The sequence below is a fragment of the Erwinia sorbitola genome, from assembly GCF_009738185.1.
GTDB classification, from domain to species: Bacteria; Pseudomonadota; Gammaproteobacteria; order Enterobacterales; family Enterobacteriaceae; genus Erwinia; species Erwinia sorbitola.
Window position 1 is genome coordinate 4,644,127 of the sequence record NZ_CP046509.1, and the last position, 55,769, is coordinate 4,699,895.

Sequence of the window (55,769 nt, forward strand, 5' to 3'; positions counted from 1 at the left end):
GTTTTACTGGCGGGCATCGTACTGTTGCTTCTATATATAGTACATGCACGACGTCACCCCTCTCCGCTACTTCCACTACCCATGTTTAAGACACGTACCTTTTCAGTCGGCATTATAGGAAACATTGCCTCAAGACTCGGCACCGGCTGTATCCCCTTTCTGATGCCGCTGATGTTACAGGTCGGCTTTGGCTACACGGCACTACTGGCAGGCTGCATGGTTGCCCCCACAGCCCTGGGTTCTATTCTGGCGAAGTCAACGGTTACCCAAGTGCTGCGCTGGTTTGGTTATCGTAAAACCCTGGTCGGGATCAGCATGATTATCGGCGTACTGATCGCAACCTTTGCCGTGCAGGTTCCGGGCTGGAACATGCTGGCACTGCTGATCCCACTGTTTATTCTGGGTATGGCGATGTCGACGCAGTTTACCGCAATGAATACCATCACTCTCGCTGACCTGACGGATGGCAACGCCAGTAGCGGCAACAGTATGCTGGCGGTGACTCAACAGCTGGCGATTGGCTTTGGTGTGGCAGTGAGCGCTGCGGTACTGCGCTTTTATGAGAACTTTGAGGGCACGACGCTCCAGCACTTCCACGCCACCTTCCTGACGATGGGGGGAATTACCATACTGTCGGCGCTGGTGTTCCTGTTGCTGAAACCGGGGGATGGTCGCAATCTGATTAGCGACCGCGATAAGAAAAAAGCATAAACGCTGCCTGGTGCAACGCTTACGCCTCCCGAAGATTACCGACAGAAGCGCGCACCATCAGTTCCGGCGTCAGCACCAGCAATTGCGGGCTGGCGGTCGGATCGGCCAGACGGTGTAACAGTGCATCGATCGCCAACTCTCCCAGTTCATCCTTAGGCTGATGAACGGTACTGAGGGGCGGGGTCATATAGCGCGCCAGCTCGATATCATCGTAACCCATCACAGCTATATCCTGTGGGATATGCATTCCCGCCAGATAGAGCGCGTGATAGACACCAACCGCCATCGCATCATTACAGGTAAAGACGGCCTGAGGCGGGGAGTCGAGAGCCAGCAGTGTATTCATAGCGTTAAATCCGCCCTGAAATTCAAAATCACTGCTGACAATATAGCCCGGCGGTATGACTAAACCCGCGCTGGCCATCGCCTGTTGATACCCCTCAAGACGCAGACGAGCCGGAGTTTTATCCTGAGGCCCGGCGATACAGGCAATGCGCGTATAGCCACGTGAGATAAGGTGCCGCGTTGCCATCTCTCCACCCAGGAGGGAGTTGTCCTGAATAATATCGCTGCCACCTTCAAACGGTGCCCAGTCCATCATCACGGATGGAATAGTGGGATAGCGATGCAGCAGTTCAGCTGAGGGCAGATGGCTTTCGGTACACATGATCAGTAACCCATCAACACGCTTTTGTAGCAGTGTTTCAAGGCTGCGATTCATACGATCTTCATCACCCTCGGTGTTGCACAACACCAGGCTATAACCACGCTCATAGCAGCTGCGCTCCACACCACGAACCACCTCGGAATAGAAAGGGTTACTACTGGCCGTCAGCAGCATACCAATAGTATGTGTCTGATTAAGCTTAAGGCTGCGGGCCAGCGCAGAAGGTGCGTAATTCAACTGGCTTATCGCCGTGGTCACTTTTTCACGAACCGCTTCACTAACGAAACGGTTGTTATTGATCACGTGAGATACGGTGGAAGTTGAAACGCCCGCCAGGCGGGCGACATCTTTCATTGTTGCCACATCTACTCCTGCTGCTGCAAGAAGCTGTCTATCTCTTCACGCCATGGAACGGAGGGTTGCGCACCACGGCGCGTCACGGCAATGGCTGCCGCTGCATGGGCAAAACGTACTGCTTCTGCCATCGGCCGCTGCTCAAGCAGCGCAGTGATCAGCGCACCATTGAAGGTGTCGCCCGCAGCAATAGTATCAACCGCTTCCACACGGAAACCGGGAATACGCTGGCCCCTGCCCTGCTCACTTAGCCATACGCCACGGCTACCAAGGGTAATCAGTACGGTGCCGATCCCTTTCTTATGCAACACTTCCGCTGCACGCGCAGCGTCTTCATCACTGTTTACCGCCACGCCGGTCAGGATCTGCGCTTCGGTTTCATTCGGGGTAATCATATCTACCAGCGATAACAGCTCATCAGAGAGTTCTGTCGCCGGAGCAGGGTTTAAAATCACCTGAGTGTGATGCTGATGTGCAATCTGCGCAGCCGCCAGTACGCTTTCCAGCGGCGACTCCAGCTGCATCAACAGCGCTGCGGCGTCCGCAATCACCTGCTGGTGTTTCTCTACGCGCGCGGGCGTCAGGGCTGCATTGGCGCCAGCGTGAATACCTATCGTATTCTCACCTTCACCATTAACAAAAATCAGTGCAACACCGGTCGAATCATCGGCCACCACTTCCACCGGGCTGACGTCAATACGATCTTTAGCCAGCTGCTGGCGAATGCGTTCGCCAATATCGTCTTCACCTACACAGGCGATAAATGCAATCTCTGCACCACTGCGTCCGGCGGCAACGGCCTGGTTTGCCCCTTTCCCTCCGAATGCGACCTGATACTGCTTCCCGATCACCGTTTCACCCGGACGCGGAAAATGCGTCAGATTGAGAATGTGATCTGCATTAATGCTGCCGAGGACAGCCAGTTTGCCAGTTTTCATCATAAGGGGATCGTCCAGATAAGTGCGCCACCCGAGGGTGGCGCGTGCCATGCTTTTCTTTGATTTATTTGGTGACCAGTTTCAGGTCAACCGGATTGATAGCCTGAACTTTCTGGCCCTTCAGCACTTTATCAGCCGTCTGAACGCCGATAACGCCGATCTGCTCTGGTAACTGAGCGACGGTTGCAGCCAGTTTGCCGCCTTCAACCGCTTTGATCCCATCCGGAGTTCCATCAAAGCCTACTACCAGGACATCAGATTTACCCGCAGTTTGTAATGCACGCAGGGCACCCAGCGCCATTTCGTCGTTCTGGGCAAATACAGCCTGCACATCCGGGTGAGCGGTCAGCAGGTTTTGCATCACGTTCAGGCCCTTGGTGCGGTCAAAGTCAGCCGGCTGGCTGGCAAGGATATTGAATTTGTGTGCATCGGCAGCCTGCTTGAAGCCTTCACCACGTTCACGTGCCGCGGAAGTCCCGGCAATGCCCTGAAGCTCAATGATTTTTGCGTTATCGCCGATTTTCTTAGCGATAAAGTCACCGGCCATTTTGCCACCGAAACGGTTATCAGAAGCCACATGACTCACCACGGTGCCCTGTGCCGCAACACGGTCAAGGGTGATCACAGGAATCTTGGCCTGGTTAGCCATTTTCACCGCGTTGCCTACCGCATCAGAATCCGTTGGGTTAATCAGCACCAGTTTGGTACCGCGTACGGTCAGATCCTGCACGTTAGCCAGTTCTTTCGCCGGGTTGTTCTGGGAGTCGAGCACCACCAGGTTGTAGCCCAGTTTATCCGCCTCTTTCTGCGCTCCATCTTTCAGCGACACGAAGAACGGGTTATTCAGGGTAGATACCACCAGCGCAATGGTATCTTTTGCCATTGCGTTTGCGCTCAGAGTGGCGCTTAACAGTACGGCCAGTGCAGTCAGTTTTTTCATCTTCATCTTTATATCCTGTGAGGGTATACCCAAAATTATTGGAGCCGTAGCTACAAGAATGATGGGTAAAGAGTTTTATTTACTGCTTTTGTTATCTACCAGCACCGCCAGCAAAATCACCACAGCTTTGACGATCATTTGGTAGTAAGAGGAAACACCGAGCAGGTTCAGCCCGTTATTCAGGAAGCCTAAGATTAGCGCACCAATCAACGTGCCCATAATCCGGCCTTTACCGCCAGCGAGGCTGGTTCCGCCCAGTACCACTGCTGCAATCGCATCCAGCTCATAGCCGGTACCGGCCGTCGGCTGCGCCGAAGAGAGACGAGCAACTTCGATGGTACCAGCCAGTGCCGCCAGCATGCCGCACAGTGCATAAACGATAATTTTCACACGGTTAACGCTGATGCCTGACAGACGGGTTGCCGCTTCGTTACCGCCCAGCGCATAGATATAACGACCAAGGCGCGTGTGATGCAGCATGTACCAGGCGGCGAGGAACACCACGCCCATCAGCCAGACCGGCGTTGGAACCCCCAGCGGGCGACCGATACCGAACCAGCCAAACAGGTCGGCATTGTCACTGAATCCGGTGTTTACCGGGCTGCCGTTGGTGTACACCATTGTCACCCCGCGCAGCAGCAGCATCATCACCAGCGTGGCAATAAATGCCTGCACTTTACCTTTAGCGACTATGGAACCGGTAATTGCCCCAATAAAGGCACCCAGCGCCAGCGAAGCAGCCACTGCCACCAGCGCGTTAACTTCCAGCCCGACAATCGAGGCGGCCACCGCCCCGGTCAGGGCCAGCAGCGAACCAACGGACAGGTCGATACCAGAGGTGAGGATCACCAATGTCATGCCCACCGCCATAATCGCGTTGACTGACGTCTGTTGCAGAATGTTAAACAGGTTGGCCACGGTGAAAAAATTCGGGCTCAAGCTGGAAACGATGGCAATCAGCACTACCAGCGCAATCAGCGATTTCTGCTCAAGCAGCCATGCCTTACTGATCAGGCGACGTGAAGGGATTGTTTGCGTACTCATAGTTATGCCAGCTCCGCGCTGTATTGTTTACCTACTGCCGCCGCCATCAAAATTTCCTGCGAGGCTTGCTCAATCGGGAAGTCACCATTCAGGCGGCCTTCGTGCATCACCAGCACGCGGTCGCTCATACCCAGTACTTCCGGCATTTCGGAGGAGACGAGAATGATGCTCAACCCTTCCTGTTTAAACTGGTTAATCAGCTGATAAATCTCTTTTTTCGCCCCCACGTCAACGCCACGGGTTGGCTCATCGAGGATCAGCACTTTCGGCCTGGTCATCAGCCCACGTGCTATCGCCACTTTTTGCTGATTCCCACCAGAAAGCAGCCCAATGGGTTGGTTCATGGACGGTGTTTTCACGTTAAACAACTTAATAAAGTCACCAACTGCCAGCTGCTCTTCCGCATGTTTCAGGCGGCCTGCACCGTAACTAAAATAGTTAAGTGCCGTCAGGGACATGTTCTCTTTCACCGACATGCCCAGCACCAGCCCGTCGCGTTTACGGTCTTCCGAGATATAGACGATGCCGTTAGCCAGCCCCTCTTCCGGGGTACGGGAAACGATAGGTTTACCATCCAGCGTAACGTTACCCGCGCTGCGCGACAGAGCGCCATACAGCACTTTCATCAGTTCGGTACGGCCTGCGCCCATCAGCCCGGCCACACCCAAAATTTCACCCTTACGCAGGGTAAAACTCACGTCCTCAACGCCGGAACCGCTGAGATGCTCAACTTTCAGTCGCACCTCGCCCGGTGCTTTATCCAGGCGCGGATACTGCTCTTCCAGCTTGCGGCCCACCATCATTTCAATCAGCGACTCTTCCGTCAGCGTGGCCACTTCACGTTCTGCGATAAACTGGCCGTCGCGGAAAATGGTGACATCGTCGCAGACCTCGAAAATCTCTTTCATGCGATGAGAGATGTAAACAATGCCGCAGCCCTGCGCCTTAAGCTCGTTGATAACCCGGAACAGTGAAGCTGTTTCGGTATCTGTCAGCGCATCCGTCGGTTCGTCCATCACGATCACTTTGGATTCAAAGCTCAGTACTTTGGCAATCTCCACCATCTGCTGGTCGCCGATCGACAGATCCCCCACCAGCTTATGACTACTGAAGCGCAGATTAAGACGTTTCAGCAGCGTATCAGCTTCGGCATACATCTTTTTCCACTGGATACGGCCAAAGCGGTTAACAAATTCACGTCCGAGAAAGATGTTTTCAGCAATGCTCAACTGAGGGATCAGGTTAAGTTCCTGGTGAATAATGCCGATACCCGCTTCCTGAGACTCTTTTGGCCCGCTGAACGTGGTTTCCTGACCCAGCCATGAAAAAGTACCCGCATCACGGGCATAAATCCCGGTCAGTACTTTCATCATGGTCGATTTACCCGCGCCATTCTCACCTACCAGCGCCATCACACGGCCAGGGTAGACGGAGAGTGCCGCACCCGATAGCGCTTTAACGCCCGGGAAGGCCTTATCGATGCCTTTTAATTGCAGTAAAGGTTGCATAACAGCCTCAGAAGGTCACGCCAGCGGTCAGGATGACATTCGCATACGGAGAACACTCCCCGCTGCGAATGACGGCATGACTACGCTGAGTTTGTTGTTTGAACTGTTCGTGACTGACATAACGAATGTCAATGGTATTACCCTGGTGTTGTTGCAGTAAGTCGAGCAGAGCGAGCAGGTCACTAAGAAGCTGCGGATTGTGCTGCTTAATCTCTTCCGCAATGATGGCACTCTCAACCTGCATCTCGCTGGTGACCGCCCTGGCGACCTGTAAAAACGTCGGAATTCCATGGGTGATAGCCAGATCGATGCGCTGCGGCCCCTGTGGAATTGGCAGCCCGGCATCACCAATGACAATGCTGTCGGTATGGCCGAGACGTGCAATCACGGATGAGATATCAGAATTCAGTAAGGTGCCTTTTTTCATTATTCACTCCAGAGCGAAACGTTTCGCTGATTGGCAGTGTAAGAAATGGCCGGGGGAACACAATCACCATGTGCTGAAAATGTGATCGCCATCGAAACGTTTCGCTGACGCTGGGGGAGGATTTGTTTTAAGGCTGAAAATGGCCCTTTTATGTTACCGGTAAAGGGCCAGGAAGGAATTAATTAAAGACCATACCACCGTCGATTAACAGTGACTGCCCGGTCATATAGTCTGAGTCTGGCCCGGCCAGGAAGGCGACGCAGGCAGCGACATCTTCAGGCTCAGACAGGCGGCCCAGCGTGATATTTTTCGCAAACTCTGCGGTACCGTAGCCCAGTGGTTTACCTGCCGCTTCTGAAACCTGGCGATCGATCTCTTCCCACATCGGGGTTTTCACGATACCGGGGCAATAGCCGTTAACAGTGATCCCAAGGTGAGCGAGGTCACGGGCTGCGGTCTGCGTCAGCCCGCGCACGGCAAACTTACTCGAACTGTACACAGCCAGTTCAGGATTACCGACATGTCCGGCCTGGGATGACGCATTAATAATTTTGCCGCCGTGCCCTTCAGCCTTAAAGGCTTTAATTGCCGCCTGCATGCCCCAGATCACCCCTTTAACATTCACACCGTAGACTTTATCGACGATTTCGGGGGTGATCTCTTCAATCAGAGTGGTCGGTGCCACACCAGCGTTATTAACGATGACATCAAAACCGCCCAGTGCAGTACGTGCTTTTTCAACCGCGGCAAAAAATTGCTCACGATTAGAGACATCTACCGTTACAGCCACCGCTTTACGGCCGGTATGAGCGATCTCATCAGCGACCTTGCGAGCGGTCTCTTGATTAAAATCGGCAACGGCTACCGCGAAGCCATCTTTTGCCAGGCGCAGGGCTATTGCTCTGCCTATCCCCTGGCCGGCACCAGTCACCAGGGCTACTTTATTTTTCATATTCTTCACTCCTTGTCGTTGACGGAATTACCACGTTCACAAGATCTGACTGAGATGCAGCTGACCCATCAGCAGATGGTTGTCGGCGTAATCAACCGGTATCGCCACTACCGCCGGCCCCTGCACATCCATCGCTTTACGCAGCGTCGGTTCCAGCATCCCGGCACTTTCCACAGCAAATCCGGCAGCGCCAAAGGACTCCGCGTAAGCTTTAAAATCAATCGGACCGAATTTCACCCCGGAAACCCGGTTATATTTCTTCTCTTCCTGCATCGCTACCATGTTGTAGCACTCATCAACCCAGATGATATGCAGCAGGTTAGCCCCCAGACGCACCGCAGTTTCCAGCTCCATACTTGATTGCAGAAAACCACCGTCGCCGGAAACAGACACCACTTTGCGTGACGGATCCACCAGCCAGGCACCGATGGCCCAGGGCAACGCAACACCCATGGTTTGCTGGCCGTTAGAGATCATGATCTGACGCGCCCGGAAGCTGTAAAGGTAACGGGCGATCCATATATGGAAACTCCCCATATCAACCGTCAGCGTAACGTCACTATTAATAATGTCCTGCATCGCACGTACGATCCGTAACGGATGCAGGGCGAATTGATTCAGCTGGTGACCGCGCAACGCCAGCAGTTCGCGCTGCTGTTGACGATCCTGCAAAATCGCTGCCGACTGGGAACTGAGAATAAGCGGCGCGGTAATACGTGCGGTCAGTTTGTCCAGAGTGGCGGCGATATCACCCACCAGTTCGGCATCGGGCTGATAGCAGTTATCGGTATCGGCAGGCAACACATCAATATGTACCAGCGTTGCCTTACCGCTGTTCCACATTGCAGGCTCGTATTCCACCGGGCTGTAGCCGATGGTAATAATCAGATCGGCCTCACGCAGAAGCCTGTCGCCAGCCTGATTGTTAAACAAACCCACTCGCCCTGCGAAACGAGAAAAATGCTCCTGACGCACCGCGCCTGCCGCCTGGTAGGTACTGGTTACCGGAATATGGCTACGCTCCAGCAGCCGATGCAGTGCATCACTGTTAGCAGGCTGGCTGGCCATCAGGCCCAGCAACAGCACCGGGTTTTTTGCCTGCGCGATTTGTTGCGCTACGGCATCAATTGCAGCGTCCGGCGCCGCCCCCAGCAACAGCTGACCGCTGCTGCTCAACAGATGCCCGCGAGCGGGTTCGTTAATAATGTCCTGTGGCAGGCTGACAAAAGCTCCGCCGGGGCGTCCCTGCTCCGCAGTACGAAAGGCATTCGATATCACTTCAGCAATAGCATCTGAAGAACTTATCTCTACCGCATATTTACTGACCGGACGAAACATCGCTACGGTATCCATGCTCTGATGCACCTGTTTCGCACTATCAGCACGTTTTACCGCTCCGCCCAGCGCCACCACGGGATCGCCCTCGGTAGTCGCAGTCGCCATACCGGTGATCAGGTTTGAACATCCCGGTCCTGAGGTGACCAGCGCAACCCCGGCCTTTCCGGTCAGCCTGCCCACCGCAGCCGCCATAAATGCCGCGTTCGCCTCATGACGCACGGCTATCGTCTGCACGGAAGTATCGAGTAATGAGTCAAACACCTTGTCGATTTTGGCACCGGGAATGCCAAAGACATGTTTTACGCCCTGCTCTTCCAGCTGTGCTACAACCAGGTCGGCACCATGTGCCCACTGTTGAATCTCAGTTTTGTTCTTCATTTTTCTTCCTCGTTTCAGCTTTCAACAGAGCGAATGGCGGAGTCCAGATTTTCCGGGCTGAGATTCGCCCGCAGGAAATCACTGTCACCGGGCAGGTCAATCACCAGTTTGCTGATCTCACCAAAAGTCAGCGTGCCGTGATCAAGCTGATAGTCCAGAAGATGACCGCCACCCTGGCGATCGTCGGTAATAAAGTGTTCGTGATAGCCCGCCACATTGATGCCCTGCATATACTGCGGCGTACGGAAACCAATCAGCACGCCCTCGCGCTGTTCAAAATGGAAAGTGGGCTGCTTACCGAGCACTTCCGGCATCGATTTATACGGACGGTGCTGGCAGGGTACGGTGCGGGTTTCCGCACGGCTGAACAGGCCATCGAGGCGCAGTGCACAGAACTGGTTATCAGAACTAACCTGCTGATCAATCACCTGATGCACACCAGCGCGGTCAACCGGGCCGGTGAAATGGTGCTGATACTGCGGACGGAAGAAGGTCATCACTGCAAACGGTGATTTTTGCTCCTGGCTGGCGGCACGAGCGCTGCCATCTGAACGTAGCTGGTACACTTCGCGGTTAAAAGCGATTAACTCGCCATCTAACTGATTGAACGTGCCCAGGCCAAAATCGCCGTTCTTCAGCAGATCTGCCACGGTGGTACTACCGTCATAGACACCACTTAGCAGTGCACTCATCAGGGAGGTCTGATAGATTACGCTTTCTGGCCTTTCCCTCTGTATCCCTTTGACCGTAGTAGTCAGCTGTTCCGTACATGAACAATCAGTTACAGAATATGTCATTGCCATCTTCCCCGTTAAACTGTTAAGAAGTATTGAATCAATGTTGACTCGATTCAGTTCGGGATTCCAATATAGAACACTCCCCACTTTGAGACGTTTTCGATATGGAACTGCGGTATCTACGTTATTTCGTTGCGGTTGCTGAGACGAAGCACTTCACCCGGGCGGCAGAAATGCTTGGCATTTCACAGCCTCCGCTGAGTCAGCAAATCAAAAAACTGGAAGAAGAGATCGGCACCCCGCTGTTGAAAAGACTGACGCGCGGAGTGGAACTGACGGATGCCGGGGAAGCGTTTTATCAGGATGCCTGTCAGATCCTGGCGCTTACCGGCCATGCGCTGGAGAAAGCGAAAGGGATAGCCCGCGGCATCAGTGGAAAACTGTCGATTGGCATCGCCAGCTCTACTGCCTTTCATCCGCAGATATTCCGGCTGCTGCGCAGTTTCCAGGATCGTTTCCCGGATATTATCTTACTGCCGCAAGAAGAGAGCATGGCTTCGCTGATGCATGATTTGCAGGAGGGGTTACTGGATGCCGCCTTTGTGCGTCTGCCCTGTGAGAGCAGTAAGGCATTTAATCTGAAAGCTATCTCAAGTGAGAAAATGGCGCTGGTGCTACCCGCCGGACACCGGCTTGGTAACACTCCCTGCCTGTCGCTGGCACAGCTGCGTGAAGAACCGCTGATTCTGTTTCCGCGTGAGGTTGCTCCCAGCCTGTATGAACTGATTATCAGCGCCTGTCTGCGCGCTGGTTTTCAGCCGGATGATGTACAGCAGTCGCCGCAAATTTCATCAAGCATCAGTATGGTTGCTGCGGGATTTGGCATCACCGTGGTGCCAGACTCACTGCGCTGTATTAGTCTGCCCGGCGTCAGCTTCCATCAGATTGAGGATGCTGCGCTGGGCAGTGATATCGCGCTGGCCTGGCGGCGCTGGGATCGCTCCCCCGCCGTCCATCACCTGGTCATGATGCTGACCGACGATTAGCCGCCGATTTTACGCACGTGTTTAACGTCCAGCTCCAGCGAGTTGAAGTCTTTATCCAGCTTGCCCTGAAGCTCAACCTGGTCTTTTGGACCAATAGTCTGGCCATCCCAGCGCTTATCGTCGATTTCGACCGTCATGGTGCCGGTGGCATCGCGGAACAGGTACTCTTCATCGCCAATACGCTTTTCAATATGGCCACGCATTGTCACCCAGGCATCGTCCCTCATATCCTGCGCCTGTTTTACCGTGGCAACGGTACCGTTCGGGCCGCTAAAGCCGCCTCTCTGCATCTGAGTTGTGGGAGCATTCGGGTCTACAAAACCACCGCTCTGGGCTGCCAGCACCGGCATTGACATCAGGGTGGTGATTGCCAGTAAAGCTGCTGTTTTTTTCATCATTTTCATTTTCACTTTTCCTTATGCAGTTGAGCAGTCAAACCTGCCCGGTAACCTCTTTACGGAAAGCATTACAACAAACAGATCTTAACAGGATCTTAAGAACTCTTTCATCGTAACTTTATTGTTTTAAATTGACGAAAAGTGGCGAAAATCGTCGATCGTTACTGTACAAGCCGCCGTGTGATTGAGTATATACGTGGTTAACAGCAAAGGATAAATCATGCGAATTCTATTAATCGAAGATGACCGCCTGATTGGCGATGGCATTAAAGCCGGATTAACCAAACTGGGTTTTAGCGTCGACTGGTTCACCCAGGGTAATGAGGGGCTGCGGGCATTGAGTTCTGCACCTTATGATGCGGTTGTGCTGGATCTCAGCCTGCCGGAAATTGACGGGCTGGAGATATTACGCCAGTGGCGACAGCAGGGACGCGATGAGCCGGTACTGATCTTGACGGCGCGCGATGCGCTGGAACAACGCGTCAGCGGGCTACAGCAGGGGGCTGATGATTACCTGTGCAAACCCTTTGCCCTTAGCGAGGTGGCGGCGCGGTTACAGGCACTTATCCGCCGCCGTCACGGTCAGCTTCAGCCAACGCTGCAACACGGCAACCTGGTGATGGAGCCGGGTTCCCATACCGTCACGCTGAACGGCGCACCGCTGATATTAACGGCGCGGGAACTGGCGCTGCTGGAGCTGTTTCTGCTTAATGCCGGACGGGTTCTGACCCGCTCACAGCTGGAAGAGAAACTCTACGGCTGGGATGACGATGTTTCCAGCAATGCCGTGGAGGTGCATATCCACCACCTGCGTAAAAAACTGGGCAGCGACTTTATACGCACTATTCATGGCGTGGGCTATACGCTGGGAGCCGCACCATGATGCTGCAAAGCCTGCGCCTGCGCCTGATGCTGGGTTTTTTATTACTGAGCCTGCTGTGCTGGGGTGCAGCGGCCATCGGTGCCTGGTGGCAAACCCGCCACAATATCAACCAGCTGTTTGATACTCAGCAAATGCTGTTCGCTAAACGGCTGACCACTCTGAACCCGGAACAGGGCGATCAGCAAACCCTGACGCTGCCGAAAACTAAAAAAATGCTGCGTCACAACCGTGGCAATCAGGATGATGATGCCCTGGCCTTTGCCATATTTCGCCGTGACGGCCAGATGTTGATGAACGATGGTGATAATGGCCGGGATTTTATTTTTGACTATCAGCGGGATGGTTTTGTTGATGGTCGTCTGCGCGGTGATGATGATCGCTGGCGCATGGTGTGGCTGCGTACGCCGGACGATCGCTATGTGGTGGTAGTCGGACAGGAGTGGGAATATCGCGATGATATGACCCGCGATCTGGTTAAGACCAACCTGATGCCGTGGCTGGTGGCACTGCCTGTAATGCTGCTGTTGATGCTGTGGCTGGTTACCCGTGAACTGGCACCGTTAAAACAGATCGCCCGGCAGCTACGACAGCGCGCACCGGATGACCTCACCCCCCTTACCGCCCGCCGCGTTCCGCAGGAGGTGCGTCCGCTGCTTACCGAGCTGAATCTGCTGTTTCACCGCATCGGTGAGATGCTGATACGCGAACGTCGCTTTACCTCGGATGCTGCACACGAACTACGCAGCCCGCTGGCGGCGTTAAAAGTACAAACGGAGGTTGCCCAACTGGCCCATGACGATGCCGCAGTTCGCCACCACGCACTGACCAGTCTGGATGCAGGGATCGACCGGGCCACCCGGCTGGTGGATCAGCTGCTCACGCTGTCGCGTCTTGATGCCGGTGAGGATCTGGAAACACAGAGCGTGCAGTGGCAGCAGATCGCGCAAAATGCGGTTGTCGAACACTATGCAGCAGCGCAGGCGGCAAAGGTGGAACTGGCGCTGGATGCCTCCGATACCCCCATAATCCGGCAGGGTCATCCGCTGCTGCTGGCTCTGCTGGTTCGCAATCTGCTGGATAACGCCATTCGCTACAGTCCGCCAGGCACCCGGGTTTGGCTGAAACTGACGTCCGACGCTTTACAGGTGCTGGACAGCGGGCCGGGTGTCAGCCCGGAAGCGCTGGCACGGATAGGAGAGCGTTTCTACCGCCCGCCGGGACAACAGCAGTCCGGCAGCGGATTAGGCTTGTCGATCGTTCATCATATTGCCCGTCTGCACGGTATGACGGTAACGATGAACAATCGTCAGGAAGGCGGGCTTGCGGTGACGGTCAACTTACGTGGATAATCCGGGCGAGGCATGCCTCGCCCCTACGTGATTTCGTAGGGGTCGGGCATGCCCGACCCTGTCAAATCTCGACCTGAGTACCCAGCTCAATCACACGGTTAGGCGGAATTTTAAACTGATCGGGCGCCCGCAGTGCATTACGCTGCAATGCCAGGAACAGCTTACCGCGCAGTCGCAGATACCACGGACGTTTGCCGATAATCAGCGACTCATGGGACATAAAGAACGAAGTTTCCATCATGCGGCAGTTCAACCCTTCCAGACCGCAGCGGTGGAAAATTTCCTCCACGTTTGGCGTTTCACGCCAGCCGTAGCTGGCCACCACGCGCCAGAAGGTGGGCGAAAGCTGCTCGATGGTCACACGCTTCACGTTATGTACATAAGGCGCATCTTCGGTGCGCAGCGTCAGCAGCACCACGCGTTCATGCAGCACCTTGTTGTGCTTCAGGTTATGCAGCATGGCAAACGGGATCACGTTCAGGGCGCGGGACATATAAACCGCCGTACCCGGCACGCGTACCGGTGGGGATTTCTCCAGTGAGGCAATCATCGCCTCCAGCGAGTTACCGTGCTCATGCATCCGGCGCAGCAGACGGAAACGCTCGCTTTTCCAGGTCGTCATCACCACAAACATTATCAGCGCCAGCGACAGCGGCAGCCAGCCTCCGGCAAACACTTTCACCAGGTTCGCTGAGAACAGGGAGACATCAATACAGAGCATACCCACCAGCAGCGTGATAACCAGATAACGGTTCCAGTGCCAGTTTTTAATCGCCACGATGCTGCACAGAATAGCGGTCAGTACCATCGTACCGGTCACCGCGATGCCATAAGCCGCAGCCAGATTACTCGAATGCTCAAAGCCAACAATCACTATTACCACCGCCACAAACAGCATCCAGTTAATCACCGGGATGTAGATCTGACCTGACTCCTCTTCCGAGGTGTAAACAATGCGCATTGGTGGCAAATAGCCGAGACGAACAGCCTGGCGCGTCAGGGAGAAGACACCTGAAATCACCGCCTGCGAAGCGATAACTGTTGCCAGCGTTGCCAGAATCAACATCGGGATCAGAGCCCAGTCAGGGGCTAACAGGAAGAAGGGGTTTTTGATTGCTTCCGGATTTTTCAGCAGCAGCGCGCCCTGACCAAAATAGTTCAGCACCAGCGACGGCAGCACCACAATAAACCAGGCAAGGCGAATCGGGTATTTTCCAAAGTGGCCCATATCTGCATACAACGCCTCAACGCCGGTAATCGCCAGAACCACAGCGCCCAATGCAAAGAAGGAGACCATTTTGTACTCGACGAAGAAATGCACCGCCCAGTAAGGATTCATCGCGTGCAGCACGTCAGGATTGCTGATAATACCGCGCGCGCCCAGTACCGCCAGAACTAAAAACCACAGCAGCATTACCGGAGCAAACAGTTTGCCAACCATTCCGGTACCGTGTTTCTGAATCACAAACAGCAGTGTCAGTACGCCGATCGCCAGCGGAACGATATAACGGTCAAGGTTCGGCGCGGCGATCTCCAGGCCCTCAATGGCCGATAGCACCGATACCGCCGGGGTGATGACCACTTCACCGTAGAAGAAACTGCCACCTATCAGGCCCATAATCACCAGCACAGCGGTGGAGCGCGCGCCGGTATTGCGGCCCGCCAGTGACATCAGCGTCAATATCCCGCCTTCACCGGCATTGTCGGCACGCATCACATAACTGATATATTTCAGCGATACAGTGAGCAACAGCAGCCAAAAAATCAGCGACAAAAATCCAAATACTGCATCGCGTTCAACGCCAAAACCAAACTGCCCCGAAAGGCATTCACGCAAGGTATACAGCGGGCTGGTACCTATATCACCATAAACCACGCCAATCGCTGCCAGCGTAACGGCCCCCAGGGACTGCTTCTTTTCAGAACTCATAGACTTGTCTTTTGTTGCGGTGGACTGACGCGGGATTGCGCACGACTCAGCTGCTCGTCAAAACGCGCACAGTATGCATGATTAAGCATGAATGCCTATCCTTAATTACTGGTTAAATGACAACATCAATGGTCAGTGTCACCCTTTGATAATAAAAAAGCTGACTGCTATCAACTCTTTCAAGCATCATAGCCAGTAGTGTTTGCGCTCGCCAGCTACCCAGCAGGCCTGACCGTAGAAAAAGGATGGATGTTTGATTATGGCCCACTCTCAATTACTGGCGGAACGCATCGCCCGCCTCAGCAATGCATTAGAGAAAGGACTTTACGAGCGCCATCATGCGATTCGCCTGTGCCTGCTCGCCGCCCTGTGCGGTGAAAGTGTCTTTTTACTCGGCCCGCCGGGCATTGCCAAAAGCCTGATCGCCCGACGACTCAAGTTTGCTTTCCAGCACTCCCGCGCCTTTGAATACCTGATGACGCGTTTCTCTACCCCGGAAGAGGTCTTCGGCCCTCTCTCTATTCAGGCCTTAAAAGACGAAGGGCGCTACCAGCGTCTGACAAAAGGCTACCTGCCTGACGCGGAGATCGTGTTTCTCGACGAAATCTGGAAAGCCGGGCCAGCTATTCTGAATACCCTGCTGACTGCGATAAATGAACGCCGTTTTCGTAACGGCGACAGCGAAGACAAAATTCCCATGCGCCTGCTGGTAACCGCTTCGAATGAGCTGCCGGAAGCCGACAGCGGGCTGGAAGCGCTCTACGACCGTATGCTAATCCGCCTGTGGCTGGACAACGTGCATGAAAAACAGAACTTCCGCAGTCTGCTGACCCACCAGCAGGACGAAAATCAAAATCCGGTTTCCGATTCACTCTGCATCACCGATGAAGAGTACCTGGAATGGCAGCAGGGTATCAGTAAAGTCAGCCTGCCCGATGATGTATTTGAGCTGATTTTCCAGCTACGCCAGCAGCTGGAGAATCAACCAGATGCGCCTTATATCTCCGATCGCCGCTGGAAAAAAGCCATTCATCTGTTGCAGGCCAGCGCGTTCTACAGCGGGCGTAACTCCATTGCTCCTGTTGATCTGATCCTGTTGAAAGATTGCCTGTGGCACGATGTTGCATCAATGAAGATGCTGGATCGCGAACTTGATAATCTGATCACCCAGCATGCCTGGCAGCAGCAGCCGATGCTGTTTAAATTGCAGCAAATTAACGCGCGCCGGCTGGCGCTTCAGCAGCAGGAGAGCGTTGAACAGGCGATTCGCCTGGAGAAACACGGTGGTATGTTCAGCCGCAAACCGCACTTTGAACTACCGGAAACACTGGCAGCCGATGCATTGACGTTGATGCTACAAAAACCCCTTACCCTGCACGATATGCAGGTTACCCATATCATTCTGGCCCGGGAAGCCTTGCATCACTGGCTGCAAAAAGGCGGCGAAGTGCGGGGCAAACTCAACGGCATAGGTTTTGCACAGACGCTGGATTTACACGTAGACAACCACGACTGCCTGACGCTACGGGATGTCAGCCTGCAACCCAGCCGTCTGATGCTGCCGGGTAAACTGCAGAAAGGGCTGCCGGAAGAGATTTCGCTGGCGCTGGATGAGCTTGATACCCAGCTACGTGCACAGCGTACGCTGTTCAGCCAGCATCACCGCTGCCTGTTTATCAGCGATGACTGGCTGGCACGCGTGGAAGATAGCCTGCAACAGGTGGCGGAACAGCTCAAGCGAGCACGTCAGTGATCTCACTTGATACGCTAAGTATGTTCCTGGCGGTCAGTGAAAATGAGCTGATTGAAGAACTGGTTATCACGTTGCTGGCATCACCGCAGCTGGCTCTTTTTTTTGAAAAGTTTCCGCGCATGAAAAATGCCCTGACGCGCGATCTTCCTGGCTGGAAGGCCGGGATTTTGCAGCAGCTAAAATCAACTCCGGTGCCGGAGGATCTGGCGGCAGAGTTCAGCCGCTTCCAGCAAAGCCAGACGCTGAGTCAGCATGATTTCAGCGCTCAGTTAGCGGAATTACTGACATGGCTGGAGCAGCACCACTCGCCGTTCGCTGAACAAGCGCGCAATCTGGTCGCCCATAACGATGCACTCGCGCTCACCAACGCTCAACAGACTCTTTTTTTACAGCGATGGCGGCTAAGTCTGACGCTGCAAACCCTCACTCTTAATCAGCAGTTGCTCGATCAGGAGCGCGACAAACTTTTGGCCGAGCTGCAACAGCGCCTGGCCATGAGCGGTCAGCTTGCACCGGTACTGGCCGATAACGATGAAGCCGCCGCTGGCAGACTGTGGGATCTGACGCGCAGCTCAATACAGCGCGGCGACTATCAGCTGATTGTTCAGTACGGTGATTTTCTTGCCAGCCAGCCGGAACTGCTGAAACTGGCGGAACAGCTTGGCCGCAGCCGCGAAGCCAAAGCGGTGTTATCAGACGATGCTCCGCCGGAAACCTTCCACCAGCTGGTGCGCGAACCGGAAAGCGTGCCGGAAGAGGTGAACGGACTGCATCAAAGTGACGATATTCTGCGCCTGCTGCCACCGGAACTGGCGACGCTGGGCATCAGCGAACTGGAGATGGAGTTTTATCGGCGGCTGGTGGAAAAACGGCTGCTTACCTACCGACTGCAGGGGGAAAACTGGCGCGATAAAGTCACTCTGCGCCCGGTAACCCATCAGCATCATGATGAACAACCGCGCGGCCCGTTTATCATCTGTGTGGATACCTCTGGCTCAATGGGCGGCTTCAACGAGCGCTGTGCTAAAGCCTTCTGCCTCGCCCTGCTTAAAGTAGCGCTGACAAATAACCGCCGCTGCTACATTATGCTGTTTGCCCATGAAGTGGTGGGCTATGAACTGACCGCCGGAGACGGTATCAGCCAGGCGATCCGTTTTCTCAGCCAGCGTTTTCGCGGGGGCACCGATCTTGCCGCCTGCCTTGACGCGGTATTGCTGAAGCTTTCCGGCCCGCAGTGGCAGGATGCTGACGCCGTAATTATTTCAGATTTTATCGCCCAGCGCCTGCCTGACGCGCTAATCAAACGCGTACGCAACCATCAAAGTCAGCAGCTACAGCGTTTTCATGCCGTTGCCATGTCCGATCATGGAAAACCCGGAATTATGCGTATCTTTGACCATATCTGGCGTTTCGATACCGGGCTAAAAAGCCGCCTTCTGCGCCGCTGGAAACGCTGATGCCACGCCTTTACAATTAGTCAGCAAAGCTTATTTGCTATAGTGATGTACAGGCTTTAGCCATATGGCATGACGGGAGCATCACGTGACTTCGCAACAACACCAGACAGGATTACCTGCGCCAACTCATACGCTGCTGTTAAGCGGCAATAACCCTGAACAACATCGCCAGCAGCTACTCAGCTACTTCCGCCAGACGTGGGAGCTATATGAAAGCCTGTTTGACTGCCTGGCGGACGACAGGGCCTGGAACACCAAAGCGATATCGCTGCGCCATCCGTTAATCTTCTATTACGGTCACACCGCCACCTTCTATATCAATAAGCTGATGGCTGCGCGTCTGATCGACAGCCGCACTGACGATAAAATCGAAGCGATGATGGCGATAGGCGTCGATGAGATGAGCTGGGACGATCTCGATAACAGCCATTACGCCTGGCCCTCCGTTGCCGAACTGCGTGACTATCGCGGCAAAGTTCGCGCACAGGTTGAACAGCTTATCCGAAGCATGCCCCTGACGCTGCCCATTAGCTGGGACAGCCCGGCCTGGGTTGTGCTGATGGGCATTGAACATGAGCGTATCCATCTGGAGACCTCCAGCGTACTGATCCGTCAGCTGCCGCTGGCATGGGTAAAACCACAGCAGCACTGGCCGGTATGCCAGGAGGCGCGTCACGATCGCCTCACGGTGCCGCATAACAGCATGATTCAGGTAGCTGCCGGGCAGGTAATCCAGGGTAAAACCGATGATACCTACGGCTGGGATAATGAATACGGCAGCCGTACCAGCGATGTACAGGCCTTTGAAGCGAGTCAAATGCTGGTCAGCAATGCTGAATTCTTTGAATTTGTTGCTGCGGGAGGCTATCAGACCCGGCGCTGGTGGGATGATGAAGGCTGGGGCTGGCGTGAATTCGCCGCAGCCTCGCAGCCAACCTTCTGGGTGGGCAGCAGCAGGCGCCCCGAAGAGCTGAAACTGCGTCTGATGGCAGAAGAAGTAACCATGCCCTGGGACTGGCCAGCAGAAGTGAATCAGCTGGAAGCGGCGGCGTTCTGCCGCTGGAAAGCTGAAGTTACCGGGCAATCAGTGCAGCTTCCCGCTGAATGTGAATGGATGCTGCTGCGTGAACAGGTGGCGGGCGATCAGCCCGACTGGGAGGAAACGCCGGGCAATATTAACCTCGCCTGGTGGGCCTCCTCCTGCCCGGTGGATCGTTTTGCGCAGGGCGAATTTTACGATCTGATCGGCAACGTCTGGCAGTGGACCACCACGCCGATTGCGGGCTTTGAAGGTTTTCGCGTCCATCCTTTATATGATGACTTCTCTACCCCCACTTTTGATGGCAAACATACGCTAATCAAAGGCGGCAGCTGGATCTCTACCGGAAATGAGGCGCTGAAATCGGCACGCTACGCCTTCCGCCGCCATTTCTTCCAGCACGCCGGTTTCCGCTATGTGGTCTCCGATCATCAGGAAAGCACCGCTGCTAATCCGTATGAAACCGACAGCATGGTGTCGCAGTATCTCGACTTCCAGTACGGCCCGGAATATTTCGGCGTAGCTAACTATGCGAAAACGCTGGTTGAGATCGCCTGTGAGGTCACAGAACATCGCCAGAGGGCGCTGGATATAGGCTGTGCCACGGGCCGGGCCAGCTTTGAACTGGCGCGCCATTTTGAGCAGGTGGTGGGTATGGACTACTCTGCCCGCTTTATCGATGTGGCACTCCAACTCGCCAGCGGCGACGAGTTCCGCTATGTCACCCAGGAAGAGGGGGATCTGGTGGAATACCGTCAGATACGGCTGAAGGATATTGACCTCGGCCCTGAGCAGGCCAGCCGCATTCAGTTTATGCAGGGAGATGCCTGTAACCTGAAACCACAAACACAGCCGTACGACCTGGTGCTGGCCTCGAACCTGATTGACCGCCTGCGCCAGCCGCTGCGCTTCCTGCATGACATTACCCGCATGATCCGTCCTGGCGGTGTACTTATGCTCTCCTCTCCTTATACCTGGCTGGAGGAGTTCACGCCTAAGGAGAACTGGCTGGGTGGCATACGCGAAAACGGCGAAGCCCTTTCGACTTTGCAGGCATTACAGCGTCTGCTGGCTGATGATTTCGAGGAAATTTCCCCAGCGCAGGATGTGCAGTTTGTTATCAGGGAAACTGCACGCAAGTATCAGCATACCGTCGCACAGCTGACTCTGTGGCGTAAGCGTTAGTTAAATCTTTATTAGCGGGCACCTTGCGGTGTCCGCTGTCATATCCTCACTCTGATTGCCATTCCTTTCACGATCCCGCACATTAATACGCATTCAATTGAACAAATTTCAATTACGGAGTCATCATGCCCGAAACCATGCAGCCCGATAATCTCGATCGCGCCATTCTCAATGCGCTGATGGACAATGCCCGCACCGCCTATGCCGAGCTGGCCAAACAGTTTAACGTCAGCCCCGGCACCATCCATGTGCGCGTGGAGAAGATGAAACAGGCAGGCATAATTAAAGGAACGCGGGTAGAGATCGACCCCAAGATGCTGGGTTACGATGTCTGCTGCTTTATCGGCATTATCCTGAAAAGCGCCAAAGATTACCCTTCAGCCCTCGCCCGCCTCGAAGCGCTGGATGAAGTGGTGGAAGCGTATTACACCACCGGGCACTACAGTATCTTTATCAAAGTGATGTGCCGGTCGATCGATGCTCTGCAACAGGTACTGATCAACAAGATCCAGACCATTGATGAAATCCAATCCACCGAAACGCTGATCTCCTTGCAGAACCCGATTATGCGGACAATAACCCCTTAGCCCTGAGTTGAAATAATAAAATCGCTAACGTACTTATTCCTGCCGCTATCAGAGCTAAAAGCTATTTAAATTTTTGATACAGAAATCGGATGAAAAGGATTTTATTAATGGCTAACTTAATTTATGCATCCATTAAAGGAAAAAAACAGGGTTTGATTTCAGCAGGTTGTTCAACCTATGTCTCAACAGGTAACAGGTTCCAGGCAGGACATGAAGATCAGATCATGGTGCTCTCACTCGAAACTGAAATTAGCAGGTTACGGCATCTGGGATGACAGAGTTTATCAGCCCTGACCTGCCGGAGATATTCCGGCAGTTTTTTTATGGATAACTACATGCAGAGGGCATATTGAATGTAGAAAGACCACAGCCAGTAAGCACACAGCCCGATTAAAGCGATATTGGCCAGCCATGATTTAAATTTATATCTTGCCACCAGATAGAGAAAGGGGCTTATCATCATCAAAGTTATTGGCCCGGTAGTATCGCGTACATCATCACTGATAAATGCGCGTTGAAGTTCGCATATGTTTTTTATCTCAATCCCGTCAATATGTTCGAGATAATCTGGTAGCCCACCCATCCCAATCATTACCAGACAGAAAATATAATAATATGGAATAAGTGCTTTAATTAATGGTAGATACATTTTCACTCTCGCACCCCTGATATTTCCCTTATACTTATTTTTTTCTTCAGTATATCCCGACCGTAAGAGGAGTACTCATATTCGGGTTTACCTTCATGAACGGAAAGTGAATTTACAATATCCGTTCTGGCACGCTGAATACCGCGGTTGTAGCACGCAGCTGCCAAAATAAACTGTCTGTCGCACACCCTGTGCCGAAGGGATATAAAACCACACAATTACTAATGTCAATATTTAGCAGCTGAAGAAGAAGCTGGTGGATCTAGCTTGCTATCCGGTGCATAAATTTATCCACACACTCTGTTTTGACGATCATCATGCACCATGCGCCACCAGCAGTGCTGCCGCCAAAAGAATCTGATAAATAACCCTACTTATGCACAGGTAGATCACTTGATGATCACAGAGTACAATGCCCGCCATTATCATAAAGAGATCCCATCATGGCCGACATTACCTTAATCAGTGGCAGCACCTTAGGCAGCGCAGAATATGTAGCCGATCATCTTGCTGAGAAGCTGGAAGAGGCCGGGCATACCACCGAGGTTCTGCACGGGCCGGAGCTGGAAGAGCTGAAGCTGGAAGGTATCTGGATTGTGGTGAGTTCAACTCACGGAGCCGGAGAGCTGCCAGACAATATCCAGCCGCTGTTTGAAGCTATAAAGGAACAGCAGCCAGATCTGAGCAACCTGCGCTACGGAGCAGTGGGTCTTGGCAACCGTGAATACGATCTTTTCTGTGGCGCCATCGAGCAGTTCGATACCCTGCTGAGTTCTCTTGGAGCACAACGTATTGGCGATCGTCTGGATATCGATGTGCTGCAACATGAAATTCCCGAGGATCCTGCCGGTGTTTGGGTAGAAAGCTGGAAAGAACTGATCTGAATGACGGGGATCGGCCTGCGATCGAGGTGTCGATCCCACCAAAAAGAGCTTTTACGATCCGAAGTTTTGTAAATATTGCTCTTTTTTGTTTGTTTTTGAGGCGATCAACTGTGGATAACTATGCTCAATACCGTCTGATAACCGGTGTTTATCCCAAGAACAACTTGGTACCCTCCCGGAGCCTGTGCATAACATGCCATTTTGATCCCAGCTTATACGGATCAGGATCACCGATCATTAACAGCTAATGATCGTCACTAATGCTTTGATCGTTAACAGCAAAACAGGCTTATCCACAGAGATCGTCGATCCTAATAGAAGATCTAATAAAGAGATCTCTAAATAAAAAAGATCTTCTTTTTAATACACGAAGATCCCGGTGCTTTCGCCATCGTCTAAAGTTGAGTAGAATCCACGCCCTCAGCAACACTCTCTTAATTCGCACAAACCGCGAGGTGCAGTACCATGTTTTATCCAGATCCTTTTGACGTCATCGTGATTGGTGGTGGTCATGCGGGAACGGAAGCCGCGATGGCCGCTGCCCGTATGGGTCAACAAACCCTGTTATTAACCCATAACATCGACACACTGGGGCAGATGTCCTGCAACCCGGCAATCGGCGGTATCGGAAAAGGACATCTGGTTAAAGAAGTGGACGCACTGGGCGGGCTGATGGCGCATGCCATTGACCAGGCAGGCATTCAGTTTAGGATACTAAACGCCAGCAAAGGGCCAGCGGTACGGGCTACTCGTGCACAGGCCGATCGCGTACTCTATCGTCAGGCAGTTCGTACTGCACTGGAGAACCAGCCTAACCTGATGATCTTCCAACAGGCGGTTGAGGATCTGATTGTCGAAAACGATCGTGTCGTGGGTGCTGTCACCCAGATGGGCCTGAAGTTTCGTGCTAAAGCCGTTGTTCTGACCGTTGGTACCTTCCTCGATGGTAAAATCCACATCGGTATGGATAACTACAGCGGTGGCCGTGCCGGGGATCCTCCCTCCATCTCGTTATCACATCGTCTGCGTGAACTGCCTCTGCGTGTAGGCCGACTTAAAACCGGAACACCTCCACGTATCGATGCCAGAACCATTGATTTCAGCGTACTGGCACCACAGCACGGTGACACACCAATGCCGGTGTTCTCGTTTATGGGCAATGTCAGCCAGCATCCGCAACAGGTGCCGTGTTACATCACCTACACCAACGAGAAAACCCATGATGTGATCCGCAATAACCTCGATCGCAGTCCAATGTATGCGGGAGTGATTGAAGGGATAGGACCACGTTACTGCCCATCGATCGAAGACAAAGTAATGCGCTTTGCCGATCGTAATGCACACCAGATCTTCCTGGAACCGGAAGGACTGACCAGCAACGAGATCTACCCGAACGGCATCTCCACCAGCCTGCCGTTTGATGTTCAGATGCAGATCGTTCGTTCAATGCAGGGAATGGAAAATGCCAAAATTGTCCGCCCTGGCTATGCAATTGAGTACGATTTCTTCGATCCCCGCGATCTGAAACCTACGCTGGAAAGCAAATATATCAATGGCCTGTTCTTTGCGGGACAGATCAACGGCACCACCGGCTATGAAGAAGCTGCCGCGCAGGGTCTGCTGGCTGGACTGAATGCAGGGCGCCTCTCCGCTGAGAAAGAGTGCTGGGCACCGCGTCGCGATCAGGCCTACCTCGGCGTACTGGTTGACGATCTCTGCACTCTCGGCACCAAAGAGCCGTACCGCATGTTTACCTCCCGTGCGGAATATCGTCTGATGCTGCGTGAAGACAATGCCGATCTGCGCCTGACCGCTGCCGGTCGCGAGCTGGGTCTGGTGGATGATGCTCGCTGGGCACGCTTCAACGAGAAGCTGGAAAGCATTGAGCTTGAACGTCAGCGCCTGCGTGATATCTGGGTGCATCCAAAATCAGAGTGTGTCGCAGAGGTGAATACGCTGCTGAGTGCCGGGCTGACAAAAGAAGCCAGCGGTGAAGATCTGCTGCGCCGCCCGGAAATGACTTACCAGAACCTGATGACCCTGAGCAGCTTCGGCCCGGCCCTGGCCGATCCGCAGGCTGCTGAACAGGTTGAGATTCAGGTGAAATACGAAGGCTATATTGTCCGCCAGCAGGAAGAGATTGACCGCCAGCTGCGCAATGAGAGCACCCTGCTGCCAGTAGATCTGGATTATCGTCAGGTGAGCGGCCTCTCCAATGAAGTGATCGCGAAGCTCAACGATCACAAGCCAGGATCAATTGGTCAGGCGTCGCGCATTTCAGGTATTACACCGGCAGCCATCTCCATTTTACTTATTTATCTTAAAAAACAGGGCCTGCTGCGCAAAAGCGCCTGACCTGAAATACGGGGTGGGCATGCCCACCCCTACAGGACTTCTTCGTGATAAACAAACTCTCCGCACTGCTTGAAAGAGCCGGTATTTCCCTGTCCGATCAGCAGAAACAGCAGCTGGTCGGCTATGTCTCAATGCTGCATAAATGGAACAAGGCTTACAACCTCACCTCAGTGCGTGATCCTGAGCAGATGCTGGTACGCCATATTCTCGACAGCATCGTTGTGGAACCTCATCTGAAAGGAGAGCGTTTTATTGATGTTGGTACCGGGCCGGGGCTGCCGGGTATTCCACTGGCGATTGTCAGACCTCAGGCTCATTTCACACTGCTGGACAGCCTTGGCAAGCGTGTACGCTTTCTTAAGCAGGTGCAGCATGAGCTGAAGCTGGAGAATATCGCTCCGGTACAGAGCAGGGTAGAAGACTTCCCCGCCGAACCGCCTTTTGATGGCGTAATCAGCCGTGCATTTGCTTCACTGACGGATATGGTGGACTGGTGCCATCATCTGCCTGGTCAGCAGGGCCGCTTTTATGCTTTAAAAGGGGTAATGCCAGAGGATGAGATCGCGGTGTTACCTGTGGGCTTTACGGTAGAGAAAGTTATCCCACTGATTGTTCCGCAGCTTGAAGGCGAGCGCCATCTGGTGATTATTGCTCCGGCAGTATGATGCAGGAGCATCATAAAATAGCCTGCCAGCCTGTTTATCAGCACTGATTGGGTTTTTTAAGCTCAATTACTGCTCTTTTTAGCAAGTAAATCTGCTATTTCAGAGGTGATTACCCACTGAAATTATATGAATTTCTTGCTGTTCATGATGACGCACTTTAAGTATGGGTATCCAAAACGTGCTGATGTTAGGATGCCCCGTGGAAAATTTGCCTGGACGGAGCTGTTACCATCAGGTTAAATCAGCCGACGGAAATTATCTGAAAATGTCTGTTACATTTAACCATTACTTCACATTTGGTTATCAGTTCCGTCATATTATTGACGCTGTTTTAGGAAGATTATAGTCACATCCGAAAATATATTTTCCTAATAAGTTGGCGTGAGTAACTGCCTTAGAGATGTTAAATATTTGCTACGGATGTCAATAAGACCTTTTAATCGCGATAACCGGATGTTTTTACAAGTTATTATTGTATCTCTTTGATTTTAAGGCTTTTGTTCGATTTTTTCTACATGGAATCATTCATGGTTCTGGCAGGATGTTTAGTATTACATTGCTAATTTGTGATCTTACGCACGCTTTGTAAGCAATGATTGGCAGGCATTGCAGAAAAAACTTGATAAGCAGCAGTTGTGATTGGTTTTGGAAAATTGGTTTCTGGAAAGAAATTTAAATAATTGTTCACCTTTTCTCTACTTATCGATTGAAATCACAGGTGCGCCCCGTATAATTTGCACGGTTTTTGCTGCTTGACTCACAAGAGCAAAGGCAGTTTTATACGACACGCGACATACCCCTATTGGGGCAGGAGAGTTTCAGCGTCATGTCAGTGTCCCTTTACAGAGTTAAATTTGCCCGAACCATACTGATGTTGCAGTTGGTGACCTTTGTCTTAATCGGTGCGCTGTTTTCCTTAAAAGATCTGACCTGGGGCGCGTCCGCCCTTGCCGGCGGGCTGGCAGCCTGGCTGCCGAACGTGTTGTTTATGATTTTTGCCTGGCGCCACCAGGCTGGGCATGAAGTAACGGGACGCCTTGCCTGGACTTTTGCGCTAGGTGAAGCGCTGAAGGTTCTCGTGACGATCCTCGTGATTATCGTGGCGCTGGGAGTGTTTAAGGCGGTGTTTACACCGCTGGGACTGGCCTGGTTATCGGTGCTGATTGTGCAAATCGTCGCACCGGCTGTAATTAACAACAAAGGGTAAGAGGCATCATGGCTGCAGGAGAAATCTCTACGCCGCAAGAATACATAGGTCATCATCTGAATAACCTTCAGCTTGATCTGCGTACCTTCGAGCTAGTGAATCCGCACGACGCATCGTCGTTCTGGGTATTAAATATCGACTCCATGTTTTTCTCTGTGGTGCTGGGACTGGTGTTCCTGGTGCTGTTTCGCAAAGTGGCGAAATCAGCGACCAGCGGCGTGCCGGGTAAATTACAGGCCGCTGTTGAGTTAGTTGTTGGTTTCGTTGACGACAACGTACGCGACATGTACCACGGTAAAAGCAAACTAATCGCTCCACTGGCCCTGACGATTTTCGTCTGGGTGTTCCTGATGAACTTCATGGACCTGCTGCCTATCGATTTGCTGCCGTATATCGGTGAGCATTATCTTGGCCTGCCAGCGTTGCGTGTGGTGCCTTCAGCAGACGTGAACGTTACGCTGTCGATGGCCCTTGGCGTATTTATTTTGATTCTGTTCTACAGCATCAAGATGAAAGGCATTGGCGGCTTTACTAAAGAGCTGACATTGCAACCCTTCAACCACCCTGTGTTCATTCCGATCAACCTGATTCTGGAAGGTGTGAGTCTGCTGTCCAAACCAGTATCTCTGGGTCTGCGACTGTTCGGAAACATGTATGCGGGGGAATTGATTTTTATCCTGATTGCCGGTCTGTTGCCGTGGTGGTCACAGTGGATTCTGAATGTGCCTTGGGCCATTTTCCACATCCTGATCATTTCGTTGCAGGCTTTCATTTTCATGGTCTTAACGATTGTCTATCTGTCGATGGCATCTGAAGAACATTGATTTTTTTCTCAACACTACTGCGTTTTAACTGAAACAAACTGGAGACTGTCATGGAAAACCTGAATATGGATCTGCTGTACATGGCTGCCGCTGTGATGATGGGCCTGGCGGCAATCGGTGCTGCGATCGGTATCGGCATCCTCGGAGGCAAATTCCTGGAAGGCGCCGCACGCCAACCGGATCTGATTCCTCTGCTGCGTACGCAGTTCTTTGTTGTAATGGGTCTGGTGGATGCAATCCCGATGATCGCTGTTGGTCTGGGTCTGTACGTGATGTTTGCTGTCGCGTAAAACCGTTTGTTCATCTCTGTACGTGAGTACGGCGATGAACGGCTTCTGCCGCTGTAATGACAGCGGCAGAAAACGTTAACTTAACAAGAGGCATTGTGCTGTGAACATTAACGCAACAATCCTCGGCCAGGCTATCGCGTTCATCCTGTTTGTAGCGTTCTGCATGAAGTACGTATGGCCGCCGCTTATGGCTGCTATCGAAAAGCGCCAGAAAGAAGTTGCCGAAGGCCTTGCTTCCGCTGAACGTGCCAAGAAAGATTTGGATCTCGCGCAGTCTAATGCGACCGATCAGTTGAAAAAAGCGAAAGAAGACGCTCAGGTAATCATCGAGCAGGCGAACAAACGCCGCGCTCAGATCCTGGACGAAGTTAAAGCTGAGGCTGAGCAGGAACGTAACAAGATCGTCGCCCAGGCGCTGGCTGAAATTGACGCCGAGCGCAAGCGTGCACGTGAAGAGTTGCGCAAGCAGGTCGCGATGCTGGCTGTTGCCGGCGCCGAGAAAATCATTGAACGTTCCGTGGATGAAGCTGCTAACAGCGACATCGTAGATAAACTGGTCGCTGAACTGTAAGGGAGGGGCTGATGTCTGAATTTACTACCGTAGCTCGCCCCTACGCCAAAGCCGCTTTTGACTTTGCGGTTGAGCATCAAAGTGTCGATAGCTGGCAGCAGATGCTGGCGTTTGCCGCCTCGGTGGCAAGCAATGAACAGATGACAGATTTACTTTCCGGCGCTCTCGCGCCGGAAGCATTGTCTGAAACATTCATCGCAATTTGTGGTGATCAACTCGACGAAGCCGGCCAGAACCTGATTAAGGTGATGGCTGAAAACGGACGTTTACCAGCGCTTGCCGCTGTTCTGGAACAGTTCATCCAACTGCGTGCCGCACATGATGCGACCGTCGAGGTTGAAGTTATCTCTTCCATAACATTGAGTGATGAACAGCTGACTAAAATCAGCGCCGCGATGGAAAAACGTCTGTCACGCAAAGTTAAGCTGAATTGCAAAATTGATAAGTCTGTAATGGCGGGCGTAATCATCCGAGCGGGTGATATGGTCATTGACGGCAGCGTACGCGGTCGTCTTGAACGCCTCGCAGACGTCTTGCAGTCTTAAGGGGACTGGAGCATATGCAACTGAATTCCACCGAAATCAGCGAACTGATCAAGCAGCGCATTGCTCAGTTCAATGTAGTGAGCGAAGCTCACAACGAAGGTACTATCGTTTCTGTAAGTGACGGCATCATCCGCGTACACGGCCTGGCCGATGTGATGCAGGGTGAAATGATTGCCCTGCCGGGCAGCCGTTACGCAATCGCACTGAACCTGGAGCGCGACTCTGTTGGTGCAGTAGTGATGGGCCCATACGCTGACCTTGCCGAAGGCATGAAAGTTAAGTGTACTGGCCGTATTCTGGAAGTGCCTGTTGGCCGTGGCCTGCTGGGCCGCGTGGTGAACACCCTGGGTGCACCAATCGACGGTAAAGGCGCAATCGACAACGACGGTTTCTCTCCGATCGAAGTGATTGCACCAGGCGTTATCGATCGTCAGTCCGTTGACCAGCCTGTTCAGACCGGTTACAAATCTGTCGATGCAATGATTCCAATCGGCCGTGGCCAGCGTGAGCTGATCATCGGTGACCGTCAGACCGGTAAAACCGCGATGGCGATCGATGCAATCATCAACCAGCGCGACTCTGGCATCAAATGTGTGTACGTTGCTATCGGCCAGAAAGCCTCTACCATCGCTAACGTGGTACGCAAGCTGGAAGAACACAATGCGCTGGCTAACACCATCGTTGTTGTGGCAACTGCCTCAGAATCTGCTGCACTGCAATACCTGGCTCCGTATGCCGGTTGCGCCATGGGCGAATATTTCCGTGACCGCGGTGAAGATGCGCTGATCGTATATGATGACCTGTCTAAACAGGCTGTTGCTTACCGTCAGGTTTCTCTGCTGCTTCGCCGTCCACCAGGTCGTGAAGCCTTCCCAGGCGACGTGTTCTACCTCCACTCCCGTCTGCTGGAGCGTGCTTCCCGTGTGAGCGCCGACTATGTTGAGCGTTTCACCAATGGTGAAGTTAAAGGTAAAACCGGTTCACTGACCGCTCTGCCAATCATCGAAACCCAGGCGGGTGACGTTTCTGCGTTCGTTCCAACCAACGTAATCTCGATTACCGATGGTCAGATCTTCCTGGAAACTAACCTGTTCAACTCCGGTATTCGTCCGGCAGTTAACCCGGGTATCTCTGTATCTCGTGTTGGTGGTGCTGCTCAGACCAAGATCATCAAGAAACTGTCCGGTGGTATCCGTACCGCTCTGGCACAGTATCGTGAACTGGCTGCGTTCTCTCAGTTCGCATCCGATCTGGATGAAGCAACCCGCAAACAGTTGAGCCACGGTCAGAAAGTGACCGAGCTGCTGAAACAGAAACAGTATGCGCCGATGTCCGTAGCGCAGCAGGGTCTGGTGCTGTTTGCAGCCGAGCGCGGCTTCCTGAATGATGTCGAACTGGCGAAAATCGTTAGCTTCGAAGCGGCACTGCTTGCTTACGCAGATCGCGATCATGCAGAGCTGATGGCTGATATCAACCAGTCTGGTAACTATAACGGCGAAATCGAAGAGAAGCTGAAAGGCATCCTCGAAACGTTTAAAGCAACCCAGTCCTGGTAATGTCTGGCGGCTTGTCCTTTAGGGGGCAGGCCGCAAGGCTTTGAGGAGAAGCTTATGGCCGGCGCAAAAGAGATACGTAGTAAGATCGGCAGCGTGCAAAACACGCAGAAGATCACCAAAGCGATGGAAATGGTCGCCGCCTCCAAAATGCGTAAATCGCAAGAACGCATGGCGGCCAGCCGTCCTTATGCAGAGACCATGCGCAAAGTGATTGGTCACATTGCGTTAGGTAATCTGGAATATAAGCACCCATACCTGGAAGATCGTGACGTTAAACGCGTTGGCTATCTGGTCGTATCTACCGACCGCGGGCTTTGTGGTGGTTTGAACATTAACCTGTTCAAAAAAGTGCTGGCAGATATGAAGGCCTGGTCTGAGAAAGGTGTTGAGAGCGATCTCGCCATTATCGGATCTAAAGGTCTGTCATTCTTCAGCTCAGTCGGTGGCAACGTGGTTGCCCAGGTTAACGGTATGGGTGATAAGCCTTCTCTGTCTGACCTGATTGGCCCTGTCAAAGTGATGCTGCAAGCATACGATGAAGGCCGTATCGATAAGCTGTTTGTTGTCAGTAACAAATTTATCAACACCATGTCTCAGTCTCCACAGATCGTACAGCTGCTGCCGTTACCGCCAGCAGATGATGCGGAAGGCGTTGTGAAGAAGAGTACCTGGGACTATCTGTATGAACCCGATCCGAAAGCGCTGCTGGATACATTACTGCGTCGCTACGTCGAGTCTCAGGTTTACCAGGGTGTTGTTGAAAACCTGGCCAGCGAGCAGGCCGCGCGAATGGTGGCGATGAAAGCCGCGACCGATAACGGCGGAAACCTGATCAAAGAGCTTCAGTTGGTATACAACAAAGCTCGTCAGGCCAGCATCACCCAGGAACTTACCGAGATTGTCGGTGGGGCCTCCGCGGTTTAACCAGGTATACGCAGAATTTAGGTAGAGGATTCAAGATGGCTACTGGAAAGATTGTCCAGGTAATCGGCGCCGTAGTTGACGTCGAATTCCCTCAGGACGCAGTACCACAAGTGTACAGCGCCCTTGAGGTTAAAAATGGTGATGTTCGTCTGGTGCTGGAAGTTCAGCAGCAGCTGGGCGGTGGCGTGGTTCGTACCATCGCTATGGGTTCTTCCGACGGCCTGAAGCGCGGCCTGGAAACGGTTGACCTTGAGCACCCGATTGAAGTACCAGTTGGTGTTGCAACACTTGGCCGTATCATGAACGTGCTGGGTGAGCCAATCGATATGAAAGGCGACATCGGCGAAGAAGAGCGCTGGGCGATTCACCGCGCAGCACCTTCATACGAAGATCAGTCTAACTCGCAGGAACTGCTGGAAACCGGCATCAAGGTTATCGACCTGATGTGTCCGTTCGCTAAGGGCGGTAAAGTCGGTCTGTTCGGTGGTGCGGGTGTGGGTAAAACCGTAAACATGATGGAACTGATCCGTAACATCGCGGCAGAACACTCAGGTTTCTCGGTATTTGCTGGCGTGGGTGAGCGTACTCGTGAGGGTAACGACTTCTACCACGAAATGACCGACTCTAACGTTATCGATAAAGTTTCTCTGGTCTATGGTCAGATGAACGAGCCACCAGGAAACCGTCTGCGCGTAGCGCTGACTGGCCTGACTATGGCTGAAAAGTTCCGTGACGAAGGTCGTGACGTTCTGCTGTTCATCGATAACATCTACCGTTACACCCTGGCCGGTACTGAAGTATCAGCACTGCTGGGTCGTATGCCTTCTGCGGTAGGTTATCAGCCAACGCTGGCGGAAGAGATGGGTGTTCTTCAGGAACGTATCACCTCTACCAAGACTGGTTCAATCACCTCCGTACAGGCCGTTTACGTACCAGCGGATGACTTGACTGACCCATCACCAGCCACCACCTTTGCTCACTTAGATGCAACCGTGGTACTGAGCCGTCAGATCGCTTCCCTGGGTATCTACCCGGCGGTTGACCCACTGGACTCTACCAGCCGTCAGCTGGATCCACTGGTTGTTGGTCAGGAGCACTATGACACTGCGCGTGGCGTTCAGTCACTGTTGCAGCGTTATCAGGAACTGAAAGACATCATCGCCATCCTGGGTATGGACGAACTGTCAGAAGAAGACAAACTGGTGGTAGCACGCTCTCGTAAGATGCAGCGCTTCCTGTCCCAGCCGTTCTTCGTGGCAGAAGTATTCACCGGTTCTCCGGGTAAATACGTGTCTCTGAAAGATACCATCCGTGGCTTTAAAGGCATCATGGAAGGCGAATTCGACCATATGCCAGAGCAGGCTTTCTACATGGTTGGTTCCATCGAAGAAGCCGTGGAAAAAGCGAAGAAACTGTAACTGTCTCCCCTAAATATTTCGGGTTACAGCAAGGTGGCAGGCGAGTGACCCCGATGAGCTTACAGCAGTAAGTGATTCGGGGGATCAGAGCCGCTATTGAAGGTGTAGTTTGAAGTATGACGGGGAAAGTTTCCCAGGAGATTAACAATGGCTATGACATTTCACCTGGACGTTGTCAGCGCAGAACTGCAAATGTTCACAGGCACTGTACAGAGCATCCAGGTATCAGGTAGCGAAGGTGAGCTGGGTATTCGCCCAAACCACGCCCCGCTTCTGACCGCCATTAAGCCTGGTATGATTCGCATCGTTAAACAGCACGGTGACGAAGAGGTCATTTACCTCTCCGGCGGCCTGTTGGAAGTGCAGCCTGGCGCGGTTACCGTGCTGGCTGACACAGCGATCCGCGGCAGCGATCTTGATGAAGCTCGCGCGCTGGAAGCGAAACGCAAAGCCGAAGAGCATATGAACAGCTCTCACGGTGATGTGGACTTCGCGATGGCGTCTGCGGAACTGGCTAAAGCGATCGCCAAACTGCGCGTGATCGAGTTAACCAAAAAAGCGATGTAATTCAGGTTTAAACAGTAAAAAGCCGATCAGGAAACTGATCGGCTTTTTTTTGCCTGTACTTCATAAGGTGATGGTCTGTCTGCGATTAAGGTAGCGCTGTTTCTACCGCTAAATGTTCGTATTTATTCTTAATTTCCTGCAACTCATTGCTTCGCGATAAATCAATGCACTTCATTACGATAAGTTCTGAGGTACCCTCTTTACTATGATACTTTTTCGCGAGAAATTTTTTTGCCAGCTCATCAGCTTCTTCATATGCTTCCGCAGGATAGGATCCTTGCTCAACATAAGCGCCTGAGGCAGAAAATGCGTATTCTTTAACAGCGCTGTCAGTAAAGCCTTTTGCCAGACATATGCTCAATGCAAAATTTTCCAAGTTATTATCCTGCATTACAGTGTCGTTGCGATCTTTTGCAATAGCAGGGACAGAGAGTAAAAGTATCAGTGTAATTGTTTTATAATTCATAATCTTATGTAGTCCTTTCCATAAAACTCAGTACGATAAACACTTGCTAAATATACTTAACGCCTTATTCAGCAGAGTGGTTGCGAGTCCTTTCTTTATTCGCCGTCTGAAATAAGCCATAAACCAGTGGCATAGCTGATTTTGCAGGTTAAACTGGGCATAAACTGACAGATTTCCCCTGTCAGCGGGCGATTATGTTGCGATTAAGGAAGGAAATTCCCTGTGGAATGTTACTTTTCCCTCCGTACGTTTTTTGTTGAAAAATATGTAGAAATTTCAAGGCTAAATCGATTTACTTCTCTCACTAAACAGATTCAGGACGCGTATGTCAAACAGTGCTATGAGCGTGGTAATCCTTGCCGCTGGTAAAGGAACCCGAATGTATTCCGATCTCCCGAAGGTGCTGCATACCCTCGCCGGAAAACCGATGGTGCAACATGTGATTGATGCCGCTAAGGCGCTTAACGCGCAGCGCATTAATCTGGTGTATGGCCACGGAGGCGATCTCCTGAAGAGCACCCTGCGCGATGATTCACTCAACTGGGTGTTGCAGGCGGAACAGCTGGGTACGGGCCATGCGATGCAGCAGGCCTCCCCTCACTTCGCTGATGATGAAGACATTTTGATGCTGTATGGCGATGTGCCGCTAATCTCCGTGGAGACGCTGCGTCAGCTTCAGAGCGCGAAACCGCAGGGTGGTATTGGCCTGCTGACGGTGATTCTGGACAACCCGACCGGATACGGGCGCATTATCCGCGAAGCAGGTCAGGTGGTTGGCATTATTGAACAGAAAGATGCCACTCCGGAACAGCTGCTGATTAACGAGATCAATACCGGTATTTTGCTGGCTAACGGTGCAGACCTGAAGCGCTGGCTGGGCAAGCTGACCAATAACAACGCACAGGGTGAATATTATATTACTGATATTATCGCCCTCGCCCATCAGGAAGGCCGTCAGATCCAGGCGGTGCATCCGGCTAAAACCACCGAAACTGAAGGTGTGAATAATCGTCTGCAACTGGCAACGCTGGAGCGCGTGTACCAGGCTGAACAGGCGGAAAAACTGCTGCTGGCAGGCGTGATGTTGCTCGACCCGGCGCGTTTCGACCTGCGCGGTGAACTGAAGCACGGCCGTGATGTGGTGATTGATACCAACGTCATCATTGAAGGTAAAGTGACGCTGGGTGACAGGGTCAAAATCGGCAGCGGCTGCGTGATTAAAAATAGTGTGATTGCTGATGACAGTGTGATCAGCCCGTACAGCGTTATAGAAGATGCGCAGCTCGACTCTGGCTGTACCGTCGGGCCATTTGCCCGTCTGCGTCCGGGTAGCGAGCTGGCAGAAGGTGCGCATGTAGGTAACTTTGTTGAGATGAAAAAAGCCCGGCTGGGCAAAGGTTCTAAAGCCGGCCATCTGAGCTATCTCGGCGATGCGGAAATCGGTGCTAATGTGAATATTGGCGCTGGCACCATTACCTGTAACTACGACGGCATCAATAAATCGAAAACTATCATTGGTGATGATGTGTTTGTCGGTTCGGATACTCAGCTGATCGCGCCGGTGACGGTGGCCGCAGGAGTGACCATTGCAGCGGGAACCACCATTATGAAAGATGTTCCGGCGGCAGGGCTGGTGTACAACCGTAAAGAACAGCAGCTTAAAGCAAGCTGGCAGCGTCCTGAAAAGAGAAAATAGCCCGATTTTTAGGGGTGAGGCATGCCTCGCCCTGAGTAAAAGCAGTAAATATAAAAATAATCCCCAACTCTACAAGGCTCGGGGAACCGGAATATACCGGAACAATCAGGTCAGAAGACAACGCTGATGCCGCTGAACGGCATCATGTCAGGAAAATTATTATGTGTGGAATTGTTGGTGCTGTAGCGCAGCGTGATATTGCAGAAATCCTGCTTGAAGGGCTGCGTCGTCTGGAATACAGGGGCTATGACTCTGCGGGTCTGGCCGTTGTTGATCATCAGGGAAATGCCACCCGCCTGCGTCGTCTGGGTAAAGTGCAAAATCTGGCAGAAGCCGCAGAAACTACCCCGCTGGTGGGTGGGACGGGTATTGCGCACACGCGCTGGGCTACTCATGGCGAACCATCGGAAGCTAATGCGCATCCGCATATCTCCGAACACATTATTATTGTTCATAACGGCATTATTGAGAACCATGAGCCGCTGCGTGAGCAGCTGATTGCCCGTGGCTATAGCTTTGCCTCTGAAACCGACACCGAAGTGGTGGCGCATCTGGTGCACTGGGAGCAAAAACAGCAGGGCGGTTCGCTGCGTGAAGTTGTACAGCGGGTGATCCCTCAGCTGCGCGGTGCCTACGGCATGGTGATCATGGACAGCCGCGATCCTTCCACCGTTGTTGCCGCTCGTTCCGGCAGCCCGCTGGTGATTGGTCGTGGTGTGGGTGAAAACTTTATTGCTTCCGATCAGCTGGCGCTGCTGCCGGTGACTCGTCGTTTTGTTTACCTTGAAGAGGGCGATATTGCGGAAATCACCCGCCGTGATGTCATCATCTTCGATCGTCAGGGCAATCAGGTGAAACGCGCTGAAATTGAATCTAATGCACAGTACGATGCCGGGGATAAAGGCATCTACCGTCACTATATGCAGAAAGAGATTTACGAGCAGCCGGTGGCGATCAAAAACACCCTGAGTGGTCGTTTCAGTCACGGCGAGGTCGATCTCTCCGAACTGGGGCCTCAGGCTGATACTCTGCTGGCGAAGGTTGAACATATACAGATCGTTGCCTGCGGAACCTCGTATAACTCCGGTATGGTTTCCCGTTACTGGTTTGAGTCGCTGGCTAACGTGCCTTGTGACGTTGAGATCGCCTCTGAGTTCCGCTACCGCAAATCAGCAGTACGTAAAAACAGCCTGCTGATCACCCTTTCACAGTCGGGTGAAACTGCCGATACCCTCGCAGCGCTGCGTCTGTCAAAAGAGCTGGGTTACCTGGGCTCGCTGGCGATCTGCAACGTTGCCGGTTCATCGCTGGTACGTGAGTCTGACCTGGCGCTAATGACCCGGGCCGGAACAGAGATCGGCGTGGCATCTACCAAGGCGTTCACCACCCAGCTGACGGTATTACTGATGCTGGTGGCGAAAATCGGTCGTCTGCAAGGCATTGATCCGCAGGTTGAGCACGATATCGTGCACTCCCTGCAAGCGCTGCCAAGCCGCATTGAACAGATGCTGTCACAGGATGAGCTGATTGCTTCGCTGGCGGAAGATTTCTCTGACAAGCAGCATGCGCTGTTCCTCGGTCGTGGCGATCAGTATCCGATCGCCATGGAAGGGGCGCTGAAGTTGAAAGAGATCTCCTATATTCATGCTGAAGCCTATGCTGCCGGGGAGCTGAAACACGGCCCGTTAGCACTGATTGATGCGGATATGCCGGTGATTGTGGTGGCACCGAATAATGAACTGCTGGAGAAGCTGAAGTCGAATATCGAAGAAGTGCGCGCCCGTGGTGGTCTGCTGTATGTCTTCGCCGATATTGACGCCGGTTTTGCCAACAGCGAAGGAATGCGCATTATTCCATTGCCGCATGTGGAAGAGGTGATTGCACCGATTTTCTACACCGTGCCGCTACAGCTGCTTTCTTACCATGTGGCGCTGATCAAAGGCACCGATGTGGATCAGCCGCGTAACCTGGCGAAATCCGTTACCGTAGAATAAGCTTTCCGTGCGTCGCTGAACCCGGCGCACCGCTCAAGAGTCCGGCATTACTGCATCGGCAGTATGCTGGACTTTTTTTGTCCAAAAACCCGCTATCCCTTACTTTACAATGCAGATTCTTTTGTAATTTTAAGGGAATATAATGAAAAAGATGAAGACGGGATTTTGTCTGATGACGCTCTGTCTCGGCCTGGCATTTGAAGCAGGAGCGGCACCAGCACCAGCACCAGCGAAGACTCACTGCCCGCTACCACTCACAACCTGTCCGCAGCCGCAGGATAAAAATCTGCCAGACGTTAAGGATATGCTGACCTGGACACCCGCGCAGCGCGTGGTTGGCTATCGTAATGACTATCGCTCCTACCCGGGAGATATCTTCCACGCCGGCAAACCTGTGCCACTGCCTTCTGCCCACCGTAATCTCTCTCACGTCTCCTATGAATATAAAGGACACAAATATTCACTGGAAAACTACCTTAAACGTAACAACATCACCGGTATGATGGTGATTAAAGACGGTAAAAAGGTCTGGGATTATTACGGTAAAGGGAATACCAAAACTACCCTGTGGACTTCGCGTTCCGTTGGCAAGTCAGTTGTATCCACTCTGGTTGGTATTGCGCTAAAACAGGGGAAAATAGCCTCGCTGGATGATGAAGCGGGGAAATATAATCCTGCGCTACGTGGAACAGCCTGGGAGCATGTACCGCTGCGCAGTCTGTTGCAGCACACCTCCGGCGTGACATGGAATGAGGATTACACCAATCCCACCTCCGACTTTTCTAAGCTGACCCAGTGTGAAGCTGGCAAAGATACCTATGACTGCGTCAGTAAGCTGATCCTGGATCCCCAGCGGAAAGCCTACGCACAACCGGGCCAGATCTGGTCTTACTCCTCAGGCGGTGCCTGGGTGTTGGGAGACACGCTGGAAAAGGCCACTGGTGAAACTCTGGCGCACTATCTCCAGGAAAATATTTGGAAACCGTATGGCATGGTGAATGATGGTGTATGGCATAGCTACTGGCCGGGGAAACATGATGTTGGTGCCCACGGTTTCAACGCCACGCTGGAAGACTGGGGTAAATTTGGTCTGTTCGTGATGAACAACGGCGTTCTGCCTGACGGCACTAAAGCCCTGCCCGATGGATGGGTAGAAGAGGCCAGCACCTGGAACAAGGCGCAAAACTCAGTCACTACCGCCTATCCTGAAGGTCAGTTTGGCTACCAGTGGTGGAACAAATATGTACCGCTGGATACCAAAGGCGCATCTCCTGTGGAAGGTTTAACCCGTAATAAAGCGCTGTCGGCTGAAGGCATCTACGGCCAGATGATTGCCATCGATCAACCGCAGAAACTGGTTATTGTTCAGTGGGCCACCTGGCCGGTGGCTGAACCTGCGGCAGATGGTCAGTCTCTCGAAGCCTCACTGCTGTTCAATGCGATTGCGAATAAGCTATCACATACAGCTGAATAATCTGTTGGTTGTCCAACGCCTGCTGTGCAGAAAAGCACGGCAGGCATCCGGTATAAAATGCACACGGATCCGATCGCTATGATTGAAAGAACCGTCTGAGTGGGTCTGGGGCAGGGAAGCGCCATGTCACAAAAGTGTCATATTTCGTACATTTTACTGTCACCAAACTGTCCTATTTTGCCTCCAGCAGCAATCAATAATTATATCCTTCTTACTTCAAGCTGCAGGTGCGTTGGCTACATCCGCTCACCCGAACCACTTACAACAGTAAGCTTATCGGGATTCGCTCATTTGCCGCCCTCCTGCAACCCGAATTATTTTGGCTATAGACAAACACGGCAACTGGCCTGACTTTTTAATCCCGTGGAGGGAACATGACACTGATGCACAAAACCCTGGCTCAATTCGTCGCAGTAACCCTTTCTCTGAGCGCCGTCTCTGCTATGGCTGCAACCAACCTGACTGGCGCTGGCGGCACGTTCCCGGCACCTGTCTATAACAAGTGGGCAGCAGAGTACAACACCGCGACGGGCAGCCAGGTTAACTATCAGGGTATCGGTTCATCCGGCGGCGTTAAGCAAATTATTGCTAAAACCGTAGATTTCGGTGCGTCAGATGCACCGATGAAAGACGAAGATTTAGAAAAAAATGGCCTGTTCCAGTTTCCGACAGTTATTGGCGGGGTGGTACTGGCGGTTAATATTCCTGGTATCAAATCTGGACAGCTGACGCTGGATGGCAAAACTGTCGGTGATATCTATCTCGGTACTATCAAAAAGTGGAACGATCCGGCGATCACTAAGCTGAACCCGGGTGTGAAGCTGCCTGATTCCAACATCAACGTGGTTCGCCGCGCTGACGGTTCCGGTACTTCATTCGTCTTCACCAGCTACCTGTCAAAAGTGAACAGCGACTGGAATAGCAAAGTCGGTAAAGGCAGCACCGTCAACTGGCCAACCGGTCTGGGTGGTAAAGGTAATGATGGCGTCGCCGCTTTCGTGCAGCGTCTGCCTGGTTCAATCGGCTATGTTGAGTATGCTTATGCGAAGCAGAACAGTCTGGCATATACCAAGCTGGTGGATGCGGATGGCAAATCAATTGAGCCGGGTGAGAAGAGCTTTAGCGATGCAGCTAAAGGTGCAGACTGGAGCAAGTCATTTGCTCAGGATCTGACCTTCCAAAAAGGTGACAACGCGTGGCCAATCACCTCTACCACCTTTATCCTGGTACACAAAGAGCAGGCAAACGCCGAGAAAGGTGCCGCTGTGCTGAAGTTCTTTGACTGGGCGTATAAAAACGGCAGCAAAACCACCGCAGGCCTGGACTACGCATCACTGCCAGATTCAGTTGTTGAGCAGATCCGTGCCGCCTGGAAAACCAATGTGAAAGACAGCTCAGGTAAAGCGCTGTACTGAGTTTATGCAGCAGGCGTCACGGCTGACGTGGCGTCTGTGCCCCCATGGGTAAGGCAAGCCTTGCCCGATACGTTTCAGACTCGAGAATTCTATGGCTGCAACCAAGCCGGCATTCAAGGCTCCCGGAAAACAGGGTGACATCATCTTCGGCGCACTGGTCAAACTGGCTGCGCTGATTGTGCTGTTGTTGCTCGGCGGCATTATCGTCTCCCTGATTATCTCTTCATGGCCGAGCATCCAGAAGTTTGGCTTCTCATTCTTGTGGAATAAAGAGTGGGATGCGCCCAACGAACAGTTTGGTGCGCTGGTGCCGATTTACGGCACTCTTGTCACCTCTGTTATTGCCCTGCTTATCGCTGTCCCGGTAAGTTTTGGCATCGCCCTGTTCCTGACGGAACTGGCCCCAAACTGGCTGCGCCGTCCTCTGGGTGTGGCCATTGAGCTGTTGGCGGCTATTCCAAGTATTGTCTATGGCATGTGGGGGCTGTTTATCTTCGCTCCGCTGTTTGCCACTTATTTCCAGCAGCCGGTCGGCGATGTGCTGGCTAACGTGCCGATTGTCGGTGCTCTGTTCTCCGGCCCGGCCTTTGGTATCGGGATTCTCGCCGCCGGTATTATCCTCGCGATTATGATTATTCCCTATATCGCGTCCGTGATGCGCGACGTGTTCGAGCAGACGCCGGTAATGATGAAAGAGTCCGCTTATGGCATCGGCTGCACCACGTGGGAAGTAATGTGGCGTGTGGTTCTGCCTTTCACCAAAAATGGGGTGATTGGTGGCGTGATGCTCGGGCTGGGGCGCGCACTGGGTGAAACCATGGCGGTGACCTTTATTATCGGTAATACCTACCAGCTCGACAGCCCTTCACTGTTTATGCCGGGCAACAGCATTACTTCTGCACTGGCGAACGAATTTGCTGAAGCAGAGTCGGGCGTACATACCGCCGCGCTGATGGAGCTGGGCCTGATCCTGTTTGTTATCACCTTTATCGTACTGGCCTGTTCGAAGCTGATGATCCTGCGCCTGGCTAAAAGTGAAGGAGCGCGCTCATGACCACGATGGAATTGCAGACGCGTGATGAGCTGTTAGCTTCACGCCGTAAAATGCAGGCGTGGCGTCGGATGAAAAACCGTATTGCCCTCACCCTGTCGTTGCTGACGATGGCGTTTGGCCTGTTCTGGCTGGTATGGATCCTGTTCTCTACGGTGACTCGCGGTATTGATGGTATGACGCTGTCGCTGTTTACCGAAAATACACCACCGCCGAATACTGCTGGTGGTGGTCTGGCAAACGCCCTGGCGGGCAGCGGCCTGCTGATCTTCTGGTCAACTGCGGTCGGCACGCCGCTGGGGATTATGGCGGGGATTTACCTGGCTGAGTACGGGCGCAAGTCCTGGCTTGCTGAGGTGATTCGGTTTATTAACGACATCCTGCTTTCGGCACCCTCGATCGTAGTGGGGCTCTTCGTTTACACCATTGTGGTGTCGCAGATGAAACACTTCTCCGGCTGGGCCGGAGTGGTTGCGCTGGCACTGTTACAGATTCCGATTGTCATTCGCACCACCGAAAATATGTTGAGACTGGTGCCGGACAGCCTGCGTGAGGCGGCTTACGCGCTGGGTACGCCAAAATGGAAGATGATATCTGCCATTACGCTGAAAGCATCGGTTTCAGGCATCCTGACTGGGGTACTGCTGGCTATCGCCCGCATTGCCGGAGAGACGGCACCGTTACTGTTTACCTCGCTGTCGAACCAGTTCTGGAGCACCGATATGATGCAACCGCTGGCGAACCTGCCGGTGACCATCTTTAAGTTCGCGATGAGCCCATTTGCCGAATGGCAAAGTCTGGCCTGGGCTGGCGTGCTGATCATTACGCTGTGCGTACTGTTACTGAACATCCTGGCACGCGTGATCTTCGCCAAGAGCAAACATTAATTTGAGCAGCGCGGCGGTTGCGGCGCGGACTAAGTGAGATAAAAATGGTTGATAATACTTCCGCTAAGATGATTCAGGTTCGTGATTTGAACTTCTATTACGGAAAATTTCATGCGCTGAAAAACATCAATCTGGATATTGCTAAAAACCAGGTAACGGCGTTTATCGGCCCATCCGGCTGCGGTAAATCCACCCTGCTGCGTACATTTAATAAGATGTTTTCGCTCTACCCCGAGCAGCATGCTGAAGGTGAAATTCTGCTGGATGGTGAAAACATTCTGACGGCCAACCAGGATATTGCCCTGCTGCGCGCCCGAGTTGGCATGGTGTTCCAGAAGCCGACGCCATTCCCGATGTCGATTTATGACAATATCGCCTTCGGTGTACGCCTGTTTGAAAAACTGTCCCGTGCTGATATGGATGAGCGTGTGCAGTGGGCTTTGACCAAAGCCGCACTGTGGACAGAAACCAAAGATAAGCTGCATCAGAGTGGTTACAGTCTTTCCGGCGGGCAGCAGCAGCGCCTGTGCATCGCCCGTGGCATTGCCATTCGTCCGGAAGTGCTGCTGCTTGATGAGCCATGCTCGGCGCTTGATCCGATCTCGACCGGGCGCATTGAAGAGCTGATTACGGAGCTGAAACAGGATTACACCGTGGTGATCGTGACCCATAATATGCAGCAGGCGGCACGCTGCTCCGATCACACGGCATTTATGTATCTTGGCGAACTGATCGAATTTAGCGATACCGATACGCTGTTTACCAAGCCACATCAGAAGCAAACTGAAGATTACATCACCGGCCGCTACGGTTGAAACAGGCTATTAAACTTGCCACTTTGGGCTGGGGATAGTGCACGGAATCCTCACGTACTTGAGTACGCTCCGGTTCCCGTGCGCTGGCCGCGCCTAAACTGTCTGCGTTCATAACGCCTGTTTAAAACAGGTTGGGAGTAAAAATGGATAGCTTAAATCTGAACAAACATATCTCCGGACAGTTTAATGCCGAGCTGGAGCACATTCGTACCCAGGTAATGACCATGGGCGGCATGGTAGAGCAGCAGTTGATGGATGCGATCACCGCAATGCACAACCAGGACGGCGAGCTGGCGAATAAGGTGATTGAAGGTGACCACAAGGTCAATATGATGGAAGTAGCGATCGATGAAGCCTGCGTGCGTATCATCGCTAAACGCCAGCCTACCGCCAGCGATCTGCGCCTGGTGATGGCGATCATCAAAACCATCTCCGAACTGGAACGTATTGGCGATGTGGCCGAGAAGATCAGCCGTACTGCGCTGGAAAAATTCTCCCAGCAGCATCAGCCGCTGCTGGTGAGCCTGGAGTCACTGGGGCATCATACTATTCAGATGCTGCATGATGTGCTGGATGCTTTTGCGCGTATGGATCTTAGCGCCGCTATTGAAATCTATCGTGAAGATAAGAAAGTCGACCAGGAGTATGAGGGCATCGTGCGTCAGCTGATGACCTATATGATGGAAGATCCACGCACTATCCCGAGTGTGCTGACTGCGCTGTTCTGCGCCCGTGCTATTGAGCGCATTGGTGACCGTTGCCAGAATATTTGTGAAATTATCTTTTACTTCGTAAAAGGTCAGGACTTCCGTCATGTTGGCGGCGACCAGCTGGATAAACTGCTGGCCGGTGACGACGCGGGCAGCAGTCCGGCTTAACCTCTTTTCAGGCGTGCCCCCTCACAGGCACGCCGTTATTCCATCCTCATTACTTTTTCGTCTGGATACCACCGGCCGCCATACTTATACTTGCGGCAAAATTCCAATGAAAAGGTCAAAAACCATGTCAATTTCCCCCCCTGACAAGCGCAGCGTGACCCCAGGCAAAGCGATGGTCGCTGCTGTCAGCGGCTATGCAATGGACGGCTTTGATCTGCTGATCCTTGGCTTTATGCTGCCTGCAATCAGCCTGTCGCTGGCATTATCCCCTTCTCAGGCCGGTTCACTGGTCACCTGGACGCTAATTGGCGCGGTGCTGGGTGGTATCATCTTCGGTCATATCAGCGACCGTCTTGGGCGTATTCGCGTACTGACGTTTACTATTCTGATGTTCTCGGTGTTTACCGGACTATGCGCAGTGGCGCAGGGATACTGGGATCTGCTGGCATACCGTACCCTTGCTGGCATGGGGTTGGGCGGTGAATTCGGTATAGGTATGGCGTTAATCGCTGAAGCCTGGCCTGCCAATAAGCGTAACCGCGCTTCCGCCTGGGTAGGCATGGGCTGGCAGCTTGGCGTGCTGCTGGCAGCATTTATCACTCCGGTTCTGCTGGAGGTGATCGGCTGGCGCGGTATGTTCCTTGTTGGCCTGCTGCCCGCGCTGGCTTCTTTTGTCATTCGCCGTGGTATGGGCGAGCCGGAGGCATTTACTCAGCATGTTGATGTGAATCAGGGGCTGTCATTTAGCGCACGTATTAAGCTGCTGTTCGCGGATGCTGCTACAACTAAAGCCAGTATCGGCATCTTTATCCTCTGTTCAGTACAAAATTTTGGCTACTACGGTCTGATGATCTGGATGCCAAGCTATCTCTCCTCGAACTTCGGCTTCTCGCTGACAAAATCCGGGCTGTGGACTGCGGTGACGGTGGTGGGAATGACCTTTGGTATCTGGCTGTTTGGTCTGCTGGCTGACCGCTTCTCTCGCTGGAAAATCTTCCTGGTGTATCAGTTTGGCGCGGTGGTGATGGTGGTGGTCTATGCACAGCTGCGTGATCCTGGCACCATGCTGTTTACCGGCGCGCTGATGGGCATGTTTGTCAACGGTATGATTGGTGGCTACGGTGCGCTGATTTCTGATACCTACCCGGTAAAAGTGCGTGCTACGGCACAGAACGTTCTGTTTAATCTGGGGCGTGGTGTCGGCGGATTCGGGCCACTGGTCATTGGTCTGTTGGTCAGCCAGTGGTCGTTTACGGCAGCTATCACCATGCTGGCGCTGATCTATCTGCTGGATATTGCCGCTACGCTGTTTTTGCTGCCGAAAAAACAGGGCCAGGATGACGTGCTGGGTGCGATTGGTTAACTGATTTTGTCCTGCGCTTAACTGCTGGCGCAGGGCTTTTTATTTTTTACCCCCCTCGCGATTTATCCTCTATTAGTGTGGATTTCTTCATAGTTACAATTAAAAACATCCTAACGAAAGTTAGCCGGTAATTAATATATGCGACTGTTTCTTTCGCGTAAAAATAATAACCCAGCTTGTTTGTGTTATTTTTTATTGGTATTCAGTATTTAACTCTTCAAATTTGTGTTCGTCCGGCTTTTTTAGCTATATTTTGTTGTTTACATGAAGTAAGAACCTGGTTAATCTTATCAAGATAGAGTTGATGGGTTTTTTTCTGCTCCTCTGACAGCCACCGTCAGAACAGGATGCGGTGTTACCTTTTGACTTAATAATTTAAGATTTTTTTCTATTTCAGGTCTATCCATTTTAGTGGAAAGGTTATGGCGGAGCTTGCCTGCTATATAACTTCATTTGTGGTTTTTTTATATTGAGTCTTGTAAAGAATAGTGTTTAAGGATATGCAGTATGACAGCGGATGGTTGGTATTTAATTTGTTGTAAGTATGGAAGAATTAAACAGGCAGAAGCATCATTGAGTAGAATTGGTGTCAAAATATTTTGTCCTGTGATGAAGTGTGAAAAGAATAGAACGGACTCTAAAAATCCGAGATCCAGAATTGTCCCCATGTTCCCACCCTATTTATTTGTTAGTTTTAATCCTGAGTTAATTCCTTTATCTAAAATAAATACTTTGCCAGGAGTTAATTATTTTGTCAGGTTTGGTAGTGAACCGAAGCCGTTACCACAAGCCTTGATTGATGTGTTAATGATGAAGAGTTGCAGGAGTATATTTTCTGATCAGGCTATTGATTATGATGATCGGTTGGCTTGCTTTGAAGAAAAAATTAATAAAATTCAATATGGTAGAGGGCCGGAGTTGCTGGCCTTATTGCAGGATATTATTAGAGAAGAAAGTGAAAATGTATGCTTACCAGAATCGGCGCATCAATTCTCTAATATTTAATAAGTTTCTTAAGCTAAAGTTAATTAAAAAAACATTATTCTTTCTAAAGGTTATCTGGGTGTCTTACTTAATAGTTTAGTTATTATTATTACAATAACCCTTAGTTATATTTCTCCTCGCTCTTCTTTTTTAATCAAAAAAGCGCACTCTCTCTTTGAGTAAAAAGAGGGTGAGTGAGATCTATTTTATAAAAACCAGGAGGATGGGTTAGTGTTTCGATTAACGCTATCCTGTAAATAATGCCATGAGAAGAACAAAGCTTGTTGTTCAGGAAAAAAAGCAAGAGGTTTTAAGAACGTTGAATTTACTTTGTGGAGGTATGAATGAAAGTAGAGAGAAAGGACGAGGTTTTTCAAATCCTGAAACTTGGCCTAAAACCAGAGAGCTGGCAGATAGCTGTGGAGAAACGATTTACATGACACGGAATATCCTTCTTCAGCTTGTTAATGAGGGGAAAGTTATCAAACACTCCTCACCATTATTAAATTCACTACGTTGGTATGCCAATAAAAATGATGGGATTTAGTCTTTTCCCATGCCAGTTTTTTATCGACTTTATTTATTTATTATTAGTGGTGACGGTTTCCCACTTTTTTCCATTAGATGCGAAAACATGTGTTAAAGCAGATTAACCCTGTTAGCGCACTCAGTCGCTGGAGTGAGATGCATGAGTACGGGTAATGTTGTTTGCCCTCGTTGTAATGAAAACAGTAGGATTCGTCGTAACGGGCGTTCTACGTCAGGAATGCAACGCTATCGTTGCCAGCTGTGCCTGAAAACCTTTCAACTTGATTTCTACTACCTGGGTTCCTGTCCGGATGTTCGCCAAACTATCCTTGAGATGACGAAGGGCGGATCAGAGTATAAAGATACCGCCCGAACGCTGGGTATCAGCCTGAAAACGGTGATACGGCAGTTAAAAAATTCCCGCTACAAAGTCAACTAATGTGACTGAAACCACCTTCGGCGTACTGTTAAAGGCCGTTGTTAGATGTACTGGTTATCGCGTTAGCTGCCAGCCTTTTTTCTGCCACAGTGCGGGGAGCTGCGCCATGTCGTTAAACACGGTGACCAGTGGATGGTCGATGGCTGGATTATGTTCATCAGCACAATAATAGAAAACCGGGATCCCGGCAGCGATGCCTGCCTTTGCACCGGCTTCTGAATCATCGATCAAAATACAGCGCTCAATCGGAACATTCATTTGCCGTGCAGCGTGATACATCAGTTCAGGATCGGGCTTCCAGCGCCCAATATCGTAGCCGCTGTACAGATGCTCCCCGAAAAACGACAGCATACCGGTCAGGCCGAGTGAGTGTTGCATTTTGGGTACTGTTCCGTTTGAGACGACGCACGCCGGTACGGTGATCTGCTCCAGCAGCGCCTTTGCGCCAGCGATAGGTTTCAGTTCGAGGTCGAACAGGCGCGCCACTTCCTTACGATAGGCTGGCTCCAGAATTTCCACAGGTATTGAAAGCTGATATTGAGCACTGACATCACTGATGATGTCGTACAGCTTCACGCCTTTATATTTTTCAAACATCTCCTGAAGCGATAACGTGGCGCCAAACTGTGCGAAGGTGTTGACGTAAGCCTGAGTACAGAGCATTTCGCTGTCTACCAGCGTTCCGTCACAATCGAAAAAAATGCATTCCACTGACATCCTGCTTCCTTATGTGCTGATGGGCTGATATTTCATACTAGCCTGAAATGTGGATGAATTTCGATCATTGATAGTACAAAGGCCTGGTGGCTACGCTGTGGCTGTGAGTTTTTCACCACTATAATCCCCCCTCAAGGCAGTATCGCCTCCCTCACCATGAATCATTTATTCCTCTTTAAGGTTAGTCTAATGAATAGCTGATTATCACTAAGGTAAGTTATGTCAATTACTGTTAATGGTTGTGATCAGGCGGTAAAAATAGCGCAATCGGTTGCGAAAAAAACGGTGATTGGCATCCCAAAATATGAATTTTGGGGTAGGATAGCGGCCGACAACTTTTTCTCCGTTCTGGAAACACATAATGACGAAGCACGGTCTTTTACAGCGGATTTTTAAATTAGAGGAACATGGCACCACCGTTCGTACAGAGGTGATTGCCGGTTTCACCACTTTTCTGACGATGGTGTATATCGTTTTTGTTAACCCGCAGATTCTGGGCGAGGCACATATGGATACTCAGGCGGTCTTTGTCACCACCTGTCTGATTGCCGCGTTCGGCAGTATCCTGATGGGACTGGTCGCAAACCTGCCGGTTGCTCTGGCACCAGCAATGGGCCTGAATGCGTTCTTCGCTTTCGTGGTCGTCGGTGCCATGGGCATCTCATGGCAGATCGGGATGGGTGCAATCTTTTGGGGTGCTGTTGGCCTGTTGTTACTGACCATCTTCCGCGTGCGTTACTGGATGATTGCCAATATTCCGCTCAGTCTGCGCGTAGGTATTACCGCCGGTATTGGCCTGTTTATCGCCATGATGGGGCTGAAAAATGCCGGTATCATCGTGGCAAACGAAGCAACGCTGGTTTCGGTAGGGAATCTGACTTCGCACAGCGTACTGCTTGGGGCGCTGGGTTTCTTCATTATCGCTATTCTCGCATCGCGTAATATCCACGCGGCGGTTCTGGTATCGATCGTAGTGACGACGGGCATTGGCCTGGCTATTGGGGATGTGAAATTCACTGGCATCTTCTCGACACCGCCATCGGTGGCCCCGGTACTGGGCCAGGTAAACCTGAAGGACTCCCTGAATATCGGCATGGCCGGTATCATCTTCTCATTTATGCTGGTAAACCTGTTTGACTCCTCCGGTACGCTGATTGGGGTAACGGATAAAGCTGGTCTGGCTGATGAGAACGGCAAGTTCCCGCGTATGAAGCAGGCACTCTACGTTGACAGTATCAGCTCGGTTGCCGGTTCATTTATTGGTACCTCATCGGTAACCGCTTATATCGAAAGCTCGTCCGGTGTTTCCGTTGGCGGACGTACTGGTTTAATGGCGGTGGTAACAGGCCTGCTGTTCCTGTTGGTGATGTTCCTGTCGCCGCTGGCGGGTATGGTGCCTGCATATGCGGCTGCCGGTGCGCTGATCTATGTGGGTGTGCTGATGACCTCAAGTCTGGCACGCGTGAAGTGGGACGACCTGACCGAAGCAGTTCCGGCATTTGTCACCGCCGCGATGATGCCATTCAGCTTCTCGATCACCGAAGGTATCGCGCTGGGCTTTATCGCGTATTGTGTGATGAAGCTGGGCACTGGCCGCTGGCGCGAAATCAGCCCATGTGTGGTGGTGGTTGCACTGCTATTTGTGCTGAAAATTGCTTTTGTAGACGGGCACTAATCAGGCTGACGGATGGCGCATATGCGCCATCCTTATTCAGACATGATGGAGCTGCTTTTCGACAGGAAGGCTGGTCAGACGCAATGTGCGCTGCCCCAGATTATGAGCGTAGACATTAAAATCCCCCAACGACTTCCAGTCCGTTCCCCCGATATATTCCCACAGACTTAATTTCTCAGTGCCGGGCGACAGCGCACATGACCACACCAGCAGCGACTCTACGTCACACAGTGCCTGAATCTGAGGACAGGTGGTGGAACGAAGCCGTCCGGAAGCCGGGTGTAAGCGTAGTGAGTCCCTGGCTTCGTGCCCTTCGCCAGTGAGCTTGAGAATACTCTGCCGCAGCGTCCAGAGCTGTGTAGAGGCCTCTATCGCATCGTTCTGGGCATTGATCCACGCCTTTTCTCCCGATGAGAGGCATTCAAAATAGTGTTCTATCGTCTGACGGCTATGGGCGCGAACGATCTCCATATCCAGTCCCGCGCGCCCCCCTTCTTCCGCTAATACCACGCCGACCATATTTCCGGCGTAAGCAAAGTTAAAATCGGGAAGATCGGGGTCAGAAAAACGAGGACGGCCGCTGGCGGAGATAATCATTTCAGGAAGCACAGGGATGCCATATACGCGGCACATCAGCTCTGCAAGCAGGCTGCGGGCTGCCAGAAAGCGCACGCGGCGTTTGTCAGAAAATCCGTAGGCCTGGTCAACTATCTGCTGCGGAAGTCGATGTGTCGGGGTTTTGGTTTGGGCGAGTGCCCAACGTGCAAAATGACTTGCCATCTGTCGCTCCGTGAAAATGGTCGGGTAATCATCATTGTCATTGTAAGAATATTCTTATCAAATTTCACCTGGGATTCCATTCACAGGTGGGTTTTCAGACTATTGTCACTGTTTATCAGGTGATTTCTGGTGCATTAGAGCTATACCCGTCATCCTTCGGGCCGCAGGATCGTTGGCTCTCCTCGCGCACCCCGGTCACTTACTCATGTAAGCTCCCGGGGATTCGCTGCGTGGCCGCCTGCCTGCAACCCGAATTATTTAGGGTATAGATTGCGTCATCCTTCGGGCAGCAGGTTACTGATTTAAGCTCCCGGGGATTTGCTGCGTTAAGACGCCAGTTAAATCGAATTTATTACTTACCAATACAGAAGCTGGAGAAAATACGCCCTAACAGATCATCCGAACTGAACTCTCCGGTGATTTCACTGAGCGCCTGCTGTGCAAGACGCAGCTCCTCGGCTAAAAGCTCACCCGCCCAGGCTCCTAAAAGCTGCTCTTTTCCCTGCTGTAAGTGAGTGGCTGCTAACTCCAGGGCGAGAAGATGACGGCGGCGCGCCAGGAAGCCTCCCTCCATATTGCCTGAAAAGCCCATACTCTGTTTCAGGTGGTCGCGCAGGGCATCAATTCCTTCACCTGTACGGGCCGAAAGACGAATAAGTGAGTGACCATTTACTTCTTCGATACCCAGCTCTTCGCCAGTCATATCGGCTTTATTGCGCACTACAGTAATCGGTAACGTTGCTGGCAGACGTGCGATAAAGTCTGGCCAGATCTCAGCAGGTTCGGTCGCACCGGTGGTGGTACCGTCAACCATAAACAGTACACGATCGGCCTTTTCAATCTCATTCCACGCACGTTCGATGCCAATACGCTCAACTTCGTCGCTGGCATCGCGCAGCCCTGCAGTATCAATGATATGTAACGGCATGCCATCAAGATGAATATGTTCGCGCAGAACATCGCGGGTGGTTCCGGCAATATCGGTCACAATTGCTGCCTCACGCCCGGCCAGCGCATTCAGCAGGCTCGATTTACCAGCATTTGGCCGCCCGGCAATCACCACTTTCATCCCTTCGCGCAGCAGGCTGCCCTGGCGTGCTTCAGCACGTACTTCCTCCAGGTCGCTGATGACCTCATGTAGCTGGGCTTCGATTTTACCGTCAGAGAGGAAGTCGATCTCCTCGTCCGGGAAGTCAATTGCCGCTTCCACATAGATCCGCAGGTGAGTGAGCGCTTCCACAAGATGGTTAACGCGGGCTGAAAATACGCCCTGTAACGAGTTAACTGCGGAACGGGCTGCCTGCTCAGAGCTGGCATCAATCAGGTCGGCGATAGCTTCTGCCTGTGCCAGATCCAGTTTGTCATTGAGGAAGGCTCGCTCGGAGAACTCGCCCGGGTTAGCAATACGCAGCCCGGGCTGTGCCACAATGCGTTTCAGCAGCAGGTCGAGGATAACCGGGCCGCCGTGGCCCTGAAGTTCAAGTACGTCCTCGCCAGTAAATGAGTTGGGACCGGGGAACCACAGCGCGATACCCTGATCGAGGGTGCTACCGTCTGCGTCACGGAACGGCAGGTAATCGGCGTAGCGTGGCTTAGGCACTTTTCCCAGCACTAACTGCGCGACGTCGGCGGCTTTGCTGCCGGAAATACGCAGAATGCCGACGCCGCCGCGGCCCGGCGCGGTCGCCTGCGCGACGATAGTATCGCTATGGCTCATGTTGAATTCTCTTTTTAAGGCAAAAAAATAAGGCGGTCATGATGACCGCCTTACTATTTTAGCAAGGGTCAGGAATGCCTGACCCTGCGGGTGCGGCGATTCGTTACCGAATTACGCTTTTTTCTTGTCGCGACTGTGCAGACCACGTTTTTCCAGGCCGCGATAAATCAGCTGCTGCTGGATAATGGTCACCAGGTTACTGACGATGTAGTACAGCACCAGACCTGACGGGAACCACAAGAAGAACACGGTGAAGATGACCGGCATAAAGGTCATGATCTTCTGCTGCATCGGGTCGGTCACGGTGGTTGGCGACATCTTCTGAATGAAGAACATCGTCACGCCCATCAGGATCGGCAGGATGTAGTACGGGTCTTGTGCCGCAAGGTCATGGATCCACAGTGCGAATGGCGCATGGCGCAGCTCTACTGAGCCCATCAGCATGTAGTACAGGGCCAGGAAGATTGGCATCTGGATAACCAGAGGCAGACAGCCGCCCAGCGGGTTAACCTTCTCAGCTTTGTACAGCGCCATCATCTCCTGGCTCATACGCTGCTTGTCATCACCTAAACGCTCACGCATTGCCTGAATCTTCGGCTGCAACATGCGCATTTTGGCCATCGAGGTGTACTGCGCTTTAGTCAGCGGGTACATGATGCCACGTACGATGAAGGTGATAACGATAATGGAGAAGCCCCAGTTACCGATAAAGGAGTGCAGGAATTTCAGCAATTTAAACAGCGGCTGAGAGATAAACCACAGCCAGCCGTAATCTACCGTCAGGTCAAGGTGCGGAGCAACTGCTGCCATCTTGTCCTGAATTTCCGGGCCAACCCACAGAGTGGCTGCCAGCTGCTGCTGAGAACCTGGTGCGATGGTCACAGGTGCAGATTTGTAGCCAATCGCGGCAATCCCGTTACCCAGGTTGCTGGTGTACAGCGTGTTGTTGCCTGCGGTCTGCGGAACCCATGCGGTAGCGAAATACTGCTGCAACATTGCCACCCAACCGTTGGTGGTGGTAGTGCTCAGGTTTTCGTTGTCGCTGATCTTATCGAATTTGTACTTCTCGTAGTTGGTCTCACTGCTCGAGTAAGCCGCGCCACGGAAAGTGTGCAGAGCAAAGTTGCTGCTGCCAGTATCACGATGCTTTGGCAGATCGATAGACTGCTTCAGCTGACCAAACATCGACACTTCCAGCGGCTGCTGTGAGGCGTTGTTGATCTGATAATCGACATTAATCGCATATTCACCGCGCTTCAGCACGAAGGTCTTGGTGAAGGTTGCGCCATTTTCTGCGGTATAGGTCAGCGGGATACGCAGTTCGCTCTGGCCATCAGCCAGCTCGAAGTGATCCTGACCTGCGGTATACAGAGGACGCGCGCCGTTTGCCGGGTTGTCCGGGCCGTTACGACCAGTCAGACCGCTTTGTGCCTGATACAGGAATCCTGGTGTGGTTTCCAGCAGCAGGAATGGCTTGTCTGAACCCAGTGAGTCCGGGTAAGTCAACAACTGCGCCTGGTCAATATCGCCACCGCGAGTATTGATGTTCAAAGACAGGACATCAGTCTTAACGGTGATCGTTTTGCCCTGGCCACTGGCAGGTACGCCCTGATTGGCGGCATCACCGGCTGCGCTGGTCGTGTTCTGCGTGGTCTGGGTTTGCAATGGCTGCGGAGCGTGGTCCGTCTGCCAGGCTTGCCAGATCATAAAAGACACGAACAGAAAAGCGATGAGAAAAAGATTGCGTTGCGAATCCATCGTTAATGTTCTCTGTTATCGTCGGTTTTTGGCGGCACCGGATCGTCGCCACCCGGGTTCAAGGGGTGGCATTTTAATATGCGTTTCATCGTCAACCAACTACCTTTTATCACCCCAAACCTGCGTAATGCCTCAATACCGTATTGAGAACAGGTGGGCTGGAAACGGCAGTGCGGCCCTAACAGCGGACTGATGACGCGTTGGTAGACGCGTATCAGCGCAATTAAGAGCCGCGAGCCAGGCGACAATGACGACGCCATAGTTTCTCCAACGCTTCCGTCAGTGCCTGATTATCCAGATCGGCAACACCCTTTTTCGCAACAATCACAAAATCCATCGCAGGTAATTCATGCTGACGCAGACGAAAGCTTTCGCGGGTCAATCGCTTGATCCGGTTGCGTTCATGCGCACGTTTGACATGTTTTTTAGCGACTGTGAGACCGATGCGGGGATGCCCCAGCGTGTTCAGGCGGCCGAGTATAGTGATTTGCGGCGTGCCAGCCCGTTGTGGCTGCTGGAAGACGAAAGTGAAATGAGTGGGAGTTAACAAACGTAACTCCCTGGGAAATGCGAGCTTAACCACTCAGCGGTTAGCTTTTATTACTTAGAAACGGTCAGACGAGAACGGCCTTTAGCACGACGACGTGCCAGAACCTGACGACCATTTTTATTTGCCATACGAGCACGGAAACCGTGTGAACGGTTACGCTTCAGTACGGACGGTTGAAAAGTGCGTTTCATGGCGATTTCTACCTAAACTTGAAAAATTTCACTTGGTGACGCGTTATCTGGCCCGAAAAAACGACCGACGCCTCAGTGTGTCTTTAATAAAGAGGCGGGATTGTAATAATTGTACAGTCCAGAGTCAATTTACTTCGCGTGAAAAGCGCATCCTGATTGCCCGTAGTGACCGAAAAAGCAGCCAAAACGGCCATGGCGCACACGCCGGGGCAAGAATTATACGGCGTCCAGTGAAAAGCGCAAGGATCGCGCAGGATCTTCTGGCGATCCTGTTACATGGCGTTTGCGGCAATAACGTGACGGCACCATTAAATT

At 52.2% G+C, this 55,769-nt stretch carries 54 protein-coding genes and 1 pseudogene (1 of these 55 running past the window's edge); 35 read left to right on the forward strand and 20 right to left on the reverse strand.

Annotation, left to right across the window (positions count from 1 at the left end; genetic code table 11):
- On the forward strand, positions 1-711 hold the 3' portion of the coding sequence (mdtD, locus tag GN242_RS21080; RefSeq protein ID WP_156288150.1) for a multidrug transporter subunit MdtD. The gene continues 687 nt to the left of window position 1, outside the view; the window shows 711 of its 1,398 coding nt (coding positions 688-1,398); the start codon falls outside the window, past its left edge; its stop codon occupies positions 709-711.
- A 19-nt stretch (positions 712-730) separates the two neighbouring features.
- On the opposite strand, the gene rbsR is transcribed toward mdtD, so the two are convergent.
- From rbsR to budA, 9 genes are all read right to left on the reverse strand, one after another.
- The gene (rbsR, locus tag GN242_RS21085; protein WP_156288151.1) at positions 731-1,741 is read right to left on the reverse strand and encodes a ribose operon transcriptional repressor RbsR; all 1,011 of its coding nucleotides are present in this window, start codon (positions 1,739-1,741) and stop codon (positions 731-733) included.
- A 2-nt stretch (positions 1,742-1,743) separates the two neighbouring features.
- Complete coding sequence (rbsK, locus tag GN242_RS21090; RefSeq protein ID WP_154753475.1) at positions 1,744-2,673, reverse strand: ribokinase; 930 nt, start codon at positions 2,671-2,673, stop codon at positions 1,744-1,746.
- Between the two features lie 61 nt (positions 2,674-2,734).
- The gene (gene rbsB / locus GN242_RS21095) at positions 2,735-3,616 is read right to left on the reverse strand and encodes a ribose ABC transporter substrate-binding protein RbsB (RefSeq protein WP_195918369.1); all 882 of its coding nucleotides are present in this window, start codon (positions 3,614-3,616) and stop codon (positions 2,735-2,737) included.
- 69 nt (positions 3,617-3,685) lie between these two features.
- Positions 3,686-4,654 (reverse strand): ribose ABC transporter permease, encoded by a 969-nt coding sequence (gene rbsC, locus GN242_RS21100; RefSeq protein ID WP_154753217.1) that lies wholly within the window; start codon positions 4,652-4,654, stop codon positions 3,686-3,688.
- A gap of 2 nt (positions 4,655-4,656) precedes the next feature.
- On the reverse strand, positions 4,657-6,162 hold the full coding sequence (gene rbsA, locus GN242_RS21105; protein ID WP_154753218.1) for a ribose ABC transporter ATP-binding protein RbsA: 1,506 nt from the start codon (positions 6,160-6,162) through the stop codon (positions 4,657-4,659).
- 7 nt (positions 6,163-6,169) lie between these two features.
- Positions 6,170-6,589: a D-ribose pyranase gene (gene rbsD / locus GN242_RS21110; RefSeq protein ID WP_154753219.1), complete on the reverse strand. Its 420-nt coding sequence runs from the start codon at positions 6,587-6,589 to the stop codon at positions 6,170-6,172.
- Between the two features lie 178 nt (positions 6,590-6,767).
- Positions 6,768-7,541 (reverse strand): (S)-acetoin forming diacetyl reductase, encoded by a 774-nt coding sequence (locus GN242_RS21115; RefSeq protein WP_154753220.1) that lies wholly within the window; start codon positions 7,539-7,541, stop codon positions 6,768-6,770.
- A 36-nt stretch (positions 7,542-7,577) separates the two neighbouring features.
- Positions 7,578-9,257, reverse strand: coding sequence for an acetolactate synthase AlsS (gene alsS, locus GN242_RS21120; protein ID WP_156288152.1), 1,680 nt, complete (start codon positions 9,255-9,257; stop codon positions 7,578-7,580).
- Positions 9,258-9,271: 14 nt separating this feature from the next.
- Positions 9,272-10,054: an acetolactate decarboxylase gene (gene budA / locus GN242_RS21125; protein WP_154753222.1), complete on the reverse strand. Its 783-nt coding sequence runs from the start codon at positions 10,052-10,054 to the stop codon at positions 9,272-9,274.
- A gap of 104 nt (positions 10,055-10,158) precedes the next feature.
- Between budA and GN242_RS21130 the strand changes: the two genes are divergently transcribed.
- Positions 10,159-11,040 (forward strand): LysR family transcriptional regulator, encoded by an 882-nt coding sequence (locus GN242_RS21130; protein WP_154753223.1) that lies wholly within the window; start codon positions 10,159-10,161, stop codon positions 11,038-11,040.
- On the opposite strand, the gene GN242_RS21135 is transcribed toward GN242_RS21130, so the two are convergent.
- Entirely contained in the window at positions 11,037-11,435 is a 399-nt protein-coding gene (locus GN242_RS21135) for a YgiW/YdeI family stress tolerance OB fold protein (protein WP_195918377.1), read from the reverse strand. The two genes, GN242_RS21130 and GN242_RS21135, sit on opposite strands and share 4 nt — an antisense overlap.
- A gap of 223 nt (positions 11,436-11,658) precedes the next feature.
- Between GN242_RS21135 and qseB the strand changes: the two genes are divergently transcribed.
- The gene (gene qseB / locus GN242_RS21140) at positions 11,659-12,321 is read left to right on the forward strand and encodes a quorum sensing response regulator transcription factor QseB (protein ID WP_154753224.1); all 663 of its coding nucleotides are present in this window, start codon (positions 11,659-11,661) and stop codon (positions 12,319-12,321) included.
- Positions 12,318-13,670 (forward strand): quorum sensing histidine kinase QseC, encoded by a 1,353-nt coding sequence (gene qseC / locus GN242_RS21145; protein WP_156288153.1) that lies wholly within the window; start codon positions 12,318-12,320, stop codon positions 13,668-13,670. Before qseB ends, qseC begins: the two co-directional genes overlap by 4 nt.
- Positions 13,671-13,731: 61 nt before the next feature.
- Here the strand turns inward: qseC and kup are convergent, their stop codons facing one another.
- Positions 13,732-15,600 (reverse strand): low affinity potassium transporter Kup, encoded by a 1,869-nt coding sequence (gene kup, locus GN242_RS21150; RefSeq protein ID WP_154753226.1) that lies wholly within the window; start codon positions 15,598-15,600, stop codon positions 13,732-13,734.
- A 259-nt stretch (positions 15,601-15,859) separates the two neighbouring features.
- Between kup and ravA the strand changes: the two genes are divergently transcribed.
- From ravA to tssD, 5 genes and pseudogenes are all read left to right on the forward strand, one after another.
- Positions 15,860-17,353 carry an ATPase RavA gene (gene ravA / locus GN242_RS21155; RefSeq protein WP_154753227.1) on the forward strand — a complete coding sequence of 498 codons (1,494 nt, stop codon included), beginning with the start codon at positions 15,860-15,862 and terminating at the stop codon, positions 17,351-17,353.
- Positions 17,350-18,810 (forward strand): ATPase RavA stimulator ViaA, encoded by a 1,461-nt coding sequence (gene viaA / locus GN242_RS21160; protein ID WP_156288154.1) that lies wholly within the window; start codon positions 17,350-17,352, stop codon positions 18,808-18,810. Before ravA ends, viaA begins: the two co-directional genes overlap by 4 nt.
- Positions 18,811-18,895: 85 nt before the next feature.
- Positions 18,896-21,034, forward strand: a complete 2,139-nt coding sequence (gene ovoA, locus GN242_RS21165; RefSeq protein ID WP_156288155.1) for a 5-histidylcysteine sulfoxide synthase — start codon at positions 18,896-18,898, stop codon at positions 21,032-21,034.
- Positions 21,035-21,159: 125 nt separating this feature from the next.
- Entirely contained in the window at positions 21,160-21,621 is a 462-nt protein-coding gene (gene asnC / locus GN242_RS21170) for a transcriptional regulator AsnC (protein WP_154753228.1), read from the forward strand.
- A 107-nt stretch (positions 21,622-21,728) separates the two neighbouring features.
- Positions 21,729-21,890: pseudogene (tssD, locus tag GN242_RS21175) on the forward strand (type VI secretion system tube protein TssD); the annotation flags it as partial.
- A gap of 62 nt (positions 21,891-21,952) precedes the next feature.
- On the opposite strand, the gene GN242_RS21180 reads toward tssD, so the two are convergent.
- A complete protein-coding gene (locus GN242_RS21180) occupies positions 21,953-22,270 on the reverse strand; it encodes a DUF2645 family protein (protein ID WP_231617172.1) in 318 nt (105 codons plus the stop codon).
- A gap of 443 nt (positions 22,271-22,713) precedes the next feature.
- On the opposite strand from GN242_RS21180, the gene mioC reads away from it, so the two are divergent.
- The 12 genes from mioC to GN242_RS21240 all read left to right on the forward strand — a co-directional run bounded on the left by mioC (position 22,714) and on the right by GN242_RS21240 (position 34,076).
- A complete protein-coding gene (mioC, locus tag GN242_RS21185; protein WP_154753230.1) occupies positions 22,714-23,154 on the forward strand; it encodes an FMN-binding protein MioC in 441 nt (146 codons plus the stop codon).
- A gap of 465 nt (positions 23,155-23,619) precedes the next feature.
- A complete protein-coding gene (gene mnmG / locus GN242_RS21190; protein WP_154753231.1) occupies positions 23,620-25,509 on the forward strand; it encodes a tRNA uridine-5-carboxymethylaminomethyl(34) synthesis enzyme MnmG in 1,890 nt (629 codons plus the stop codon).
- Positions 25,510-25,553: 44 nt separating this feature from the next.
- On the forward strand, positions 25,554-26,174 hold the full coding sequence (gene rsmG, locus GN242_RS21195; RefSeq protein WP_156288158.1) for a 16S rRNA (guanine(527)-N(7))-methyltransferase RsmG: 621 nt from the start codon (positions 25,554-25,556) through the stop codon (positions 26,172-26,174).
- 826 nt (positions 26,175-27,000) lie between these two features.
- Positions 27,001-27,381: a F0F1 ATP synthase subunit I gene (atpI, locus tag GN242_RS21200; RefSeq protein ID WP_154753232.1), complete on the forward strand. Its 381-nt coding sequence runs from the start codon at positions 27,001-27,003 to the stop codon at positions 27,379-27,381.
- A gap of 8 nt (positions 27,382-27,389) precedes the next feature.
- Positions 27,390-28,205, forward strand: a complete 816-nt coding sequence (gene atpB / locus GN242_RS21205) for a F0F1 ATP synthase subunit A (protein WP_154753233.1) — start codon at positions 27,390-27,392, stop codon at positions 28,203-28,205.
- A gap of 50 nt (positions 28,206-28,255) precedes the next feature.
- Positions 28,256-28,495, forward strand: a complete 240-nt coding sequence (gene atpE / locus GN242_RS21210) for a F0F1 ATP synthase subunit C (RefSeq protein ID WP_003849523.1) — start codon at positions 28,256-28,258, stop codon at positions 28,493-28,495.
- Positions 28,496-28,595: 100 nt separating this feature from the next.
- Entirely contained in the window at positions 28,596-29,066 is a 471-nt protein-coding gene (gene atpF, locus GN242_RS21215) for a F0F1 ATP synthase subunit B (protein WP_156288159.1), read from the forward strand.
- Positions 29,067-29,077: 11 nt separating this feature from the next.
- A complete protein-coding gene (atpH, locus tag GN242_RS21220) occupies positions 29,078-29,611 on the forward strand; it encodes a F0F1 ATP synthase subunit delta (RefSeq protein ID WP_154753234.1) in 534 nt (177 codons plus the stop codon).
- 14 nt (positions 29,612-29,625) lie between these two features.
- The gene (atpA, locus tag GN242_RS21225) at positions 29,626-31,167 is read left to right on the forward strand and encodes a F0F1 ATP synthase subunit alpha (RefSeq protein ID WP_154753235.1); all 1,542 of its coding nucleotides are present in this window, start codon (positions 29,626-29,628) and stop codon (positions 31,165-31,167) included.
- Positions 31,168-31,221: 54 nt separating this feature from the next.
- A complete protein-coding gene (gene atpG / locus GN242_RS21230; RefSeq protein WP_154753236.1) occupies positions 31,222-32,091 on the forward strand; it encodes a F0F1 ATP synthase subunit gamma in 870 nt (289 codons plus the stop codon).
- A gap of 35 nt (positions 32,092-32,126) precedes the next feature.
- The gene (gene atpD / locus GN242_RS21235; RefSeq protein ID WP_154753237.1) at positions 32,127-33,509 is read left to right on the forward strand and encodes a F0F1 ATP synthase subunit beta; all 1,383 of its coding nucleotides are present in this window, start codon (positions 32,127-32,129) and stop codon (positions 33,507-33,509) included.
- Between the two features lie 147 nt (positions 33,510-33,656).
- A complete protein-coding gene (locus tag GN242_RS21240) occupies positions 33,657-34,076 on the forward strand; it encodes a F0F1 ATP synthase subunit epsilon (protein ID WP_154753238.1) in 420 nt (139 codons plus the stop codon).
- An 85-nt stretch (positions 34,077-34,161) separates the two neighbouring features.
- Here the strand turns inward: GN242_RS21240 and GN242_RS21245 are convergent, their stop codons facing one another.
- Entirely contained in the window at positions 34,162-34,542 is a 381-nt protein-coding gene (locus GN242_RS21245) for a T6SS amidase immunity protein Tai4 family protein (protein ID WP_156288160.1), read from the reverse strand.
- A 325-nt stretch (positions 34,543-34,867) separates the two neighbouring features.
- On the opposite strand from GN242_RS21245, the gene glmU reads away from it, so the two are divergent.
- The 12 genes from glmU to GN242_RS21305 all read left to right on the forward strand — a co-directional run bounded on the left by glmU (position 34,868) and on the right by GN242_RS21305 (position 48,066).
- Positions 34,868-36,238: a bifunctional UDP-N-acetylglucosamine diphosphorylase/glucosamine-1-phosphate N-acetyltransferase GlmU gene (gene glmU, locus GN242_RS21250; RefSeq protein WP_156288161.1), complete on the forward strand. Its 1,371-nt coding sequence runs from the start codon at positions 34,868-34,870 to the stop codon at positions 36,236-36,238.
- A 161-nt stretch (positions 36,239-36,399) separates the two neighbouring features.
- Positions 36,400-38,232 (forward strand): glutamine--fructose-6-phosphate transaminase (isomerizing), encoded by a 1,833-nt coding sequence (glmS, locus tag GN242_RS21255; protein WP_154753241.1) that lies wholly within the window; start codon positions 36,400-36,402, stop codon positions 38,230-38,232.
- A gap of 142 nt (positions 38,233-38,374) precedes the next feature.
- Positions 38,375-39,706, forward strand: coding sequence for a serine hydrolase domain-containing protein (locus GN242_RS21260; RefSeq protein WP_156288162.1), 1,332 nt, complete (start codon positions 38,375-38,377; stop codon positions 39,704-39,706).
- Positions 39,707-40,080: 374 nt separating this feature from the next.
- Complete coding sequence (pstS, locus tag GN242_RS21265) at positions 40,081-41,121, forward strand: phosphate ABC transporter substrate-binding protein PstS (RefSeq protein ID WP_154753243.1); 1,041 nt, start codon at positions 40,081-40,083, stop codon at positions 41,119-41,121.
- 91 nt (positions 41,122-41,212) lie between these two features.
- Entirely contained in the window at positions 41,213-42,175 is a 963-nt protein-coding gene (gene pstC, locus GN242_RS21270; RefSeq protein ID WP_154753244.1) for a phosphate ABC transporter permease PstC, read from the forward strand.
- Complete coding sequence (pstA, locus tag GN242_RS21275; protein ID WP_154753245.1) at positions 42,172-43,059, forward strand: phosphate ABC transporter permease PstA; 888 nt, start codon at positions 42,172-42,174, stop codon at positions 43,057-43,059. Before pstC ends, pstA begins: the two co-directional genes overlap by 4 nt.
- A 44-nt stretch (positions 43,060-43,103) precedes the next feature.
- A complete protein-coding gene (pstB, locus tag GN242_RS21280) occupies positions 43,104-43,874 on the forward strand; it encodes a phosphate ABC transporter ATP-binding protein PstB (protein WP_154753246.1) in 771 nt (256 codons plus the stop codon).
- Between the two features lie 143 nt (positions 43,875-44,017).
- On the forward strand, positions 44,018-44,752 hold the full coding sequence (gene phoU, locus GN242_RS21285) for a phosphate signaling complex protein PhoU (RefSeq protein ID WP_154753247.1): 735 nt from the start codon (positions 44,018-44,020) through the stop codon (positions 44,750-44,752).
- A gap of 124 nt (positions 44,753-44,876) precedes the next feature.
- Entirely contained in the window at positions 44,877-46,115 is a 1,239-nt protein-coding gene (locus tag GN242_RS21290) for an MFS transporter (RefSeq protein ID WP_154753248.1), read from the forward strand.
- A gap of 507 nt (positions 46,116-46,622) precedes the next feature.
- The gene (locus tag GN242_RS21295) at positions 46,623-47,120 is read left to right on the forward strand and encodes a transcription termination/antitermination NusG family protein (RefSeq protein ID WP_154753249.1); all 498 of its coding nucleotides are present in this window, start codon (positions 46,623-46,625) and stop codon (positions 47,118-47,120) included.
- A 244-nt stretch (positions 47,121-47,364) separates the two neighbouring features.
- The gene (locus tag GN242_RS21300) at positions 47,365-47,646 is read left to right on the forward strand and encodes a FaeA/PapI family transcriptional regulator (RefSeq protein ID WP_156288163.1); all 282 of its coding nucleotides are present in this window, start codon (positions 47,365-47,367) and stop codon (positions 47,644-47,646) included.
- Positions 47,647-47,787: 141 nt separating this feature from the next.
- Positions 47,788-48,066, forward strand: coding sequence for an IS1-like element transposase (locus GN242_RS21305; RefSeq protein ID WP_154753482.1), 279 nt, complete (start codon positions 47,788-47,790; stop codon positions 48,064-48,066).
- 54 nt (positions 48,067-48,120) lie between these two features.
- On the opposite strand, the gene yieH is transcribed toward GN242_RS21305, so the two are convergent.
- Entirely contained in the window at positions 48,121-48,783 is a 663-nt protein-coding gene (yieH, locus tag GN242_RS21310) for a 6-phosphogluconate phosphatase (RefSeq protein WP_154753251.1), read from the reverse strand.
- 219 nt (positions 48,784-49,002) lie between these two features.
- Here yieH and GN242_RS21315 point away from each other — a divergent pair, with 219 nt between their 5' ends.
- Positions 49,003-49,179 (forward strand): hypothetical protein, encoded by a 177-nt coding sequence (locus tag GN242_RS21315; RefSeq protein WP_154753252.1) that lies wholly within the window; start codon positions 49,003-49,005, stop codon positions 49,177-49,179.
- Positions 49,145-50,458: an NCS2 family permease gene (locus tag GN242_RS21320; protein WP_154753253.1), complete on the forward strand. Its 1,314-nt coding sequence runs from the start codon at positions 49,145-49,147 to the stop codon at positions 50,456-50,458. The genes GN242_RS21315 and GN242_RS21320 overlap by 35 nt, the downstream gene beginning before the upstream one ends.
- 36 nt (positions 50,459-50,494) lie before the next feature.
- Here the strand turns inward: GN242_RS21320 and GN242_RS21325 are convergent, their stop codons facing one another.
- The 6 genes from GN242_RS21325 to rpmH form a co-directional block, all read right to left on the reverse strand.
- Positions 50,495-51,238, reverse strand: coding sequence for a 4'-phosphopantetheinyl transferase family protein (locus tag GN242_RS21325; RefSeq protein WP_154753254.1), 744 nt, complete (start codon positions 51,236-51,238; stop codon positions 50,495-50,497).
- Positions 51,239-51,590: 352 nt separating this feature from the next.
- The gene (gene mnmE / locus GN242_RS21330; protein ID WP_154753255.1) at positions 51,591-52,955 is read right to left on the reverse strand and encodes a tRNA uridine-5-carboxymethylaminomethyl(34) synthesis GTPase MnmE; all 1,365 of its coding nucleotides are present in this window, start codon (positions 52,953-52,955) and stop codon (positions 51,591-51,593) included.
- A gap of 111 nt (positions 52,956-53,066) precedes the next feature.
- Complete coding sequence (gene yidC / locus GN242_RS21335) at positions 53,067-54,713, reverse strand: membrane protein insertase YidC (RefSeq protein WP_154753256.1); 1,647 nt, start codon at positions 54,711-54,713, stop codon at positions 53,067-53,069.
- Between the two features lie 2 nt (positions 54,714-54,715).
- Entirely contained in the window at positions 54,716-54,973 is a 258-nt protein-coding gene (gene yidD / locus GN242_RS21340; protein WP_154753257.1) for a membrane protein insertion efficiency factor YidD, read from the reverse strand.
- A complete protein-coding gene (rnpA, locus tag GN242_RS21345; RefSeq protein WP_048917912.1) occupies positions 54,937-55,296 on the reverse strand; it encodes a ribonuclease P protein component in 360 nt (119 codons plus the stop codon). Before rnpA ends, yidD begins: the two co-directional genes overlap by 37 nt.
- Before the next feature lie 17 nt (positions 55,297-55,313).
- Positions 55,314-55,454 carry a 50S ribosomal protein L34 gene (rpmH, locus tag GN242_RS21350; protein ID WP_003023858.1) on the reverse strand — a complete coding sequence of 47 codons (141 nt, stop codon included), beginning with the start codon at positions 55,452-55,454 and terminating at the stop codon, positions 55,314-55,316.
- Positions 55,455-55,769 lie beyond the last annotated feature (315 nt).

Bases quoted from the DNA above. Each gene is read 5' to 3' on its own strand.
- qseC (WP_156288153.1), top strand. From the start codon at position 12,318: ATGATGCTGCAAAGCCTGCGCCTGCGCCTGATGCTGGGTTTTTTATTA.
- glmU (WP_156288161.1), top strand. From the start codon at position 34,868: ATGTCAAACAGTGCTATGAGCGTGGTAATCCTTGCCGCTGGTAAAGGA.
- phoU (WP_154753247.1), top strand. From the start codon at position 44,018: ATGGATAGCTTAAATCTGAACAAACATATCTCCGGACAGTTTAATGCC.
- GN242_RS21320 (WP_154753253.1), top strand. From the start codon at position 49,145: ATGACGAAGCACGGTCTTTTACAGCGGATTTTTAAATTAGAGGAACAT.
- pstS (WP_154753243.1), top strand. From the start codon at position 40,081: ATGACACTGATGCACAAAACCCTGGCTCAATTCGTCGCAGTAACCCTT.
- GN242_RS21295 (WP_154753249.1), top strand. From the start codon at position 46,623: ATGACAGCGGATGGTTGGTATTTAATTTGTTGTAAGTATGGAAGAATT.
- pstA (WP_154753245.1), top strand. From the start codon at position 42,172: ATGACCACGATGGAATTGCAGACGCGTGATGAGCTGTTAGCTTCACGC.
- rbsD (WP_154753219.1), bottom strand. From the start codon at position 6,589: ATGAAAAAAGGCACCTTACTGAATTCTGATATCTCATCCGTGATTGCA.
- budA (WP_154753222.1), bottom strand. From the start codon at position 10,054: ATGACATATTCTGTAACTGATTGTTCATGTACGGAACAGCTGACTACT.
- GN242_RS21305 (WP_154753482.1), top strand. From the start codon at position 47,788: ATGAGTACGGGTAATGTTGTTTGCCCTCGTTGTAATGAAAACAGTAGG.
- rbsA (WP_154753218.1), bottom strand. From the start codon at position 6,162: ATGCAACCTTTACTGCAATTAAAAGGCATCGATAAGGCCTTCCCGGGC.
- GN242_RS21260 (WP_156288162.1), top strand. From the start codon at position 38,375: ATGAAAAAGATGAAGACGGGATTTTGTCTGATGACGCTCTGTCTCGGC.
- alsS (WP_156288152.1), bottom strand. From the start codon at position 9,257: ATGAAGAACAAAACTGAGATTCAACAGTGGGCACATGGTGCCGACCTG.
- atpI (WP_154753232.1), top strand. From the start codon at position 27,001: ATGTCAGTGTCCCTTTACAGAGTTAAATTTGCCCGAACCATACTGATG.
- ravA (WP_154753227.1), top strand. From the start codon at position 15,860: ATGGCCCACTCTCAATTACTGGCGGAACGCATCGCCCGCCTCAGCAAT.
- qseB (WP_154753224.1), top strand. From the start codon at position 11,659: ATGCGAATTCTATTAATCGAAGATGACCGCCTGATTGGCGATGGCATT.
- pstC (WP_154753244.1), top strand. From the start codon at position 41,213: ATGGCTGCAACCAAGCCGGCATTCAAGGCTCCCGGAAAACAGGGTGAC.
- rbsB (WP_195918369.1), bottom strand. From the start codon at position 3,616: ATGAAGATGAAAAAACTGACTGCACTGGCCGTACTGTTAAGCGCCACT.
- asnC (WP_154753228.1), top strand. From the start codon at position 21,160: ATGCCCGAAACCATGCAGCCCGATAATCTCGATCGCGCCATTCTCAAT.
- kup (WP_154753226.1), bottom strand. From the start codon at position 15,600: ATGAGTTCTGAAAAGAAGCAGTCCCTGGGGGCCGTTACGCTGGCAGCG.
- atpA (WP_154753235.1), top strand. From the start codon at position 29,626: ATGCAACTGAATTCCACCGAAATCAGCGAACTGATCAAGCAGCGCATT.
- GN242_RS21290 (WP_154753248.1), top strand. From the start codon at position 44,877: ATGTCAATTTCCCCCCCTGACAAGCGCAGCGTGACCCCAGGCAAAGCG.
- GN242_RS21315 (WP_154753252.1), top strand. From the start codon at position 49,003: ATGTCAATTACTGTTAATGGTTGTGATCAGGCGGTAAAAATAGCGCAA.
- atpG (WP_154753236.1), top strand. From the start codon at position 31,222: ATGGCCGGCGCAAAAGAGATACGTAGTAAGATCGGCAGCGTGCAAAAC.
- glmS (WP_154753241.1), top strand. From the start codon at position 36,400: ATGTGTGGAATTGTTGGTGCTGTAGCGCAGCGTGATATTGCAGAAATC.
- atpE (WP_003849523.1), top strand. From the start codon at position 28,256: ATGGAAAACCTGAATATGGATCTGCTGTACATGGCTGCCGCTGTGATG.
- mioC (WP_154753230.1), top strand. From the start codon at position 22,714: ATGGCCGACATTACCTTAATCAGTGGCAGCACCTTAGGCAGCGCAGAA.
- GN242_RS21130 (WP_154753223.1), top strand. From the start codon at position 10,159: ATGGAACTGCGGTATCTACGTTATTTCGTTGCGGTTGCTGAGACGAAG.
- rbsK (WP_154753475.1), bottom strand. From the start codon at position 2,673: ATGATGAAAACTGGCAAACTGGCTGTCCTCGGCAGCATTAATGCAGAT.
- GN242_RS21240 (WP_154753238.1), top strand. From the start codon at position 33,657: ATGGCTATGACATTTCACCTGGACGTTGTCAGCGCAGAACTGCAAATG.
- mnmE (WP_154753255.1), bottom strand. From the start codon at position 52,955: ATGAGCCATAGCGATACTATCGTCGCGCAGGCGACCGCGCCGGGCCGC.
- pstB (WP_154753246.1), top strand. From the start codon at position 43,104: ATGGTTGATAATACTTCCGCTAAGATGATTCAGGTTCGTGATTTGAAC.
- atpB (WP_154753233.1), top strand. From the start codon at position 27,390: ATGGCTGCAGGAGAAATCTCTACGCCGCAAGAATACATAGGTCATCAT.
- GN242_RS21180 (WP_231617172.1), bottom strand. From the start codon at position 22,270: ATGTATCTACCATTAATTAAAGCACTTATTCCATATTATTATATTTTC.
- rpmH (WP_003023858.1), bottom strand. From the start codon at position 55,454: ATGAAACGCACTTTTCAACCGTCCGTACTGAAGCGTAACCGTTCACAC.
- GN242_RS21325 (WP_154753254.1), bottom strand. From the start codon at position 51,238: ATGGCAAGTCATTTTGCACGTTGGGCACTCGCCCAAACCAAAACCCCG.
- GN242_RS21135 (WP_195918377.1), bottom strand. From the start codon at position 11,435: ATGAAAAAAACAGCAGCTTTACTGGCAATCACCACCCTGATGTCAATG.
- rbsC (WP_154753217.1), bottom strand. From the start codon at position 4,654: ATGAGTACGCAAACAATCCCTTCACGTCGCCTGATCAGTAAGGCATGG.
- yidC (WP_154753256.1), bottom strand. From the start codon at position 54,713: ATGGATTCGCAACGCAATCTTTTTCTCATCGCTTTTCTGTTCGTGTCT.
- atpD (WP_154753237.1), top strand. From the start codon at position 32,127: ATGGCTACTGGAAAGATTGTCCAGGTAATCGGCGCCGTAGTTGACGTC.
- yidD (WP_154753257.1), bottom strand. From the start codon at position 54,973: ATGGCGTCGTCATTGTCGCCTGGCTCGCGGCTCTTAATTGCGCTGATA.
- yieH (WP_154753251.1), bottom strand. From the start codon at position 48,783: ATGTCAGTGGAATGCATTTTTTTCGATTGTGACGGAACGCTGGTAGAC.
- atpH (WP_154753234.1), top strand. From the start codon at position 29,078: ATGTCTGAATTTACTACCGTAGCTCGCCCCTACGCCAAAGCCGCTTTT.
- GN242_RS21115 (WP_154753220.1), bottom strand. From the start codon at position 7,541: ATGAAAAATAAAGTAGCCCTGGTGACTGGTGCCGGCCAGGGGATAGGC.
- mnmG (WP_154753231.1), top strand. From the start codon at position 23,620: ATGTTTTATCCAGATCCTTTTGACGTCATCGTGATTGGTGGTGGTCAT.
- GN242_RS21300 (WP_156288163.1), top strand. From the start codon at position 47,365: ATGAGAAGAACAAAGCTTGTTGTTCAGGAAAAAAAGCAAGAGGTTTTA.
- GN242_RS21245 (WP_156288160.1), bottom strand. From the start codon at position 34,542: ATGAATTATAAAACAATTACACTGATACTTTTACTCTCTGTCCCTGCT.